Consider the following 56,514-nt stretch of genomic DNA (forward strand, 5'->3'; position numbering starts at 1 on the left):
TCGGACAGGTTGAACCACCGCGTTAACCGCTGCATTTCATCGGTCGTCAGCTTGTCGGCGCCCGTGACGACGGCCAGCGGATTGCCGGAAAGCGGCCCGGAGCCGAATACATCGATCATATGGATAGCAAGGGTCATGACATCGTTCTTTCAGTTCGGATCAACCGCCGGACGTGGGCGGAGGGTGTGGCCTTCAGCTCTGCCAGACAAGCAGTTTGAGACCCGCAACCGCAAAGACCGCCGAGAGCACGGATTCGATCCATCGCCGTAGTCTGGTATAGAGTGCAATCATCGAGGCGGTCGAGAAAAGCAAGGCATAACCACCGAACACGGTGACGCCGAGAATGGCGCAGCCGCCGATGATTGCCGGCACCATGCCGGCGGGCGCGTCCGCTCGAAACCCGAGCGACATGATGGCGATCCATGAGAGAATGGCCTTCGGGTTGCCGATATGCATGAAAAGCCCCTGCCGATAGAGCGATCGATAGCGCGGCACCGCGCGTTCCACAGTCATCCCTGCAAGATCGGAAACCGGTTTGAGGGCCGATCTGCCGGCACGGAAGGCCAGATACAGTAAATAGGCGCCACCAGCGATCTTGATGACGAAAAGCGCCTGGGCATAGGCGGTGAGCACGGCGGACAGGCCGGTCGCCGTCAGGATTGCCCAAAACAGCGAACCGGTGATGACGCCCGCCGCCAAAGCAAGAGCCGGCAGGCGGCCATCGCGCATCGCCGTCGCCATGATTGCCATGTTGCTTGGCCCCGGGCTGGCGGTGGCAATGAGATAGGTGCCGTAAACGAGGGCAAGCTGGCTGGTGAACATGTCGGTTTCTCCGGAAATCAATGGCTCCCCACTAGTGCGGGAGATCACCGCGATGGACGATATGGACCTTGTTCCCATCGGGATCACGCAGATAGGCGCCGAAATAACCCTCGCCATAATGCGGGCGTGGGCCTGGACCACCTTCGTCGGTTCCACCATGAGCCAAACCGCCAGCATAGGCGTTGTTCACCGCGCCTTTCGATGGCGCGAGAAAGGCGACCATGCCACCATTGCCAGCCGTCGCCGCCTCGCCATTGAAGGGGCTATAGACGTAAAAACGCGGCAATGGGGCGTGCGTCGCCACCCAGCAAAGTGCCGCAGGTCCGTCATCGGGTGTGATGGTCCGGCGTATCAGGCCAAGCGGCGCGAGCACGGCATTATAGAAACGTCCCGCCCGCTGAAGATCATCCGTTCCGACGGTTACGTGGCTGAACATTTAAACCTCGATGCGCCCGCCATATGGCTGTCGCCTGTTGCAAAGTGTGGATTTCATTCAGCGCCCTCATAGCCTATGTTACACTTCTTGGTTATCTAAATAGTGTAACGTGACACTTTTAACGAGGTTGAGATCGTGTTGCTGCAATCCCCCTGGGTACCTCGCCTTGCAGATATCGAGGCGAACGCCGCCGAACGGCTGGTGCTGGCACTTGCCGACGATATCATCGAGGGAAGGTTGACGGGCGGTGCCCGCCTGCCGGCCCTTCGTGACCTCGCGTGGAAACTGGGCGTGGGTCTCGGCACGGTGACGAAGGCCTATGCCGTTCTGGAACGGCGCGGCCTGACGCGTAGCGTCAAGGGTCGGGGAACATTCGTCGCGCTTCAGGAAGCACATAACGACCCGCAGATCGACCTCTCGTCCAACGCGCCGCCGGCCACGCTCAACGCCCGTATTCTGGCAAAAACGCTGACCGGCATCGCGCGCAAGATCGATGCGGATCATTTCAATCTCTATGCTCCGCCCGCCGGGCATGTGGAACACCGGCGTGTTCTGGCCCGTTGGCTCGCGACGCAGGGCCTGTCCGTCGATCCATCGCATCTGGTGCTGACGAGCGGTGCCCGCCAGGCACTGTCATTGGCCTTCGATCTTACCTGCGGCAAGGACGGTCTGCTGCTGACCGAGCGGATCACCTATCCCGGCGCGCTCGCGCTGCTTCGGCGTAAAGGGTGCAGGGTGCGGGGTGTGGAGATCGATGCCGAAGGGATGGTGCCGGAGGCACTTGCGGAAGCGCTTGCTGGCATGAAACCGGGCGGCGGCAGGGCGATCTATCTGACGCCGACGTTGCACAATCCGACTACCGCCACCATGGGCATGGCGCGGCGACATGCCATCGTGGATATTTGTCGCCGGGCCGGTGCCTGGATCATCGAGGACGGCGTTTATGCCGCATCCGACCCGGGTTTCAGCCCATTGGCGGCATTGGCGCCTGACATTTCGTTTCATGTGAATGGCTTGTCCAAATCGCTCGGCCCCGGTTTGCAGATCGGGGTACTGGCGCTGCCAGCGGGACAGAAGGATGCCGCAGAAAACTTCTTGCAGGATGCGCCGATGGCCCCCTCCGCCCTTTCCTGTGCGGTGGTTGAGGACTGGCTGACCACCGGCGTCATCTCATCGATCCAGCGTGATCTGCGCCACGAGGCGCGGCGACGCTCCAGCCTTGCGGTTTCCCTGCTGGGTGCGAGGGAGCTTGTCTCGCATCCCGATGCATACAATGTCTGGCTGCCGATGCAGCGTGCTGCCTCCAAGGACTTCGTATCCGCCGCCGCGGCAAGCGGCATAAGGCTGACCGCGCCGGATTCCATGATGGCGGATACGGAAGATCGGGCAAGCGGCATCCGGTTTTGCCTCGGCGGCCCGTCATTCGATGACCTGACCGGGGCACTGACGGTTCTGGCGGGACTGCTGAGGCGGCGGGCCTGACGCCACCGGACCGAAATCAGGCAAGAGAGACCCTATGATCATGAACAATCACCGGATGTTGCCGGACCAGGATGCGTGGGAACCCTGGAGCCCTGCCGAGCTTTCCCGGCGGTTGAGCGGCATATCGAAACCCTGGTGCATCGTTGGCGGCTGGGCTCTCGACCTGTGGCACGGAAGCACGATGCGCGAACATGACGACCTTGAATTCACGGTGCTGCGTGAAGATCTGGAAATCTTCCGGCGTGAACTGAGTGAGATGGAATTCTACACCGTCAATGACGGCGTTCTCGAACGGCTCCCGCCGGATCGGCAACCGGCCTCGGAGATTTTCCAGATCTGGTGTTTCGATCGCACTGCCAAGTGCTGGCGCGTCGATATGATGATCGAGCCCGGAACGGATGATACCTGGGCCTACAAGAGGAATCCGGAAATTACACGACCCCGCACCGACATGGTTGCGCTGACAGCCGACGGCATTCCTTACCTCAACCCATCCGCAGTGCTTCTCTTCAAGGCGAAGCACCGGCGTCCTAAGGACGAGCAGGATTTCGTAAATGCACACCCGAAACTGCTCCTGTCGGAACGCCGGTGGCTGCGGAATTGCCTTGAGCTCCTGCATCCCGGCCATGAATGGGCGCAGGCGCTGTGAAAGCCAGCTTCCCAGCCCACCAGTTTCTGCCCAGCACTGCTGATGGACGAGGAAGAAGTTGACCACAGGCTGATGGAGCGCAACGCACCATTCAGGGTGTTTTCCAGGTCTTCAACAGCATTTGCACGAATTTTTCCGCAGCCGGAGACAGCGCGCTGCTGCGCCTTTGCACAATACCGATCGTTCGCGACACGACGGGATTGACGATCGGTCGCGTGACGAGGAAAGGGTGCTCATCCTGCGGGGTGGCCAATCGCGGCAACACCGAAATCCCCAGCCCGGCTTCGACGAGACCGAGTGACGTGTTGAGGTGAGTCACCTCGTAAAACCAGTTCAGCTTTAGATTGTGCCGCGCAAGCGCACCGTCGAGAAGCGTCCTGTTGCCGCTGGAACGATCCACAACCACCAGAGGATGTGGCTCCAATTGATCCCACTGGATTGTTTCGAAAGCCGCCAGAGGATGGTCTTTCCTCATCGCCAGCACAAATGGGTCATCGATCAACGGCTCGAATGCCAGATCGGGATCGGAATTTCCCATCAGGTTAATCCCGAATTCCACTTCGCCGCGGGCAACCGCCTGCAAGCCCTCGTTTGCGGTCAGGTCTCTGATACGCAGCCTAATATGCGGATATTGCTTACTAAATGTTTTGATGACGGTGGGTAAAAAGTAGAATGCCGCAGTCGGAACACATGCCATGGTAATAAGGCCACGCCGCTGCGCACCGTCCTTCATTGCAAAAAGCGATCCGTCAAATTCCTCCAGCATGCGCCGGACAAGCGGCATCACCTCCTGGCCCATCGCCGTTGGAGCGACATGGCGTGTGGTTCTTTCAAGAAGCGGCGCACCGATGGCCTGCTCCAGTTTCTGGATACGCCGGGTGAGCGCCGGTTGCGAAATATGCAGCGCATCAGCCGCTCGGTGAAAGCTCTCCAATTCAACCACTGCTTGAAAAGCCCGTAAATCAAGAATTTCGCAATTGATGCTCATATCGCAATAAAACCTCCGAACATTGCATTTAACAGATTATACTTCTTTCCTCATATTGCAACAACGCGGCGCATTGATCCGCCAAATGCAAGATTGAGGCTTCTTTCCATGAACGATCTACTCAAGATACCCTGTGTGCTGATGCGCGGCGGAACATCGCGTGGACCGTTCTTTCTCGCATCCGATCTCCCCCGCGATCAAGCCGAACGGGATGCGGCCCTCCTCTCCATCATGGGGTCCGGCCATCCGTTGCAGATCGATGGCATTGGTGGCGGCAATCCGGTCACGTCGAAAGTGGCGATCATCGGCCCTTCCACGGTCAAGGGTGCCGATATCGACTATCTTTTCGCGCAGGTCCGCACCGACAGGCAATATGTCGACTATTCGCCCAATTGCGGAAATATGCTGGCCGCCGTCGGCCCCTTCGCGATCGAGGCCGGGCTTGTCGAGGCCCATGGCAACGACACGATTGTGCGCATTCACAACGTTAATACCAGCAAGCTGATCGAGGCAAAGGTTCCGACCCGCGACCGCGAGGTTATCTATCTCGGCGACGCTTCGATCGATGGTGTGCCGGGCCTCGCAGCGCCGATCGCCTTGACGTTCATGGATGCCGCAGGTGCAAAAACCGGAAGGTTGCTGCCGACAGGCAAAGCCGTAGACATGATCGACGGCTTGGAGGTGACGGCCATAGATTGCGCCATTCCGATGGTGCTGATGCGCGCGGCCGATCTCGGCCTGACCGGTTATGAGGACCCGCAGGCGCTCACCGCCAACAGCGATCTCATCGAGCGCATGACCCGCATCCGCATTCAGGCCGGCAAGCTGATGGGCATGGGTGATGTCACGGACATGGTCATTCCAAAACCGGTACTCGTCGCGCCAGCCCGCAGGGGCGGCACTCTTTCGGTGCGATATTTCATGCCGAATGAATGTCATCCCGCACTGGCGACAACCGGCGCCGTTGGCATCGCGACCGCGGCCGTGACCGAAGGCTCGGTTGCCTACGATTTGGCAGGCCGCCTTTCCGTACCGACCCAGATCAGCATCGAACACCCTGCCGGCCGCCTCGACGTGCAGCTGGAAATGCGGGAGGGAGCAATAACCGCCGGGCTTGTGAGAACGGCACGCAGACTTTTCGAAGGCTTTGCCTTCGCCAAACCGACCGCTGCAATTGAAGACGCAGCTTAAATACAGCCATATTGACACAAAACATGAAACAGGGAGGAGACCCTCATGCGTAAATACCTGCTTGCAACAGCAGCGCTCTGTGCGTTGGCAGCATCCGCGAATGCCGAATCCGTCAGGATGAGCGTAGGCTCGTACAACCTCAACAATCTGCCTTTCCCCGTGGCAGCGAGCCTCGGTTTCTACAAGGACGAGGGGCTTGATGTAACCACCGAGAACTTTGCCCAGGGCGGATCGAAGGTGCTCCAGGCACTCGTTGCCGGCTCCACCGACGTCGCCGTCGGTTTCTACGATCACACGATCCAGATGCAGTCGCAGAACAAGCACGTCGTGGGCTTCGTTCAGCTCGCCCGTAATTCTGGTCTGGTGCTGGCCGGCACCAACGATACAGACTTCGATCCGGCGAAGCCCGAAACGATCAAGGGCAAGAAGGTCGGCATCACCTCGCCAGGTTCTTCTTCGGACTTCTTCATTCGCTACTATATGAAGCAGCACAATCTGAGCGACAACGACATCTCCATCATCGGCGTCGGTTCGGGTGCTGCGGCCGTGGCCGCCCTGCAGCAGGGCAAGATCGATCTGCTCGTCAACTACGATCCCGCCGCGACAATCGTCGTCGAGCGCGGGCTGGGCAAGATCCTCATCGACGCCCGCAGCGATCAGGGCGCCAAGGATGTCTACGGCGGCATCTATCCGACATCGGTCCTTTATGCGACGCAGGACTACATCAACGCCAATCCCGAAGTAATCCAGAAAGTGACCAACGCCACGGTTCGGGCGCTGCACTGGATGAAGCAGCATTCGGCGGAAGAAATCGTCGCAAAACTTCCCGATGATTTCGTGTCTGGCGACAAGCAGACCTACATCAAGGCCGTCGAAGCCGCCAAGGCGATCTTCTCCGAAGACGGCAAGTTCGAGCCTGCCGATCTCGAAACGCCGCTGGCCGTTCTGAAGAGCTTCAACGATGCGGTCGCAAAGGCAACCATCGATCTCAACACCACCTATACCAACAAGTTCGTCGAGGCCGCGGCTTCGAAGGGCGGAAACTGAGGATATGCCATGTCTTCGCCAGTGAGAAAGCTAGAGCCCGTGACGGAACTCAAACCCCAGCCGATGGTGGCAATCGATGACGTGACCATGGCGTTTGGTTCGTTCGTTGCCGTTCAAAACGTCAACCTTAGGGTTGGCGATGGAGAGTTTCTCTCCATCGTCGGCCCCACCGGTTGCGGAAAATCCACCATCCTCAACGCCATCGCAGGGCTGCTGAAGCCTGCGCAAGGCAAGGTGTCAATCGACGGTACGGCCGTCCAGGGCGTACAGAACACCATCGGATATCTGTTCCAGCAGGATGCGCTTCTTCCCTGGAAGACGGCGTTTCAGAATGTGGAACTCGGCCTGATGTTCCGCGGCGTCGCCGAGGATGAACGGCGCGCCAAGGTTACGGCCTGGCTCGAAAAGGTCGGCCTCAAGGGCTTCGGAGACCGTTTTCCGCACCAGCTCTCGGGTGGGCAGCGCAAACGCGTGCAGATGGCGCAGGCGCTCATCACCGAGCCGAAGGTCATCCTGATGGACGAACCCTTCTCCGCACTGGATATCCACACCCGCCACCTGATGCAGAATGAATTGCTGCGCCTGTGGCAGGAGGACCGCCGCGCGGTGGTCATGATCACCCATGATCTTGAAGAGGCAATCGCGCTCGGAGACCGCGTCGTCGTTCTCGCGGCCGGCCCGAAAAGCCGCGTTATCGAAAGCTTCCCCGTTGATCTCGAACGGCCCCGCAACGTCGCCGAAATCAAACTCGATCCAAAATTCATGACGCTCTATCGCGATATATGGGCGTCCCTGCGTGGCGAAGTGGAGAAAAGCTATGCAAGCCGTTAATGTTCGTATCATCCAGGTCGCTCTTCTGGTCGTGCTCCTGGGCGGCTGGCAACTTGGCGTAAGCTCCGGTGCCATCGATCGCTTCTTCTTTCCTGCACCCTATGACATCGTCAAACAGGTGATCGACTGGGTTGCCGATGCCGGGTTTTATAAACATGTCGGCATCACGCTCAGCGAAACGGTGCTGGGCTATATCATCGGCACCGGTCTTGGCGTCGGCGCCGGCGTGTGGCTTGGCCTCAGCCCCTTCGTCGCCCGCGTGCTCGATCCGTTCATCAAGGCGGTGAACGCCATTCCGCGTGTCGTTCTGGCACCGATCTTCGTTCTCTGGCTTGGACTTGGCCTCTGGTCCAAGGTCGCTCTTGCGGTCACGCTCGTTTTCTTCGTCACCTTCTTCAACGCCATGCAGGGTGTGCGTGAAGTGAACCCGGTCGTGCTGTCCAATACCCGCATTCTCGGCGCTAAGCGCTCTGACCTGCTGCGTCACGTCTACTTCCCGGCTGCGGCAAGCTGGATCCTGTCGTCGCTGCGCACCTCTGTCGGTTTCGCCGTGGTTGGCGCGATCATCGGCGAATATCTGGGAGCTTCCGCGGGTCTCGGTTACCTGATTGCCCGCTCTGAAGGCAACTTCGATGCGGTCGGCGTCTTCGCAGGCATCATCATCCTTGCGGTTTTCGTCCTCATCATCGACCTCATTCTCGATGTTGCGGAGAAAAAGCTGATCACCTGGCGGCCGAATAACGGTGAAGAACGACCTGCATAGGATTTTCACCTGGTTTCAAATCGAGCGGGGCGGCCAGTCGGCCGGCCCGCTTTTTTCGTCGGCGCAGGCCAAAGCCCCGCCACAATCCATACAAGTTTCGCAAAGGTCGCAGCGTTCAATCTCCCTTCGATCAGAATTGCGGCTATTTCGAAAACGGCATCATGGACGTACCTTAGGGGCTACTGAAGTTGTGGGTTCCGCATCAACTCACAATTTATTGTGTTGCACTTCGGAGAAATTTGGCCTTGTTTGTGGGCTCAAAATACTCACGGGGAAAGAAAACAATGTCCATAACAACTACAGTGCGCACTACTCTGCTGCTCGGATCGCTTCTGCTCGGTGCCAGTTCCGCACTTGCGGAAACAGTGCTGCATCGCGGCAATTCTGGGGAACCGCAGACGCTCGATCAGGCCCAAACCTCGATCAACATCGAAGCCTTTATCCTGAAGGACCTTTTTGAAGGTCTCACCATTTACGATGCGGCAGGCAAGATCGTTCCCGGTACGGCAGAAAGCTGGACGCTGTCTGACGATGGCACCGTCTACACGTTCAAATTGCGGGCGGATGCAAAATGGTCGGATGGCACGCCGGTAACGGCTGGCGACTTTGTATTCTCCTACCAGCGCGTCGAAGACCCGAAGACCGCAGCAAAATATGCGAATATTCTTTACCCGATCAAGAACGCCGAAAAGATCAACAAGGGCGAAACGCCGGTTGACCAGCTTGGTGTGAAGGCGGTGGATGACAAGACCCTTGAAATCACACTCGAGCGCTCAACACCTTTCTTCCTTGAGCTTCTTGCTCACCAGACGGCGCTGCCGATTTCCAAGGCGAGCTACGAAAAGAACGGCACGAACTTCGTAAAGCCGGGCGTCATGGTCTCGAACGGTGCTTACAAGCTCGAAGCGCATGTTCCCAATGACAGCTTGACGGTCGTCAAGAACACCGACTTCTGGGATGCGTCGAACACTAAAATCGACAAGGTCATCTTCTACCCGATTGACGACCAGGCCGCCTCCGTTCGTCGTTTCGAAGCGAAGGAAATGGACCTCGCATACAACTTTTCTGCGGACCAGATCGACCGTCTGCGCAAGTCCTACGGCGAGCAGGTCCACGTTTCGCCGACGCTTGCGACCTACTATTACACCTTCGACACCCGCGAAGCCCCGTATGACGACGTGCGCGTGCGCCAGGCCCTTTCCATGGCGGTGGACCGCGATTTCCTCGCCAAGGAAATCTACAGCGGTTCCCAGGTTCCGGCCTACTCCATGGTTCCCCCGGGCATGGACTCCTACGGCGAGCCGGCAAAGGCCGATTTTGCCACGCTTTCCCAGCTCGACCGGGAAGACGAGGCACTCAAGCTCATGAAGGACGCCGGTTACGGTGAAGGCGGCAAGCCGCTTTCCATCGAAATCCGCTACAACACCAACCCCAACCATGAACGCGTCGCGACAGCTATCGCGGATATGTGGAAGAATACTTTCGGCGCGAAAGTGTCGCTGGTGAACCTCGACGTTGCCTCGCACTACGGCTACCTTCAGGAGGGCGGCAAGTTTAACGTGGCGCGCGCCGGCTGGGTTGCCGACTATGCGGATGCGGAAAACTTCCTCGCTCTTTCGGTATCCTCCAATAAGACCTTCAACTATTCGAAGTTCAACAACGCCGAATACGACTCGCTGATGCAGAAGTCCTACAACGAGAAGGACCCTGCTGCTCGCTCCAAGCTGCTGCATGAGGCAGAAACCATCCTCATGAAGGAACAGCCGGTCGCTCCGCTTCTGACGCAGGCCGATCTCTGGCTGGTGTCCAACCGGGTCAAGGGTTGGGTCGACAATGCTGCCAACGAACACCTCAGCCGCTTCCTGAGCGTTTCCGAATAAGCAGCGCTGGCACGGTGGCCAACACCACCGTGCCATGCCGGAGCCCGAAAAATCATGATCTCGTTTATCCTGCGCCGTTTGGCGAGCGCCGTGCCGACTTTGTTTATCGTCGTCACGATTTCGTTTTTCCTGATGCGTTTCGCGCCGGGTGGTCCGTTCAATCTTGAACGTCCCCTGCCGCCGCAAACGATGGAAAACCTGATGAGAACCTATCATCTGGATGAGCCATTGTGGCGCCAGTATCTCATCTACCTCCGCAATGCCGTCACCGGCGATTTCGGTCCGAGCTATATCTACAAGGACAATACTGTCGCGCAGTTGATCGGCAAGGGTCTGCCCTATTCGCTGGAACTCGGTAGTTATGCGCTGTTGCTGGCGCTGGTGGGCGGCGTTCTTGCCGGCACTCTGGCCGCGCTCCGGCAGAACAGTGCCTTCGATTTCTCGCTCATGTCGATTTCAACTGTTGGCATTACCGTGCCGAACTTCGTTGTCGCACCTGTTCTCACGCTCGTCTTTGCCGTGATACTCGGGCTTCTGCCGGCAGGCAGCTGGGGTGATGGATCGCTGAGATATCTCATTCTTCCGATGATCGCGCTCGCCTTGCCGCAGCTTGCGGTTATCGCGCGCCTGACACGCGGGGCCATGATCGAGGCCCTGCGGATGGACCATATCCGCACCGCCAAGGCTTATGGTCTTCCGGCCCGCAGCGTGGTCGTGCTGCACGCCATGCGCGCTGCGATGCTGCCCGTCGTTTCTTATCTCGCGCCCTGTGCCGCCGCTCTCCTCACGGGTTCGGCGGTCATCGAAACGATCTTCACGATCCCCGGTGTCGGCCGCTACTTCGTTCTTGGCGCCATCAATCGCGACTATACGCTGGTGATGGGAACCGTGGTTCTCGTCGCCATTTTCGTCATCGTTTTCAATCTCCTGGTCGATATTCTCTACGGCCTGCTTGATCCGAGGGTCAGACATGACTGATATCCCCGGCACTGTTGCCCATCAACCGGTGGTGAAAAGCCGAAGCCTGTTCCAGCTCGCAGCCCTGCGTTTCAGACGAAACAAGGCGGCCATGGCGGGTTCCATCATGCTCCTGCTGATCACGCTTTTCTCCTTCATCGGTCCGAATTTCCTCACCCATACCTATGATCAGGTGTTCTCGTCCTACGTCTCCGTGGCGCCCAGTCTTGAGCCGCGTCCTGACGTGAACAACCTTCAGGGCGTGATGGAAGGCGTCGCCGGCCGTGCACGCGTGGAGCTGAAGGAATTTTCCGTTGAAGGGCAGACCTTCACGGCAACCATCACCTCCAGCAGCGCAATCGACCCGCGCGCGACCCGCTATTTCGACCGCGCCAACGAATTTGAAAACACTAAGGTCGTGGCCACCGAAGACGAGGGCCGGACGCTGAAGCTGGAAGGCGACGTCAACCGCGAATACTTCTTCTTCGGCACGGATTCAAATGGTCGCGACATGCTGGCCCGGGTGATGCTGGGTGGGCAGATCTCGATCGCCGTCGGCATTCTGGCCAGCCTCGTTTCGCTCGGGATAGGCGTCCTTTACGGCGCAACGGCTGGATATATCGGCGGACGTGTCGACAATGTGATGATGCGTTTCGTCGAAATCCTCTATTCGCTGCCCTTCGTCTTTCTGGTGGTCGTTCTCGTGGTTTTCTTCGGCCGCAGCTTCATCCTGATCTTCCTGGTCATCGGTGCGGTGGAATGGCTTGATATGGCGCGTATCGTCCGTGGCCAGACGCTTGCGCTGAAACGGCGGGAATTTGTGGGGGCCGCACAGGCCTTGGGTTTGAGCGACTGGCAGATCATCCGCCGTCACATCATTCCCAATACGATCGGACCGGTCGTCGTGTTCGTCACCGTCGTCGTGCCCAAAGTCATTCTTCTGGAAAGCTTCCTCTCCTTCCTCGGCCTTGGCGTGCAGGCGCCGCTGACGAGTTGGGGGGCGCTGATTTCCGAAGGTGCCAACAATATCCAGTCAGCCCCGTGGCTCCTGATATTCCCGGCGATCTTCTTCGTGCTGACCCTGTTTTCGCTTAATTTTGTGGGCGACGGGTTGCGTGATGCACTCGATCCCAAGGATCGTTGATATGAAAACGACACCTGAAACCATCCTCACCGTCCGTGACCTCAAGGTTGAATTCACCACGCCCGATGGCACCGTGAATGCCGTCAAGGGCATCGATATTGACGTCAAACAGGGCGAAACGCTTGCCGTCGTCGGCGAATCCGGTTCCGGCAAGAGCCAGACCATGATGGGCATCATGGGGCTGCTGGCATCAAACGGCATTATTGAAGGTTCGGCAAAATATCGTGGACACGAGCTGATCGGTCTTCCGGTCAACGAACTGAACGATATCCGGGGTGCGAAAATCACCATGATTTTTCAGGAGCCGATGACCTCGCTCGATCCTCTTTACCGGATCGGCGCGCAAATCGCCGAACCGATCATCTACCACAGGGGTGGCAGCAAAAGGCAAGCGCGCGCACGCGTTCTCGAACTCCTGAAGCTCGTTGGAATTCCTGAGCCGGAACGGCGTATAGACAGCTACCCGCATGAGCTTTCCGGCGGTCAGCGCCAGCGCGTGATGATCGTCATGGCGCTCGCGAACGAGCCGGACATTCTGATTGCCGATGAACCGACCACTGCGCTCGACGTGACGATCCAGGCGCAGATCCTCGACCTTCTGAAGTCGTTGCAGCAACGCTTCGGCATGGCCGTCGTCCTGATCACACACGATCTTGGCGTGGTCCGCCATTTCGCCAATCGCGTCGCCGTGATGCGCCGCGGCGAGATCGTCGAGACCGGCACGACGGAAGATATCTTCGAGCGCCCGCAGGCGGACTACACCAAGATGCTTCTCGATGCGGAACCCAGCGGGCACAAACCCGCGGTCGGCAGCGAGGCACCGGTCGTTCTCTCGGGCAAGAATGTGACGATAGACTATAAAATTCCGGGTGGCTTCCTGTCGAAGTCCAGCAAGTTCCGGGCCGTCGACAGCGTCAATGTCGACCTTCACCAGGGACAGACCATCGGCATTGTCGGTGAATCTGGATCGGGCAAGTCCACGCTTGGTCGTGCGCTTCTGCGTCTCATCGTTTCGGAAGGCCGCATTTTCTTCGGCAAGACGGAGATCACCGGCCTTGACCGAAAGGCCATGCGGCCGTTGCGGCGGCATTTGCAGCTTGTGTTTCAGGATCCCTATGGCTCGCTTTCGCCAAGACAGACGGTGGGGGAGATCATCACCGAAGGCCTGTTCGTGCATGAGCAACAGCTCAGCCGGGCGGAGCGGGACAAGCGGGCAATCGAAGCACTGAAAGAAGTCGGTCTCGATCCCGCGGCCCGCAACCGCTACCCTCACGAATTTTCAGGCGGACAACGTCAGCGTATCGCCATTGCCCGCGCGATCATCCTCAAGCCCGAGGTCGTCATCCTCGATGAACCGACATCCGCGCTGGACCGGTCCGTTCAAGGACAGGTCATCGATCTTCTGCGCGAGCTGCAGAAGACGCACGGCCTTTCCTACATCTTCATCAGCCACGATCTTTCGGTCATCAAGGCCATTTCGGATTACGTCATCGTCATGAGAAACGGGAAGATCGTAGAGGAGGGTGAGACGGACGCCATATTCAACAGGCCGGTGGCTGAATATACCAAAACACTCATCAAATCCGCGTTCTCGGCGGAGGTGGCGTAATAGATTGTCGCCCGGTCTTACCGGGCGGTGTATGGCTCTGTTCTGAAACCCGATCGTTGAAGACGGTGTCATTCGTCAACGACGGCGAATGATTTCAGTGTACGCAGAGCCCCGCCACTGCCTACAGAATGTTGCCGATGCAGACATATTTCAGTTCGGTATATTCCTCGATGCCGTGGCGGGAACCTTCGCGCCCGAGACCTGACATCTTGACGCCGCCAAAGGGCGCCTCGGCGGTGGAGATAGCCCCCGTATTGACGCCGACCATGCCATATTCAAGCGCCTCGGCGACCCTGAAAACACGGGAAAGATCACGCGCATAAAAATAGGAGGCGAGGCCGAAATCGGTATTGTTGGCCTGTGCGATCACATCCTCTTCGTCTTCGAAACGGAAAAGCGGGGCGAGCGGCCCGAATGTCTCCTCACACGCGACCTGCATGTCGGTGGTGACGTTGCGCAGGATCGTCGGCTCGAAAAAATTGCCGCCGAGTGCATGCCTGCTGCCGCCTGCGGCAATTTGCGCGCCTTTTGAGAGTGCATCGGCGATATGCGCTTCCACCTTGGCAACGGCATTACCATCGATGAGCGGACCCAGAATGCTTCCCTCGTCCAACCCGTTACCGACCTTCAGCCCCGATACCGCCCGCGCGAATTTTTCAGCAAAAGCATCATAAACACCGCTCTGCACATAAAACCGGTTGGCGCAGACGCAGGTCTGGCCATTGTTGCGGAACTTGGCAATCAGCGCCCCTTCGACAGCCGCGTCGAGATCAGCGTCATTAAATACGATGAAGGGCGCGTTGCCGCCGAGTTCCAACCCGAGTTTCTTGATCGTCGGCGCGCATTGGCGGTAAAGATGTTCTCCCGTGCGTGTCGATCCGGTGAAGGTGAGGAGACGAATATCCGGGCTCGCGGTCAGCACGCCGCCGATTTCTGCGGCAGGTCCCGTCACGATGCTGAAAAGTTCGAGCGGCAGGCCCGCGCGCTCGGCGAGAATGGCGAGGGCGATGGCCGAAAACGGCGTCTGCGGTGCGGGTTTCAGCACCACCGCGCAGCCGGCAGCGAGCGCCGGGCCGACCTTGCGGGTAATCATGGCATTGGGGAAATTCCACGGCGTGATGGCCGCGACGACGCCAACCGGCTGGCGCAGAACGAGGATGCGCTTGTCGGCCTGATGACCGGGGACCGTCTCACCATTGAGGCGGCGGGCTTCTTCGGCAAACCACTCGATGAAGCTTGCCCCATAGGCGATTTCACCTTTGGCTTCCGCGAGCGGTTTTCCCTGTTCCAGCGTCAGGATCATGCCGAGATCGTCCCGGTTTTCCATGACGAGCCGGTGCCACGCCTTCAGGATCGCCGCACGCTCGCCGGCTGTGCGGCGCGCCCATGCTTTCTGGGCAATCACGGCAGCGGTGATAGCCGCCTGCGTTTCCGTTGCGCCAAGTTCGGGAACTTGCCCGACGATTTTCCCCGTCGCGGGATTGCGGATCGTCGCCGTCTCGCGGCCATCGCAACCGATCCAGCGGCCGGCCACGGGCACTTTCTCACAGAAGAGCGTAGGGCCATTCAGATGCATGGAGCCGATCCTTCAACAGAAAACCTGGGCTGACGCCGGGTCGAAGGCCAGATGAACGAGGTCGCCCCGGTTGAGACCGGAAATCGCTTCGTGGCCGAAGGGCAGCCGCACGGCAAGCGGTTCGCCCGAACCGGTATGGGCCACCACATGGACATTGTTGCCAAGGAAGGTGATGTCGCTGACCATGGCCTGAAAACCGGCGGAAGCAACCGGCCGGTTGCGGCTGAGCTGCAGGCGTTCCGGACGCAGCATCAGCGCCGCTTTCTTGCCCGGTGCGGCCTCGCCATGCATGGGAATATGATCGAAGATGATATCCCGGCCAAGCGACACCGTCGCCTTGCCGCCCGATGCCGCGAGGAGATCGCAGGCGATGAAATCGCTGTCACCAATGAATTCGGCCACAAAACGGGTGGTCGGGTGGGCGTAAAGCTCCGGCCCCGTGCCGATCTGATCGATAACCCCCTTGGAAAACACGGCAATGCGATCAGAAAGACGCAAGGCCTCTTCTTGATCATGGGTGACGTAGAGGATGGTCACCTCCGTCTGCTGGTGGATGCGACGGATTTCGAATTGGATTTCCTCGCGCAGCTTCTTGTCGAGTGCCGACAGCGGCTCATCCATCAGCAGCACCGGTGGATCGTAAGCGAGCGCACGCGCCAGCGCCACGCGCTGCTGCTGACCGCCGGACATCTGCGCGGGCTTCCTGTCCTCGAAACCTTCGAGGCGGACGAGCCGCAGCATCTCCTTCACCTTGGCATCGATGTCCGCCTTGCTCCTGCGGCGAACTTTCAGCGGAAAGGCGATGTTTTCGCCGACCGACAGATGCGGAAACAGGGTGTAACGCTGGAAGACCATGCCGATATTGCGCTTGTGCGATGGAGTCGACAGCAGGCTCTCGCCGTTCAGCAGTATATCCCCCGAGGTCGGCTGTTCGAAACCGGCAAGGATATAAAGAGTGGTGCTCTTGCCGGAACCGGAAGGACCGAGGAAGGTCATGAACTCGCCCGGCTGAACGTCGAGATTGACATCCTGAACGGCGACCACCGGTCCGTATTGCTTGCGGATTCCGCGAATTTGCAGGAGCGGTTTGGTCATGTTTTCAGTCCTTTTCGCACAGCCGCAACAAGCAGCATGAGAATGATGGTCACCGCGATGAGAAGCGTGGAGGCAGCGGCGATGACGGGCGTCAGATCCTGACGCAGCGTCGCCCAGATTTTCACCGGCAGCGTCTGCAATGTCGGGCTTGCCATGAAGATTGCCAGCACCACCTCATCCCAGGAGGTGAGGAAGGAAAAGATCGCCGCCGAAAACAGGCCGTGGCTGATGGCGGGAAGCGTGATGCGGATTTTCGCCTGCAACGGGCTCGCACCGCATAGCACCGCCGCATCCTCGATCGACTTGTCGAAACCCTCGAGCGCGCCGGTCAGCGCCAGAATGGAGAAAGGCAGCGCGACGACGAGATGGGCGATGACGAAGCCGGTCGTGGTGCCGGCAAGGCCGAGTTTCAGGAAAAAGGCGTAAAGCGCCACCGCAAGGACCACGACGGGCAGGATCATCGGCGTCATGAACAGGGCGCGCAGCGTGCCGCGCCCGAGGAAACGTCCGCGCACCAGCCCGAAGGAAGCCATGAGACCGATCAGCACGGAGAGTACCGTGACCATCAGCGCAATGCGCAGGCTGGTCCAGGCGGCCTCCAGCCATCTGGGGTCAGCGAAGAAATCCGCATACCATTTCAGCGTCCAGCCGGGCGGCGGAAAGATCAGCCATTGTGACGAACCAAAGGACAAAGCGGCGATAAAAACGATCGGGAGGATGAGAAATGCCGACGTCAGCACGGTGATGAGGAGGAGCAGCCATTTCCACAGGCCGAGACTGTTATAGTTCAAAAGCATCTCAGCGCCCCCCTGCCCCTGCCGCGCCGAAGAATTTCAGCTGCACCGCATAAAGAGCCAGAGTGACCACCAGAAGGACGAAGGCGGCGGCCCCGCCCATGCCCCAGTTGACCAGTGACTGCACGAATTGGGCGATGAGTTCGGCCAGCATCATGTTCGCCGTGCCGCCGAGCAGCGCCGGGGTGACGAAATAACCGAGCGACATGACGAAGACCATCAGCGCACCGGCCATCATGCCGGGCGCGGCAAGCGGAATGAGAACGCGCGTCAGTGCCTGCCAACGGCTGGCGCCGCACAGAGACGCTGCCTGCAGAATGGCCGGGTCGATCTTGCGGATGACGCCATAGAGCGGAATGATGATGAAAGGCAGCATGATATAGGTCATGCCGATCGTCACGCCGGTGAGATTGTTGACCAGTGCCAGCGGCTTATCAATGATGCCAAGGCCCATCAGCGTCTTGTTGACCACGCCTGTTCGCTGCAACAGCACCATCCAGGCATAGGTGCGGGCCAGAAGATTGGTCCACATCGACAGAAGCAGGATGGCAAAAACGATGGAGGCAAGCCGCGAGGGCATGATGGCGAGCGCCCAGGCGACCGGAAAACCGATTGCCAGCGACACGACCGTCACCAGTGCAGACACCGCGAAAGTATTGAAGAAAATCTTCAGATAGGTGGAGCTGCCTAGCAGTTCGGCATAATTGCCAAGGCCGAAGACGGGTTCGGTCACGCTGCGCGACAGCAGGATGAGGACAGGAACGACAAAGAACAGGATGAGGAGACCGAGCGCCGGTAGGGTGGCGGCAAAATTGCCGGCCCGAAACGGCATGCGCGCCTTCGGCCTGGGTCTGACTGTTTCATCGGTAAGCGAGACCATGTCCAAACCTCCCGGACGTGAAAATTGCGCGGGCGCCCGTGGCAGCCCGCGCCGTTATCTTATTTTGCCTGCCAGGCGTACCAGCGCTCGCCAATTTCATCGCGATGCTGTGCCCAGTAGTTCATGTCGGCATTGACCTGGCTTTCCGTCTGCTGGTCCGGCAGAGATTTGGCGATTTTCGCATCCATCAGCTTGGCGGATTCGATATTGACCGGAGCATAACCCGTCGCTGTCGCCATATCTGCCTGCGCCTGCGCGGACGTCGCCAAGGCGATGAACTTCATCGCCGCATCCTTGTTCTTCGTTCCCTTCGGGACAACGAGCGAATCCGCTGCGGTAATGTTCTGCGCCCAAGATGTCTCCACCTTGACGCCGCTCTGCTCGAGAGCGGTCATGCGGCCGTTCCAAACGCTGCCGAAGGGTGCTTCGGCCGATGCGATCAACTGCTGCGACTGCGCGCCGCCGGACCACCAAATGATATCGGATTTGATCGTGTCGAGCTTCTTGAAAGCACGGTCGAGATCAAGCGGATAAAGCTTGTCGGCCGTAACGCCGTCGGCCAGAAGTGCCGCCTCGATCACACCCGGTGCCGACCACTTGTAGAAGGTGCGCTTGCCCGGAAATTTAGCAGTATCGAAGAGATCGGCCCAGCTCTTGGGGCAGGCAGCAACTGAATCGACATTGCAGCCGATGACGAAGGAATAATAGAAGCTGCCGACAGAATAATCCGTCACGAAACGAGGGTCGAGTTTCGTTTTGTCGATGACGCTGAAATCCAGCTTTTCAAGCAGACCCTTGGGGCCGGCCTGCGCGGCATAGTCGCCTTCGACATCGACCACATCCCATGTCACGCCGTTGGCCTCGACCATGGCTTTCAGCTTGCCATAGTCTGTCGGGCCATCCTGCAGCACGTTGATGCCGGTTTCCACCATGAATTTCTCAGCCCAGGCCGCCTTCTGGGCGTCCTGCGTGGTTCCCCCCCAGCTGGAAAAAACCAGATCATTCGCCTGAGCGGCTGCGCCGAGGGCGAGTGCTGCGCATGTCGACAATACCAGTTTCGATCTCATGTTCCCTTACTCCATTTAGAGTTTGTTGTTGGCATGCACGTCTTTGCCGGTACTTTTCACATCAACGGTGAAAACCGCGCCGGCTTCATGATCTTGTTTTCCGCGACTTCGATGAGATCACGGATTTTCGGCAGGAACGATAACCAGCGCGGATCGGCCATCAGCCGCGCGCGCCGTTCAGCGCGGTCGTCAAGGCTGGAAAAGGCCCAGATATGGACGATCTCGTTGATGGGGCCGATCTCGGAAAAGAAATAACCCACTAATTCGCCGAGATGGCTTTTCTGGATTTCGATACCCTCGTCCTCGACGACCTTGAGATAGGCCGGGATGACGCCGTTCTTCAGCCGATAGGTACGGATCTCGTAAAACATCGGCTCACCGCATCACGAAAGGATCGGGGATCGGATCGTCGGAGGTTCTGAGCCAGATGGTCTTGGTGCGCGTGTAATCGAGCGCTGCCGCGAGCCCGCCTTCACGGCCGTCTCCCGAAAGGCCGAAGCCGCCAAAGGGCGCAATCGGCGAAACAGCGCGATAGGTGTTCACCCAGACGATGCCGGCGCGGATCGCCTTCATCAGACGATGGGCTCGTGTCAGGTTTTGCGTGAAGACGCCGGACGCAAGGCCATAGACGGTGTCATTGGCAAGCGAAATGGCTTCCGCTTCGGTTTCGAAGGAAACGACCGAAAGGACCGGGCCGAAAAACTCCTTCTCCATCGAGGGGGATCGAATACCGTCACAATCGAGAATGGTCGGCCGGTAAAAATAGCCTTCACCCTCCACAGGCTCACCGCCCGTCACCACCTTCGCGCCGGCATCTACCGAGGCGGAAACCAGCGAAACGATGTGCTTCCTCTGACGCTCCGTTGCAAGCGGCCCCACTTCCGTCGCCATATCCAAAGGCGAACCGATGCGGATCGCCTCGGCCTTTGCCGCCAGAATCTGGAGGAAACGGTCCTTGACGCTTTTTTCGATGATCAGCCGCGAACCAGCCACGCAACTCTGGCCGGTCGCTGCAAAAATGCCTGCCACCTGGGCGTTGGCGGCACTTTCGAGATCGGCATCGGCAAAAACGAGGATCGGCGATTTGCCGCCGAGTTCCAGCGATGTGGAGGCAAGGTTTTCGGCCGAGTTGCGGACGATATGTCGGGCCGTTTCCGGGCCGCCGGTGAAGGCGATATGGGCGACCTTCGAATGGGTGGTGAGGGCGTTGCCGCATGACGCGCCGAAACCGGTAACAACGTTGACGACACCGGCGGGAAAACCGGCCTCATGCACCAGCCGGGCAAATTCCAGAAGCGGAGCCGGGCCATCTTCCGATGCCTTGACGACGATAGTGCAGCCGGCGGCCAGCGCCGGACCGATCTTCACGGCGGCAAGAAACAGCTGACTGTTCCACGGCACGATCGCCGCGACAACACCGACCGGTTCGCGCCGGAGCCAGACATCCATATCCGGCTTGTCGATGGGCAGGTAGGCGCCTTCGATCTTGTCCGCGAGGCCCGCATAATAGCGATAATAGTCAGCGACATAGGCGATCTGCGCGGAGGTTTCGCGGATGATCTTGCCGGTATCGCGGGTTTCGAGTTCAGCGAGCGTTTTCGCATTTTCCGCGACGAGATCGGCCAGCCTGTAGAGGAGCTTGCCGCGCTGCGTCGCCGTCAGCTTCGACCAGGCGGCATCCTCGTAAAGCGCCCGGTGCGCGGCCGCGACCGCCCGGCCGATATCCGCCTCGCGGCTTTCCGGCATTTCGGCCCAGGGCTGGCCGGTTGCGGGATCGAGGCTGGAAAAGCTGGCCTCACCATCCTCGAAACGTCCGTCGATATAGCACTGAAAACGGCGCATCATCTTACTCCGCAAAAGCCGGCATGACGTCGGACAGGAAACGCTCCAACGACGCTTTCTTGCGCTCGAAGCTCATGCCCGTATCGATCCAGAAGGAATATTCGTCATAACCCATGGCCTCGTAGGCCTTGAGGCGGGCAATGACGTCATCGGCATCGCCGACGACATTGTTCTTGCGCATGACATCGCCGGAGAGCATGGCGTTTCCGGCGATGTCCTCCGGCGCAATACGCTCGATCAGACCCTGATGGACCGGCTTCTCGTTCTTGAACCACGCGAAGAAGTAATTGTAATAAACGCTCATCTCATGGGCGGCCTGCGCAATATCGGCTTCGTCGGAACCGACATAGGTATGGCGCAGCAGCATGATTTTCGGGCGCTTTTTTTCCGGGTTCCTGGCGCAGGCATCGTTGAAGCGGCCCATCAGGGTTTCCACCTCATCGTCGCCCTGCCACAGCGGCGTCACCTGCACATTGCAATCATTGGCGACGGCGAATTCGTGAGAATTCGGATCGCGCGCCGCTACCCAGATCGGCGGAAAAGGCTGTTGCAGCGGCTTGGGGGCGGAAGTCGTGGCCGGAAATTTGAAGAACTCGCCGTCATGGGCATAATCGCCCGCCCACACGCCCTTGATGGCGGGGATCAATTCGCGCATCCGCTGGCCCGCACCCCAGGCATCGAGGCCGGGAAGCAGCCGCTCGTACTCGAAGGAATAAGCGCCGCGAGCAATGCCGATATCGAGACGGCCATCGCAGATGAGATCGGTCATCGCCGCTTCGCCGGCAAGCTTGATCGGGTGCCAGAAAGGCGCGATCACAGTGCCGGTGCCGAGACGTGCCGTTTTCGTGCGGCGGGCCAGATCGGCGATCGTCACGAAGGGGTTGGGCGCAATGGTGAAATCCATGCCGTGATGTTCGCCGGTCCAGATGGCATGCATGCCGCCGCGATCGGCGATTTCGCAAAGGGTGACGAATTCCTCGTAGAGGGTCTTGTGATCCTGCGAGGCGTCCAACCGCTCCATGTGGACGAAGAGGGAAAATTTCATGGGTTTACCGCCTTCATGGAAATGGGATGAACCTTGCCGGCGGTCTCGTTGCCGACATAGACGCCGAAATTGCCGATGGAGCTTTCCAGCGCGAAGCGATTGACGATATCCGCCGTTGCGCCGGAGTCGAATTTTGCGGAGCCGAGCGCGCCGGGCGACAGGAAGCGGCCCTGACGCGGTGCATCATCGCCCTCGGCAAGTGCGTGGTAGACGATATGCTGGCGGCCATCCGCCTTGTTTTCGTAAACGGAGTATAGAAAACCTGTCCTGACGGAGAGGCCCGTCAGGTCCTGAAGGCGCGATGTCAGCGCCGCAACCGGATCGCCGCCTGCGACGACACAGCCGGGCAGCGACAGAACATCATCTCCAACAAGGTAAATCTCGCCACGGCGTTCCAGCACCGCGCCGACGACAATTTCACCCTCGGCCGCTGCTGACACCGCCTTGGCGGCCAGCATCGGCGTGAAATATCCGCCGCGCGCATAACCGAGACCGTTCAGGCCACTATTATCGAAAGCACCGATACGGCCGAGCAGGATGACATGATCACCCGCCTCGATAACCTCCTGCATGGTGCATTCGAACCAGGCTGCGACTTCAGCAAAGACGGGCGAACCCTGCGGCGCATCCGACCATTCGGCGGCGGCAAAACGATCCTCCGCCGGGCGCGCGAAGGTATTGGACAGGTCTTTCTGGCTTTCCGACAAAATGTTGACGGCGAAGTTTTTCGCGCCGGTCATTGTCGCGAAATTGCGCGAGGTACGCGCGAGGCAGATCAACAGCAGCGGCGGATCGAGCGATACCGAAGTGAAGGAATTTGCGGTGAAGCCCACGGGCTTTCCCGCATCATCCCGCGTGGTCACGATCGTTACTCCCGTTACGAAAGCGCCGAAGGCGTCGCGCAGGGCGCGCGGGTCAAGCGTTGCAACAGTCATTGCGGCTCCTCCTCAATAGCCAGCCATTCGGCCATCAATGCATTGACAGTTTCAGGTGCGGTCAGATTGACCATATGCCGGTGCGCCTCGACGATACGAGCGTAACCGCGCGGCGTGATCGCCGCCATCTGCTCGGCCATCAGCGGCGTCGAATTCGGATCGTCAGAGCCGGTCAGAAACAGCGCCGGGCAGGTGACCGACGGCCAACGGTCCGCATAAGTCTCATCTCCGCCCGCAAAGGCGGTGTAGGCAACCGAGTAACCTTCCGGATCGACCGTTTCCAGCCAGCCGCGTGTCAGTTCCCGCGCATGCTGACTCTTGGCGTCATCGCCGAACCAGCGCAGCAGCGGTCCTTGCTTGTCCACGCCTTCGGTACGGATGGCCGCAGCCCGCGCAAGCACCGCCGCCTTCGCCGCCGGATCACGGCGATAGACACCGTTCAGGTAACCGACGCGCGCAATACGATCGCTGAAGGTCGCAGCGGCACCGCCGGAAATCAGCGCCCCCATGGAATGGCCGGCGACATTGGCGCGGCTGATCCGCATATCGTCCAGAAAACGGCCGAACCAGCCGACAAAATCCGTAAGCGTGCTGCCCGCAGGCAACCGTTCGCTGCTGCCATGGCCCGGCATGTCGACCGCGATGACACGGTGCGTGCGGGAAAAGACGTCGATCTGCGGCTCCCAGGCTTCAAGCCGCATGCCGACGCCGTGGATGAGGATCAGCTCTTCTCCGGCACCGGCTTCGAAATAAGCCGCCCCACCCTCGGTCATCTTGCGAGGGAGCGCGGCAGCACCTGCCTTTGCAACATTGACCCGTGACGTAGTGGCGGCCTCGTGCATTGATGTCACCCTCAAACGCCGGCCGGATTGGCGACGTCCTGACCGAGATCCTGCAGATCCTGGTAACGGTCGCCAATACGGTGATGGGGCCGGCCGCCGACGGAAGCACCGAGCGCGACCACGATCTCGTCCGCAGCCGGGGCATCGGGAATGGCGGTCTGTATGGTCAGATAATGTGAGCGGCGGCCTTCATCGTTCTTGTCCATCAGCGGAATCATGATCGGCGCATTGCCCGGACCGCGGGTGTTGCAGAAGGCGAGGTAGGACTTGGCACCCACAGCCTGACGATAATGATTGCCGAAGCGCAGCGTGTGGATGAGCGCGGAGGCATGTTCGATTTCGCCATCCAGCCCGACAACCGCCGCCTTGCCATAGGCCTCCACGGCCTCGCCAGAGCCAACGGCATCAAGGATCATCTTCGTCAGCAGCTCCCCGAGCACCGGCGCACCGGCATGGATTTCCGGCTTCAGGTTTTCCACGAAGCCTTTTCCCGCCCAGGGATTTTTCACGACCGCAATCGCGCTGAACAGCTTCAGAGGCGTTGCGGCGGCCTTGCCTCCCTCAATCAACGTCGTTTCGACCTGCAGCAGGGTCTTGCGGATCTGAATGGACATGGGCGTTCTCTCCGTAAATATGATGTCTTATGGTATGCCATAATATACGACTGTCAAGTGCCGCATGATTTTTCGTCAAAAAGTCGAAAATCTTCAACATTAACAGATATTTATGGCTTAAAATTCCGCGATGCTTCCGTCATAGGCGAGTTCATATAGCCGCGTCATTTCGGCAACTGTGGGCACTCGGGGGTTATTTGCCGGCGTACCGGAAGCAAGACCCTGCCGCACCATTTCCGGCACAAGTTCGAGATAGCGGCTCCTCTCGATACCGAACTCTTGTGGGGTCGGCACCTTCAGCCGCCTGTTCAGGCCGATGAAAGCCTCCACCAGCTTCGCCCCGGAGACCTGATCGCTATCTGTCGCGGTGGCGGAGCCGAGCGCCCGCGCGGCCGCAGCATAATGCGGAAGAGCGGAATTCAGCGAAAACTGCGTGACGAGCGGCAGCACCATCGCATTCGACATGCCGTGCGGCACGTGGAAAAAAGCGCCAACCGGCCGGCTGAGGCCATGGATCAGTGCGGTCGATGTATTGGAGACGGCAAGCCCGGCATGGGTCGCGCCCAGCATCATCGCTTCACGCGCATCCCGGTCATCAGGGTTATCAGCCACTTTTTCAAGATTGGCGCCGATCAGCTTCAGGGCGGAAAGCGCCAGCGCCTCGGAATGGGCGTTACCATTGCGGTTGACCAGCGCCTCCAGCGCATGGGTCAGCGCATCGATGCCGGTATCGACCGTAACACGGTAAGGACATGTCAGCGTCAGTTCATAATCGATGATGGCCGCGACCGGCAAAGCGGCAGTGCCGAGGATCAGCATTTTTTCGCTGGCAGCCGTGTCGGTGACGACGGCGGCGCGGGTCACTTCCGAACCGGTGCCGGCCGTCGTCGGAATGGCAATCACCGGCATGACGGCGAAATCCACGATCCGCGGCACTTTCAGGGCCCGCAAATCCTCCCCGCTCGTTGCAACGATGGCGCCCGCCTTGGCCGTATCCATAGCGCTGCCGCCACCGAGTGCGACGAGACTGTCATGGCCACCATCGGTAATACGTTTCACCAAGGTGGCGATGGATATATCCGTCGGGTCTTCCACGACGTCCGAGAATACGGCGGCCTCGATGCCTTCCTCAGCCAGCGCCTGCAAAAGCACATCGGCATGGCCAAGCTTCTGCATCACGGGATCGCAGACCAGCAGGGGGCGATGGGCGCCGAGCGATTTTACCACGGCAGGTAATCGAAAACGGCTGCCGCCGCCGATCAACATTTCGCGGGGCATCAGGACACGGTTTATCATTGCGGTTCTCCGCCACTATCATTCTGCGTTGTTCGGAATGGCCGAAGCAGATTTATGAACCTGCTCCGGCATGAATGGGCCTAGTGGGCCAGAATTTTCGACAGGAACGAGCGGGCTCTTTCCGTCTTCGGATCGGTGAAGAAACTGTCGCCCTCACCGATCTCCACGATCTCGCCGCCATCCATGAAGACGATGCGGTCCGCCACCTTGCGGGCAAACCCCATCTCATGCGTCACCACCATCATCGTCATGCCCTCCTGGGCGAGCGAGACCATGACGTCGAGGACCTCGTTGATCATTTCCGGATCGAGCGCCGATGTCGGCTCGTCGAAGAGCATGGCGACCGGGTCCATCGCCAGTGCGCGGGCAATGGCGACGCGCTGCTGCTGCCCACCCGACAATTGGCCGGGATATTTTCTGGCATGCGCCGTCAGTCCCACCCTCTCCAGCAGCGCATTGGCCTTGGTCAGCGCTTCCGCCGGTGTACGGCCCAGAACCTTCTCCTGCCCAATACAGAGATTTTCGAGGATCGTCATATGCGGGAAGAGTTCGAAATGCTGAAATACCATGCCCACCCTGGAGCGCAGTTTCGGCATATCGGTCTTTGGGTTGGTCACTTCCACGCCATTGACGGTAATGACGCCGTTGCCGATCGTCTCGAGTGCATTCACACATTTGATCAGCGTCGACTTGCCCGAGCCGGAGGGCCCGCAGATCACGACAACTTCACCCTTGGCGACATTCAGGCTGCAATTGGTCAGAACCTGAAAATGCGGCCCGTACCATTTATTGACGGATTGCAGTTCGATCATGCTGGTTGTTTGCGACATCGGACCGCTCCTTAGTGTATGTCAGTCGACATGGGGCCATAGGCCTTGCCGAAGCGCTTCTCGATCCGGCGCTGAATGAGTTCCCAGGCGGTCGTCATGGCGAGATAATAAAGCGCCGCGACGGTGAACAGCTCCAGCACGAGGAACTTTTCCTGAATGAGCACCTGCGTGCGGCGCAGAAGCTCCTCCATGGAAATGATCGAGGCGATCGAGGTCGTCTTGAGCACGCCGTTAACGGAATTGCCGAGCGGCGGGATGATGATACGAAAGGCCTGCGGTGCAACGATGTAGCGCATCACCTGCGCCTCGGTCATGCCGATGGCGCGTGCCGCATTGATCTGGCCTTTCGGAACGGCGGCGATGCCCGCCCGGACGATTTCAGAAAGATAGGCCGCTTCGCAGAGCGACAGGCCGATAAGGGTGGATTGCAGCACCGTCAGCTTGATGCCCATTTGCGGCAGGCCGGTATAGATGATGATGAGCTGCACCAGAAGCGGCGTGCCGCGAAAGATCCAGGTGTAGAAATAGGCAGGACCGGACAGGAACCGGTATTTCGACATGCGCATGACAGCGATGACGAAGCCCAGCGCAAGACCCGCCGTCATGGCGAAGACCGTGAGGCCGAGCGTCACCAGCGCGCCCTCGAATAGATAATAATTCGTCAGATATTCGAAGAAACCTTCCCAGTTCCAACCCTTCACGTCTTTCTCCAATTCATGCGAGAACGGTCGCGGCGGGAGCTTTCCCGCCACGATGACAGTTCAGATGGGAGGAATTCAGCCTTCCGGGCCGAGAACGGCGAGGTCGCCGGGCGCCATGCTGACACCGTAGCCGCCCATCAGCTTTTCGAGCGAACCATCGGCCCTCATCTCCTTCAGGGCGGCGGAGACAGCATCGGCCACGTCCTTGCTGCCGAAGGAGAGCGAACCGGGGGTGGGATACATGCCAGAAAGCGCATGGGTGAATTCGCCGCGATCCTGATATTGCTTGGCGACCGGATCGATGGAGACGGCCGCCTGCACCTGACCGGCGCGCAGCGCCTGATAGACGGTTGCATAATTGTCGAACAGGTTGATGGTCATCGGCGCGAGACCGCGCTTCTTGAAGTCCTCGTTCAGTTCCTTGATCTTGCGCTCGGCGTAACCGCCGATGTCGGTGCTGACAGCCTTGCCGGCGAGATCATCGACTTTGGTGATGGGATCGGAAGCCCCGACGGCTGTGGAAATGCTGATGGCGAGATTTTCATAGGGGATCATGAACAGGATCTTGCGCCGCTCCGCCGTCACGAACAGGCCGGCATTGATCATGTCCCAGCGGCCGCCCTGCAGGCCGGGCACCATCGTCGCATATTCCGTGCTGATATATTCGGGTTTCAGGCACAGACGTTTGGCAATCTCATAGCCGAGTTCAATACGAAGACCCTTCAGGACACCCTGCTGATCGGCATAGGCCATAGGCGGCAGGGTCGGGCTGGTGGCCATGACGAGATGACCGGGCTTGATGAGATGGTCGTCGGATATTTTCGGCGTGCAATCCTGCGCGACGGCGGCACCGGCGAAAAGAGTGACTGCGGCACCGACCAAGAGGGTTTTGGCGCGCACGGCTATGCATTTCCGGGAAATCGGATTCCAGTTCATATTAAGCTCCGCTCTTTATATTATTGATTATGGCATACCATCACACCAAACGGTTTACCCTGTCAAGAAGCGGCTAATTATTTTTCTAAATTATTGAAAAACAACGATAAAGAAAATAACCGCACCTATGCGGCTCCCGGCAGGGGAGCCACAAGGATGGATCGATTTCAGCCGAAAATCCGTCAGTCGGCGGATTGTTGCGCCTTCAGAACTGCTTCGGCAATGGCACAGGCGCTGGTCACATGATCGAGCGCGGCTTTGTAGGCGGCGTCACCGTCCCCCTTGCGGATGGCATCGACGATCTTCTCCATCTGCGCCGGACCGTCGGTATCGCGGCTTTTCGTCTTGATCGTCATGGAGCGCAGATGGTTGATCCGCACCGTCAGCAAATTGACGACGCCCCAGGCGACATGCCGGTCGATCTTGCTGAACAGCGTCTGGTAGAAGGACGAGGTATGCGTGAGCACGCCCGGCATATCCTTGGCAACATAACTTTCGCGGATGTGCCTGAGCGAAACCTCCAGGGCCTCGACAATAGCGGGGTCGCGGCGTTCGGCACAAAGACGCGCCGCCATTCCTTCCAGCGCGCCGCGGATTTCGTAAATCTGCTTGGCCTCGTCGAGATCGAGCAGCGCAACCATCGGGCCTTTATTCGGCAGGTTCGCCACCAGCCCTTCGGATTCCAGATGCCGCAGGACTTCGCGCACGATGGTGCGGGAAACACCGAGTTGGGCGCAAAGATCGCGCTCAACCAGACGGTCTCCCGGGCGGAAATAACCATTCACGATCGCATCCCGCACCTTGTCGAGCGCGAGTTCCCTCAGCGTCTTCGTCGGACGCTCAACGCGAATGGCAGTTCCCTGCAAAGCACCGGTCATGGTATCACCTCGTTTGGCACATCCCGCCTGCGCTCGCCGCACGCCGAAGCAGGTTCTGGCTCTTTATATTATGGCGTACCAACTTATTTAGCCGCGCATCATCTTCATGGCAACAGCCAAGGCGCGGCGGGCTGTCTGACCAGACCGAAACACCTCATCCCATCCTTTCCGATGCATAGGAACCGGGACTGGGTGGAAACACCACCGTTCGGCTGCCGTTCAAAAAGACGCGCCGATGAATATGGGCGTGGATGGCACGCGCCAGCACCTGCGCCTCCACGTCACGGCCAAGCGAGACATAATCCTCGGCCGACTGGGCATGGGTGATGCGAACGATATCCTGCTCGATGATCGGCCCTTCATCCAGATCGGCCGTGACATAATGCGCCGTCGCGCCGATCAGCTTCACACCGCGTTGATAGGCCTGCTTGTAGGGGTTGGCGCCCTTGAAAGACGGCAGGAAGGAGTGGTGGATATTGATGATCTTGCCAGACATCGCCTCGCACATCCTGTCGGAAAGCACCTGCATGTAGCGCGCCAGAACGACAAGCTCCGTGCCGGTGCTTTCAGCGATCTCCATGATGCGGGCTTCGGCCTGCGGCTTGTTCTCCTTCGTCACCGGAATGTGGTGAAAGGGGATATCGTGATTGACGACGACCTTCTGGTAATCGAAATGGTTGGAGACGACGCCGACAATATCGATCGGCAAGGCTCCGATACGCCAGCGGTAAAGCAGGTCATTGAGACAATGGCCAAAACGCGAGACCATCAGCAGAACCTTCATCCGCTCTGCCTGATCATGCAGCGCCACCTCCATGCCGAATGTCTTTGAAATCGGCTCGAGCCCCGCCATCAGTGCCTCCCGCGTCGCGCCTTCCTCGGAGATGAAACCCACCCGCATGAAAAAGCGACCGGTGCCGAGATCATCGAACTGCGAACTGTCAACGATGTTACAGCCCTTCTCCGCCAGAAGGCCTGAAAGGGCCGCGACGATGCCACGGGTGGATTTGCATGTTACGGTGAGGACGAAATTCGTCATCTGGCGCCTCTCTGTCATCGATATGGGAAAAACCCGCGCGGTTTGACGCGCGCGGGAAAAGCCGCAAGGGCGGCGGGGAAAACCGGGCTCAGACGTCGAGCGTGGTCTGGTGCTCCCAGGCGGTGAACTGTGCGCAATAGCTGTTCCACTCCCCCTGTTTGAGCTTGAGATAGGCCTTGGAGAATTCCATGCCGAGCGCCTGCTGCAACTCCGCATCCTTTTCATATTCGCGCAGCGCATCGAGAAGATTGAGCGGCAGCTTCGGTGCATCCGTGACGGTATGGCCTTCACGATACATATCGATATCGTAATGCGGGCCGGGATCGGCCTTGGAGCGAACGCCGGAGAGACCGGCGGCGATGATGATGGCCTGCAGCAGATAGGGGTTCACCGCACCATCCGGCAGGCGCAGTTCGAAACGCCCCGGACCCGGCACGCGCACCATGTGGGTGCGGTTATTGCCGGTCCATGTCACGGTATTCGGCGCCCAGGTGGCGCCCGAAATCGTGCGCGGCGCGTTGATGCGCTTGTAGGAATTGACCGTCGGATTGGTAACCGCCGCGAGCGCTGAAGCGTGTTTCATGATGCCACCGAGAAAGGTCTTGCCCTTGGCGGAGAGGCCGAAGGGCATTTCCTTGTCGGCGAAGGCGTTGACCTCGCCGTCGAGGTCCCAGACCGAGATATGCGCATGGCAGCCGTTGCCGGTCAGCCCCTTGAACGGTTTCGGCATGAAGGTGGCGCGCAGCCCGTGCTTTTCGGCGACGGATTTGACCATGAACTTGAAGAAGGAATGTTTATCGGCAGTCTGGAGCGCATCGTCATATTCCCAGTTCATCTCGAACTGGCCATTCGCATCCTCATGGTCGTTCTGGTAGGGCTTCCAGCCCAGCTCCAGCATGTAGTCGCAAATCTCGGCGATGACGTCATAACGGCGCATGACGGCCTGCTGGTCGTAGCAGGGCTTTTCCGCCGTGTCGTATTCGTCGGAGATTTTCGCACCATCAGGCGAAATCAGGAAAAATTCCGGCTCGACGCCTGTCTTGACCCTGAGCCCCTCGCCCGCCGCTTCCGCGATGAGTTTTTTCAGCATCACGCGCGGTGCCTGCTCCACCGGCTGGTCTTCCATGAAGCAATCGGCTGCCACCCAGGCGACGTCCTTTTTCCACGGAAGCTGGATGACCGAGGAGGCGTCCGGCACGGCGAAAAGATCGGGATGGGCAGGCGTCAGATCAAACCATGTGGCAAAACCTGCAAAACCCGCGCCGCCCTTCTGCATATCGGCGATTGCTTCCGCTGGCACCAGCTTGGCGCGCTGGCCGCCGAAGAGATCGGTATAGCTGATCATGAAATATTTGATGCCCTTTTCGGCAGCAAAGGTGGAGAGGTCCAGTGTCACGTCATTCCCCTTTTTTTGGTATCAGACACTTCATCGAAAAAGACGGGCGTATCCTCCCAAATGCGTCCGTCCGTCATGGTGTTTAGAAACTGCCTTTCCCCGGGAACCAGTTCGTTCCCGCCAGCGGAACCTGCGCCATGGCAGCCGCCTCCATGGTCAGCGCCACCAGATCTTCCGGCTCCAGATTATGGAGATGGTTCTTGCCGCAAGCGCGCGCGATGGTCTGCGCTTCGAGCGTCATGACCTTCAGGTAGTTGGCAAGGCGGCGACCGGCGGCGACGGGATCGAGACGCGCGGCCAGTTCGGGATCCTGCGTGGTGATGCCGGCGGGGTCTTTGCCTTCGTGCCAGTCATCATAAGCGCCGGCCGTGGTGCCGAGTTTCTGATATTCCTCTTCCCAGTGCGGATTGTTATCGCCAAGCGCCACCAGCGCCGCCGTGCCGATGGCGACAGCATCCGCACCGAGCGCCAGCGCTTTGGCAACATCCGCACCCGAACGGATGCCACCGGAGACAATCAGTTGCACCTTGCGGTGCATGCCGAGATCTTGCAGCGCCTGAACGGCGGGGCGAATGCAGGCGAGTGTGGGCATGCCGACATTTTCGATGAAGACATCCTGCGTCGCCGCCGTGCCGCCCTGCATGCCGTCGAGCACCACCACATCGGCACCGGCCTTTACCGCCAAGGCTGTGTCGTAATAGGGCCGTGCGCCGCCGACCTTGATATAGATCGGCTTTTCCCAGTCGGTGATTTCGCGCAGTTCAAGGATCTTGATTTCCAGATCATCAGGACCAGTCCAATCAGGGTGACGGCAGGCGGAACGCTGATCGATGCCCTTTGGCAGGTTGCGCATATTGGCGACGCGATCGGAAATCTTCTGGCCGAGCAGCATGCCGCCGCCGCCCGGCTTCGCGCCCTGGCCGACCACGACCTCAATGGCGTCGGCACGGCGCAGATCCTTCGGGTTCATGCCGTAACGCGAGGGCAGATACTGGTAAACCAACGTCTGGCTGTGGCCGCGCTCCTCATCCGTCATGCCGCCGTCGCCCGTCGTCGTGGAGGTGCCGGCAATGGTCGCACCACGGCCGAGCGCTTCCTTGGCGTTGCCCGAAAGCGCGCCAAAACTCATGCCGGCAATGGTGATCGGCGTTTTCAGCGTGATTGGCTTCTTGGCGAAGCGCGTACCGAGCGTCACGGTCGTATCGCATTTTTCACGATAACCTTCGAGCGGATAACGCGAGATGGAGGCGCCGAGAAACAGCAGGTCGTCGAAATGCGGCACCTTGCGCTTGGTGCCTGCGCCGCGAATGTCATAGATGCCGGTCGCCGCCGCCCGGCGGATTTCCGCCAGCGTGTGGTCGTCGAAGGTCGCGGATTTACGCGGCGGGGTGAAGGGGTTGTGATAGCTCATCTGAATATCCCTCGCCTCAATACGCGTCGGCGTTGTCGATGTTGAAATTATAGAGCGTGCGGGCAGAGCCGTAGCGTTTGAAATCTTCCGGCCGAACATCCGAGACACCGGCCTTTTCGAGGAGTTCTGCGAGCTTTTCGAGATGTTCGGGCCGCATCTCTTTTTCGATGCAGTCGGCACCCAGGCTTTTGACCGAGCCGCGCACGAAAAGCTTCGCCTCATAAAGGGAATCGCCGAGCGCATCGCCAGCATCGCCACAAACGACGAGATGGCCGGACTGGCCCATGAAGGCAGACATATGGCCGATATTGCCCTTCACGACGATATCGATGCCCTTCATGGAAATGCCGCAGCGCGAGGCGGCATTACCCTTGATGACGAGCAGCCCGCCGCGGCCGGTGGCACCGGCATATTGCGAGGCATCACCTTCGATGACGACGGTGCCCGACATCATGTTCTCAGCGACACCCGGCCCCGCCGAACCATGAACGGTAACAGTGCCGCCATCATTCATGCCGGCACAATAATAACCGACCGAACCACGCACATCGACGGTGACGGGGCTGTCGATGCCGACAGCGACGGCATGGTGGCCGCGCGGATTGACGACTTCGAATTCGGTATCGTTGACACCGGAGGAGAGGCCATGGAGTGCGGTATTCAATTCACGCAATGGCGTGTGGGAGAGATCGAAAACTGGCATGGATTATGACTTTCAAAACAGGCGCCGATGACGGGTCTCAGGCAGCCTTTTCATGGTCCCAGAAATAGACGGTCGCCGGTTCCGGCTCCCACACCCGGGCACTTTCAATGCCGGGCAGGTTGACCAGAGCGCGATATTCTGAACCGAAAGCGACATACTGGTCGGTCTCGGCCATCACTGCCGGCTTACAGGCGATGGGGTCGCGCACCACGCCGAAACCGGATTTGGTGCCAACGACGAAGGTGAAGAAACCGTCGAGATCGTCGAGCGCGCTTGTCAGTGCTTCGCCCAGATCCTTGCCCTTGGCCATTTCCGCCGTGAGATAGGCGGCGGCGACTTCCGAGTCGTTCTGGGTTTCGAACGTCATGCCTTCGCGCACCAGTTCGCGGCGCAGATTGTTGTGGTTGGAGAGCGAACCATTATGCACCAGGCACTGGTCGGCACCGGTGGAGAAGGGATGCGCGCCAAGCGTCGTCACCGCCGATTCCGTCGCCATGCGGGTGTGGCCGATGCCATGGCTGCCGGCCATGGAACGGACGTCGAAACGGGTGACGACATCCTTCGGCAGGCCGGTTTCCTTGTAGATTTCCACACTGTCGCCAGAGCCCATCACCCGCACATTCGGCCGGATGGCGGCGAGGACCGCACGAATTCCGTCAAGCTTCTGCGATGGAATATCCAGCACCGCATGGGTGCTTTTCACCATGACCGAGGCTTCAACGCCGTTTTCTTTCAGCGCTTCGGCAAGGCCGGAAAAATCAGCGGCGGGATCGGCCGACTGGATCGTCACTTTCGCACGGCCATCGGCCGCACTTCCATAGATCGCGATGCCGGCTGAATCCGGCCCGCGATCGGTCATGGTGACGAGCATGTCCGAAAGCAGCTGACCCAGCTGCGGTTCAAGGCTTTTGTCTTTCAGGAATAGTCCAACAATGCCGCACATCGACAGGCACCTCCATTCGTTTCTGAGTGAAGGGCTAACATATGGAATTCCATTCCGTCAACTATCAGGAATATTTTTTTCTTCTAAGGCAAAATCTCAGTCATTGTTCACCCGCCGTTGCGGATAGGAAATGATCGATAGATAACGCGCGGGAAGTTTTACCAGCTCTTCCGGCCCATGCGGCGCATCGGCGTCGAAAAACAGGCTGTCGCCGGCCTGCATGGTGAAAAGCTGTTCGCCATGGCGATAGACCACCTCGCCTTCCAGCATGTAGAGAAACTCCATGCCTTCATGCTGGAAGGTCGGGAACACATCCGAATCCGTGGTGAGCGTGATGAGATAGGGCTCGACGGTGACGCCGCTGGTATTGTTGTCGATATGGCCAAGCAGGCTGTATTGATGGCCGGCGCGGGTGCCCCTGCGCTCGATATTCACCCCCTGCCCCGCCTTGACGAAAGTGGCGCTGCGCGGTTCCTCGAAACCACGGAAGAAGGCCGTGATCGGCACGCCCAGCGCCTTGGAGAGCGTTTGCAGCGTGGTAAGCGACGGCGAGATATTGCCGTTCTCGATCTTCGAGAGCATGCCCACGGAAACGCCGGTCGCCGATGCGAGATCGGTGACGGTGATGCCGAGCTTCTTGCGATAGGCGCGGACCTCGTGGCCGATCGCCATTTCCAGATTGTTGACCCTCGGCTCGCGAACGGCATGCGGATCCTGCGACAGGAACTGCGCAGCGTCGCTCTGGTTGGCATTCTTGGCCATGGTGTCCTCCGGCATTATCGTGTTTCCCTTCCTTACAGGAAAACTATTTTAATTCAGAGGAAATCTTTGCCGCATGGCATTCGGCGTCTGGCCGAAGCGGGTCTTGAAGCTCTCTGAAAAATGACCTGCACTGGAAAAACCGGTGGCAAAGGCCACTTCCGCGATGGAGAGCGGGCTTTGCTCCAGCAATCGCCGGGCGTGGTCGAGACGGATCGCGCGGTATGTCTCCAGAAAACTCGACTTCAGATGGGTCGCGAAAAGCCGGTCGAGGTGGCGCGCGCTTGTGCCCGCCAGTTTTGCCATCGTCTGTCGGTCGAGCGGGCTTTCAATTGTCGTTTCCATTTTTTCCAGCACGGTCAACAAGGCCGGATGGTTGGTGCCATGACGTTCCGCAGAGGAACCGCGCTGCGGTGCGCCGGGTTCGGCGACGGCCGTGTGCAGGTACCAGTCGCTGACACGCCTTGCGAAATGCGCACCCATTCTCTGCGAAATCATCGCATGCATCATGTCGAGGGGGGCAACGCCGCCGGCGCAGGTGATGCGGTCTCCATCGAAAACAAACCGCGCCTGCCGGGGCGTGAGATGGCCAAAGGCCTCTTTCAGCACCGGCGCATGTTCCCAATGGATGGTGAAATCGCGGTTTTCCAGCAATCCCGCCGCTGCCAGCACATAAGCGCCGCTGGAAATGCCCCCGATCCTGACACCCTGCCGCGCCAGCCGCCGTAACGTCCCGTAAGAATTTTCCGCAACGGTCCAGTCCTGCGGCCCGCCGCCCGCACAGACGAAAATCGTGTGGCATTTCTCGCCGGCAGCGGCGAGCGCCTCACAGCCGACAATGATGCCGGACGAACTTCTGACGGCATCGCCATCAAAAGACAGGGGAACCACATCGTAAAGATCGGTTCCAGCGATAAGATTGGCGGCGCGCAACGGCTCCGCCGCCGAAGCATAGGACATCAGCGCAAAATTCGGAACGAGGATAAAACCAATGCGCTGGATATTCTTCGGCTCGATGATCGTCATGTCTCTTTTTTAAATCATAATGTCCCTTATCTGCAATCCACATCCGCACTGCATCGCTAAGCTTGCTCGATATCGTTCGAGGTACGCCAGATGCGCTATTCTGCTTTTTCGATTTTCAAGAACGGCCTTTTCGGCAACAAGGCGTGGAAACCCGCATGGCGGGATGTATCGCCGAAACCACATTATGACGTCATCATCGTTGGCGGCGGCGGGCACGGGCTGGCGACGGCCTATTATCTCGCCAAGGAATTCGGCATCACCAATGTCGCCGTGCTGGAGAAAAACTACATCGGCTCCGGCAATGTCGGCCGCAATACCACGATCATCCGCTCCAATTACCTGCTGCCGGGCAATAACCCGTTCTACGAGCTTTCGATGAAGTTGTGGGAGGGGCTGGAGCAGGATTTCAATTTCAACGCCATGGTTTCCCAACGTGGCGTGCTCAATCTCTTCCACTCGGATGCGCAGCGCGATGCCTATACAAGGCGCGGCAATGCCATGCGGCTGCACGGCGTCGATGCCGACTTGCTGGATCGCGCCTCGGTGAAGGCGATGTTGCCATTTCTCGATTTCGACAATGCCCGCTTCCCCATTCAGGGTGGATTGCTGCAAAAGCGCGGCGGCACCGTTCGCCACGATGCCGTCGCCTGGGGTTATGCGCGCGGTGCAGACAGCCGGGGCGTCGATATCATCCAGGGGTGCGAGGTAACAGGCATCCGCCGCGAAAACGGCGCGGTCGTGGGCGTCGAGACGAGCCGCGGCTTCATCGGCTGCGGCAAGCTGGCTTTGGCAGCGGCGGGCAATTCTTCACAGGTCGCCGCCATGGCCGGGCTGAAACTGCCGATCGAAAGCCATGTGCTGCAGGCTTTTGTGTCGGAAGGGCTGAAACCCTTCATCGATGGCGTCGTCACTTTCGGGGCGGGGCATTTTTACGTCTCGCAATCCGACAAGGGCGGCCTCGTCTTTGGCGGCGATATCGACGGCTACAATTCCTACGCCCAGCGCGGCAATCTGGCGACGGTCGAACATGTGGCGGAAGCCGGCAAGGCGATGATACCGGCGCTTTCCCGCGTCCGGGTGCTACGTTCCTGGGGCGGCATCATGGATATGTCGATGGACGGCTCGCCGATCATCGACCAAACCCCGATCGACAATCTCTATCTCAATGCCGGCTGGTGTTACGGCGGCTTCAAGGCGACACCCGCTTCCGGTTTCTGCTTCGCCCATCTTCTCTCACGCGGCACACCGCAGGAAACGGCAACGGCCTTCCGGCTGGATCGTTTCCGGCGCGGTTATCTCATCGATGAAAAAGGCCAGGGCGCACAGCCCAACCTTCATTAATCCAGCGGATCAAGGACGTTCGATATGGCAAGTCTCGTACCCTGCCCGCATTGCGGGCCAAGACCCAAGGAAGAATTCACCATCAAGGGTGCTGCCCTTGCCCGGCCCGCGGCAGATGCCGGCAGCGAGGAATGGTTCGACTATGTCTATCTGCGCGACAATCCGCGCGGCTCCTATGAGGAATATTGGCACCACACCTCCGGCTGCCGCCGCTGGCTGGTCGTGGCCCGCGATACCGTCACCCACGAAATATCCGCCTGCCGCGACGCTGCCGAAAAGACGAAAGTGACAAGCGCATGAGTTCCCACCGCCTGAAGACCGGCGGTCAGATCGACCGCTCCAAACCGCTTTCCTTCACCTTCGACGGCAAGACGATGTCAGGCTTTGCGGGTGACACCCTTGCCTCCGCCCTGCTCGCCAATGGTCAGCAACTCGTCGGCCGCAGTTTCAAATATCACCGCCCGCGCGGCATATTGACGGCTGGCGCCGCCGAGCCGAATGCGCTGATGACCATTGGCAGCGGTGGCCGCACCGAGCCGAATACACGCGCCACCATGCAGGAGCTTTATGCCGGGCTGGAAGCGAAAAGCCAGAACCGCTGGCCCTCCCTCGATTTCGATATAGGCGCATTGACCGGCCTGCTTTCGCCCTTTCTCGGCGCAGGGTTTTACTACAAGACCTTCATGTGGCCCGCCGCCTTCTGGGAAAAAATCTACGAGCCCTTCATCCGCAAGGCGGCCGGCCTCGGCAAGGCGAGCTACGAGGCGGACCCGGATGCCTATGACAAATGCTGGGCGCATTGCGATCTGCTGGTGATCGGCTCCGGCGCAACGGGACTTGCGGCAGCCCTTGCCGCCGGCCGCGCCGGCGCGCGCGTTATCATCGTCGATGAACATTCCGTGGCAGGTGGCGGGCTTCTTTCCGAAACCGCGACCGTCGGCGGTAGGAGCGCTGCGAATTTCGCCGCAAGCTGCGTCGCCGAACTCGAAGCCCTGCCGAATGTCACAGTGCTGACGCGAACGACAGCCTTCGGCTGGTATGACGGCAATGTCTTCGGCGCGGTGGAGCGGGTGCAGAAACATCTGGCAAACCCGAAAGCGCATGTGCCAGTCGAGCGCCTGTGGCGCATTGTGGCCAAGCGCGCGCTGCTCGCCACCGGCACGGAAGAGCGGCCGCTGGTGTTCGGCGGCAACGATATTCCCGGCGTGATGATGGCCGGCGCGATGCGCAGCTATCTCAACCGCTATGCCGTCAGCCCCGGCAAAACGACGGCGATTTTCACCACCAATGACAGCGGTTACGCGCTCGCCCACGATCTGGAGGCACAGGGCATTCCTCTTGCCGCCATCATCGATAGCCGCGAGCAGGGTTATCCGGGCTATGACGGCAAGGCGCGTGTCATCAAGGGTGGCGTTGTCTCGAATGCGAAGGGTGGCAAGGCGCTTTCCGCCATCGAGATTTATGCGAATGGCCGCACGGAAAGCCTTGATGTCGATGCGCTGGCGATGTCGGGCGGTTTCAGCCCCATCATCCATCTCGCCTGCCATCGCGGCGGCAAGCCGGTCTGGTCGGAAAACCATGCCGCTTTCCTGGCACCCGGCAACCTCAAAGGTTTGGACCTCGTCGGCGCGGTTTCCGTAACAAACGGTATCGCTGCCGGCCTTGAGGATGGCGCGCGAAAAGGCGCAGCACTGGCGCAAGACCTCGGTTTTGCAGCAACGGCACCCGCATTCGGCACGGTGGAAAACGATATCGTAGCTCCTCCCGCAAAGGCGCTCTGGTCCATCCCCGGCATCAAGGCGAAAGCCTTTATCGATTACCAGAACGATGTTCATCGCAAGGATCTGGACCTCGCCATCCGTGAAGGTTATGGCCATGTCGAGCTGGCCAAGCGTTATACGACGAACGGCATGGCGACCGATCAGGGCAAGCTTTCCAATGTCAACGCCATCGGGCTGCTGGCCGAAGCGCGTGGGGTTTCCCCGGCGGAGGTCGGCACGACCACCTTCCGGCCCTTTTATACGCCCGTCTCCTTCGGCGCCCTGACAGGAGCCTATCACGGCCATCATTTCCAGCCGGCGCGCAAATCGCCGCTGCATGGCTGGGCCGAGAAAAACGGCGCGGTCTTCGTTGAAACCGGTCTCTGGTATCGTTCCTCCTGGTTTCCCCGCAAAGGCGAAAGCGGCTGGCGGGAAAGCGTCGACCGGGAGGTATTGAACGTCCGCAAAAATGCCGGGCTCTGTGATGTATCGATGCTCGGCAAGATCGAGATTTGCGGAAATGACGCCGCCGAATTTCTCAACCGGGTTTATTGCAACACCTTTCTCAAGCTCCCGGTCGGCAAGGCGCGTTATGGCCTGATGCTGCGCGAAGACGGCATGATTTATGACGACGGGACCACCAGCCGGCTGGAGGAAAACCGCTTCTTCATGACGACCACCACGGCCTATGCCGCTGGTGTGATGAACCATCTGGAATTCTGCGCCCAGGCGCTCTGGCCGGATCTCGACGTGCGGCTCGCCTCCGTCACCGACCAATGGGCGCAAATGGCGATTGCCGGGCCAAAGGCACGGGACATTCTTCAAAGGATCGTCGATGACGACATTTCGGATGAGGCCTTCCCATTCCTCGCCGCCAAAGAAGTCTCTCTGTTTGGCGGGCAGTTGCATGGGCGCCTGTTCCGGATTTCCTTCTCCGGCGAGCTGGCCTACGAGCTTGCAGTGCCGGCCGGTTACGGCGAAAGCGTTGCCGATGCGCTGATGGGCGCAGGCGCGCCCGAAGGCATCATGCCCTATGGCGTCGAGGCGCTCGGCGTGCTGCGGATCGAAAAGGGCCATGTCACCCATAATGAGATCAATGGCACAGTGGTGCCCACCGATCTCGGCTTCGGTAAAATGGTTTCCACCACCAAGGCCGATTTCATCGGCCGGCGGATGCTGGAGCGCGAGGGCCTTTCGGCAGCGGACCGTCCAGGTCTCGTTGGCGTCATGCCGCTTGATCCCGGCCACTCCTTCCGCAGCGGCTCGCATATTCTCGCCAGGGATGCTGCGGCAACGCTGGAAAACGATCAGGGTTACGTAAGCTCAAGCGCCTTTTCTCCGCATCTCGGCTCGACCATCGGCCTCGCCCTCGTAAAGAACGGTGCTGCCCGCCATGGCGAGGAGGTCATGGTCTGGAACGGTCTGCGCAACGAGTTCACCACCGCCCGCCTCTGTAATCCGGTTTTCTTCGACCCTGAGAATGAGAAGCTCCATGTCTGATCCCAAGACCGACTACAAATCCGATTTCAAATCCGGTTTCCGGCCGGCCCTCCGCCCGGTGCTTGGCGCGAAGGCAGCGATTGCCTCCGCCGCCATCAAGCTCTCGCCGCTGCCGGAAGGTATGATCGTCCATGTGCTGGCCTCACCTGACGCATCGGATATAGAGGCCCGCCTGCGCGGCCTGGACAAAGGCGATGTGCGCGTCGTCTCTCCCGGTCAATGGTTCATCGTCGGTGAACAGCCGCTGTCTGGCGTGGATATGAAGACGCTTCTTGCCGCGCTCGAGCCGCAGGCAGCGGGTGTGGACCAGAGCCAGGGGCGCGTGCGCATCCGCATTGAAGGCAAGATGGCCGAACGGGTGCTGGCAAAAGGAACAGCGGTGGATCTTTCGCTCGCCATTTTTCCGGTCGGACGCTCCGCCGCGACGCTGATCGGCCATATCGCCGCCCATATCACCCGTATCGATATTTCCGCTTTTGAAATTATCGTACTGCGCGGTTTCGCGGAGAGCCTGTGGGACGATCTCGTTCGCATGAGCCTGGAGTTCAATTAAACCCCGTACCACATTCTCCAGTTCTACGGCACCATTACTTTGCGCATGGAAGCCCGCTGCATGGAACGCGGGGTCAGACGAGTTGAAAACGCAACCACCTTATTCATGAAACCGGCAATAACAGACGCCTTGCCTTTGGCGAGAGCTTCAAGTCCGGCTTCTGCAACGGGACGGGGTTTCATGGTGAGCAGGCGCAACATCGGCGAGACCTGAGCGCCGGCAGCGGCATCAAATCCTGTTTCGGTGTGCCCCGGGCAAAGGCTGGTGACGACCACGCCTTGCGTGCGAAGTTCGTCGTACAAAGCTTCACCAAATGACAGCACGTAAGATTTCGTGGCCGCATATGCGGCATAGGTAGGGACAGGTTGGAAAGCCAGTAGACTGGCTATCAGAAGAATCTCTCCCGATCCCCTGGCGGCCATGTCCCGGCCGAAAACATAGCTGAGTTCAGTCAGCGCCGTGATGTTGAGCTGAATCATGTCGGTGGTGCGCTCGATCGGGGTTTTCAGAAACTCACCCTGCAGCCCGTATCCGGCATTGTTCACCAGTATGTCGATCTGTATCGCCCTCTCGTTCAGGCTATCTTTCAGGCGAGCGGCGGCTCCGGGTGCGGCAAGGTCGATAGGCTCAACAAGAATGTCGACGCCATGTCTTCGGCGAAGGTCCTCGGCAAGTTTTTCCATCGGCTCCTTTCGACGGGCTGCGAGCACGAGGTTGATCTTCTGCGCTGCCAGCAGCTCGGCAAATTCGATCCCAAGGCCACTCGATGCGCCCGTGATGAGGGCTCGTCTTCCCGATGGAGCCTCCGGCTTTTGTACACCGGCGATGTCTCTCGTATCATCTGTATGCTGCATCTGTTTTTCCTTCACATTCATTGGGTCAGGCTCACGCAAAAGCATAGGTGGTGCGTGACCGGTCGATTTGCGCGCTACTCGGCAGCTAGCGAATGCTGATATTCTTCGACTGTCGCTGCCACTGACGGTGCCTCGCTACGGGGCGGCTTGATGCGGAACCAGGCCGCATAAAGTGCGGGAAGAAACAGCAGGATCATGACGGTCCCGACGGCCGTGCCGCCGATCAGCGTATAGGCCATTGATCCCCAGAAGACAGAATGCGTCAGCGGGATGAAGGCGAGGACGGCGGCGAGCGCGGTCAGGATAACCGGCCTTGTTCTCTGCACGGTGGCTTCGATGACGGCATGATAGTCATCCAGACCGGCCGCCTGATTTTCCTTGATCTGCTCCGTCAGGATCAAGGTGTTGCGCATGAGAATACCCGCCAGGCCGATAAGCCCGAGAATGGCGTTGAAACCGAAGGGTTGATTGAAGATGAGCAACATCGGAACCGCGCCGGCGAGCCCGAGCGGGCCCGTCAGCATCACCATGGTCATCGTCGACAGGCTGCGGACTTGAAGGACGATGACGATAAGCATGGCGGCAACCATGAGCGGGAAAATCTTCACAAGCGCTGTATTCGCCTTGAGAGATTCCTCGATATTACCGCCCATTTCGATGCGGTAGCCGGCGGGAAGCGAGGCGATCAACGGCTGGAGAGCCTTGAATACCTGCTGCGACACTTCCGGCGGCTGGGTTGCCTCGTTTATGTCAGAACGGATCGTGATGACCGGCGTGCGGTCACGGCGCTTCATGATTGGCTCCTCGAAACGGATCTCGGAGTGGCCGATCTGATCGAGCGGAACCGGGCGGCCGCTCCTGCTCATCAGAGAAAAATCCGAAAGCCGTGAAGGATCGAGCCGGTTTTCGCCGGCGCTACGCGCAACCACCGGAACGTTGCGGATGTTTTCCCGGATCTGTGTGATCGGCACGCCGCTCAGCAGCAATTGCATCTGCTGCGCAGCCTCGGCAGGCGAGAGGCCGATAAGGTTGAGACGATCCTGATCGGGGATAAAGCGCAGGACTGGCGTGCGGTTGCCCCAGTCGCGGTTGGGCTGGCGCACATCCGGCACACTCCGCATGATCGCAAGGGCCTCATCGGAAATCTTGTACAACTGGTCCGGATCGGGACCCGTGATACGGAACTCCACCGGGAACGGCGTATAGGGACCGAAGACGAGCTGCGTAACGCGCACGTTGGCTTCCGGAGCAAGGCCGCTTGCAATCGCTTCCCGAAGTCGATGTTTGAGTTCCTCACGCGCGTGGGCGTCGGGCGTCAGTGCGACGATCTTGGCGAAAGCCGGGTTCGGCAGTTCAGGTGCCATGGCGAAGAAGAAGCGTGGCGCGCCCTGGCCGATGTAGCTGGTGGCGATCTTCGTTTCGGGCTGTTCCTTCAGCCAGCCTTCGAGTTTTTTGACGGTTGCCGTCGTGGTCTCGATGCTGGCGCCCTCGGGCATGCGCACTTCCACCAGCACTTCGGGACGATCCGACGTTGGGAAGAACTGCTGCTTGACGGAACCCATACCGACGACGGAGACGGCCATGATAACGCCGACGAGACCGCAGGTTAGGAACTTGTGACGGACTGCGAACTCGATGAGGCTGCGAAGCCGCCGGTAATTCGGCGTATTGTAGATCGCGTGATGCCCACCCTCCACCGGCTTTATCTCAGGCAGCATCTTCACGCCGAGATAGGGTGTGAATGTCACCGCGACGATCCAGGAAACGATCAGGGCGAAGCCCACGACCCAGAAGATGTTGCCGGCATATTCGCCAGCGCTCGACTTGGCGAAGCCCACAGGCATTAGTCCAATGATAGTGACGAGTGTCCCTGACAGCATAGGCGCCGCCGTGTGGCTCCAGGCATAGGCCGCCGCCTTAATCCGATCCATCCCCTCTTCCATCTTCACGACCATGACTTCGATGGCAATGATGGCGTCGTCAACCAAAAGGCCGAGCGCAAGGATGAGCGCACCGAGCGTGATGCGATCGAAGAACCGGCCAGTCTCCAGCATGATGAGGAAGACGACGGCCAGCGTCAGCGGCACGGCAAGCGCAACAACGATGCCGACGCGCCAGCCCAGTGCAATCAGGCTCACGAACAACACGACACCGAGGGCCATGGCGAACTTCAGCATGAACTCGCCGACGGCCTCGTCGATGTTAACCGCCTGATCGCTGACTTTAGCGAGTGTCACGCCGAGCGGCAGGGTTTGCGCGATTGTCGAAGACCGTTCTTCCAGCGCCTTGCCCAGTTCCAGGCCGTTCCAGCCCTGCTGCATCACCACGCCGAGCATGATGGCTGGCTCGCCGTCATGGCGGATGAGATAGGTAGCGGGGTCCTGATATCCGCGGCGTACCTCGGCAAAATCCGAAAGCTTGAGGACGCGTCCGGCCGCGACGATCGGCGTATCGGCAATCGATTCGACGCTGTCATAGGCGCCATCGAACCGAATGAAGACTTGCGGCCCCTGCGTATCGATCGAACCCGCCGGGGTAACTGTATTGCGCCGTTGCAGGGCGGAAGCAATGTCCTGCGCCGAGATCCCCAGGGTCGCCAGCTTGGAATAGGAGAATTCCACGAAAATCTGTTCCGGCTGCTCGCCGAGAATGTTGATCTTCTTCACGCCGGGAACGTGAAGCATGTCCTGGCGGATCGTCTCGGCCTGACGCACGAGGTCACGCATCGCCATGCCTTTGGCTTTCAGGGCATAAAGGGCGAAACTGACGTCGGAATATTCATCGTTGACAAAGGGACCGATCACCCCCGGAGGAAGATTGCGGGCTTCGTCGCCAAGTTTCTTACGCGCCTGGTAAAATTCCCCTTCAACGGCCGATGCCGGCGTATCATCCCGGAGCGTCACGGTCAGGAAAGCGTAACCGGGTCGCGTGGTCGTCTCGACGCGATCGTACCAGGTCAGTTCCTGAATGCGCTTTTCGAGCGGTTCCGCGACAAGGTCCTGCATCTCACGCGCGGTCGCGCCGGGCCAGACGGATGTAACGGTCAGTGTCTTGATGGTAAATGACGGATCTTCGGCTCGGCCAAGTTTGATGAATGCATAGGCGCCGGCGGCGGCCAGCAGGACGATGAAGAACAGGGTGACTGCCCGCTCACGAACGGCGAGCGCGGATAGGTTGAAGCTCATCAGTTCGCCGCCTCTGCTTTTTCCACGCCGATGCGAACACTCGCACCATCCTGAAGCAGATGCGCTCCGAGCGCGACGACTGTCTCCCCTGCCCTCAGGTTCGAAACAATGGCCTTATCCTCGCCAATCCGCTCTACTTTCACCGCCTGGAAATGAACGCTTGAGGATTGCTCGTCGACGACCCACACGCCCGTGCGATCGCCGTTATCCAGAAGGGCGCCAACGGGGACCTCGGCGTGGCTCAGCGCGTCCTTGTTTTCGACGCTGATCGTAACCGTCGCCCCCAATGGCGCGGTCGCGGCAGCGCCCTGCAACACCCACCGCGTTTCATAGGTCCGTGTCTGCGGATCCGCAGCATCGGATATCTGGCGGAGCACCGCTTTTTCTTGCCTGTTACGACCGTAGACGGCGGCCTGCGCCACAGCGCCAATCTCGGGCCGCAGATTTTCCGGCAGCCAGACCAGTGCTTCGCGCGGTCCTGCCTTCGCCAGCCGGATGACCGGCTGCCCCGCTGAGACCACCTGGCCCGGTTCGGCGAGTGTTTCGACGATCTTGCCATCCGCATCTGCGACAAGCAGAGCATAGGCCGCCTCGTTTTCAGCCACTGTCGCATCAGCCCTGGCTGCGGCGAGTTGCGCTGTCGCCGTATCCAGTGTGGCCTTTGACCTTTCATACTGCTGGGTGGACGCGGCGTTGGATTTGACGAGGACCGCAAAGCGCTTCTCGTCTGCTTGCGCTTGGACAAAGGTTGCCTGCGCCGCTACCACGGCATTCCGTTTGGCCGTCAGGGCAAGTCGAAGATCTGTCTCGTCGATCCGCATTAAGGGCTGCCCGGCCTTTACTTCCTCACCAAGGCCGACCAACCGTTCGACAATCTTTCCGGGAACCCGAAAGCCGAGATCGCTTTGGACCCGGGCGGCCACCGTGCCGGTGAAGCTTCGGCTTGCCGTGTCCGGGGTCTTGACCTTGGTTACGCTGACGAGCGGAGCGAGGCTGCGGGGATCCGCGGCCTCCGCATCCTTGCTTGTCGACGGGAGTAGGAAAATAGCAGCCCCTACCCCGAAGAGAGCAGCCACAGCCACAGTTGACAGGAGGATTTTTCGTTTCATGGGACTGGCCTTCTCGACAGCGATAGCGTAATTCTTAGATTGCATCCTAAATCTAAAGCATATATAGATGTCAAGTGAAATCTAATTGGAGGTCCACATGAGAGTGAGCCGCGCACAGGCCGAGGAAAATCGAGAGAGGGTCATCACCGTTGCAAGCCGACTGTTTCGAGAGCATGGGTTCGACGGGATAGGGCTGAAGGATCTAATGAAGGGCGCTGGCCTTACGCAGGGAGGGTTCTACAAACAATTCGCCTCGAAGGACGACCTTGCCGCCCTTGCATCCCGGCGCGCGCTCGAAAGCGCCACAAGAAGATGGTCAGACGCGGCCGCAGACACCTCAGATCCGCTGGAAGCAATTATGGCGTTCTATCTTTCCAAGGATCACAGAGGAGAGAAAGCCGAAGGTTGCCCTCTTGTCGCTTTGGGGTCGGATGCCACTCGGCAGAGCGCGGAAGTCCGACGTCCGTTCGAGGACGGTATCCGTGACCATTTTGAGGTGCTGGATGAACTCGTGGGTCACGCCGACAGCTCCGACCCCAGCGAAAAGGCAATGGCGATCCTGTCGATGATGGTGGGGGCTGTCACGCTCTCCCGCATCATCGAAGACGAACGCCTGTCGGAAAGCGTCCTCGATGCGGCCGCTGGCGAAGTCAAGCGTATAGCGCGCAGTGATGGTGATGACTGAAGGCGACGGCCCGGTCCGACCACCCTGAGAGGTGAGAGCGTCCTAGGCTCTGCTTAAACTGCATGTCTGGAGAAATGATCCTGACCTTGTTCTCGGTCGGGACGCCGAAGGTATGCCTATTTTATCGTGAAGACAGATTGAGAACCGCGACAATCATCGCATCCGGCATCGGCGGTTTCCCTGCAATCACAGAAGCCGTGCGAACCGTTGATCAACGCGGTGTACGCCGCCTCTCTCCCTTCACGATACCGTCGTTCCTCGTCAATCTCGCAGCCGGGCAAGTCTCGATCCACCACGGTTTCAAAGGTCCGCTGGGAGCACCCGTAACGGCGTGTGCTGCCGGCGTTCAGGCGATCGGCGACGCTGCACGGCTTATTCGGTCCAATGAAGCCGACATTGCGGTTTGCGGTGGAACGGAAGCTTGCATGAACATCGTCAGCCTCGGCGGCTTCGCGGCGGCAAGGTCGCTTTCCACCGGTTTCAACGAGACGCCGACCAAGGCGTCGCGTCCCTTCGATACCGCGCGTGACGGCTTCGTCATGGGTGAAGGCGCGGGCGTACTCGTCATCGAGGCACTCAGCCACGCTCTCGCCCGCGGCGCCACCCCGATTGCCGAACTCGTTGGATACGGCACGACAGCCGACGCCCACCATATCACCTCAGGCCCTGAGGACGGCAGCGGCGCGCGCAGGGCGATGGAGATCGCCATCGCGCAAGCGGGCATCGCCCCTCATGAGATTGGTCATCTGAACGCGCATGCGACATCGACGCCGGTCGGGGACCTCGGAGAAATCAGGGCCATCAAGAGTGTGTTTGGGCAACGAAAGTCGGTTGCTGTCAGTGGGACCAAGTCGGCGACGGGGCACCTGCTTGGCGCGGCCGGCGGGCTGGAAGCCATCTTCACGATTCTAGCGCTCAAAAATCGGATCGCCCCTCCGACACTGAACCTGAACGCGCCGGATACGGAATCGGACGGGATCGATTTTGTTGCAAACCAGGCACGACCCCTGGATGCCGAATATGCCATATCCAACGGCTTCGGTTTTGGCGGCGTCAATGCCAGCGTTCTTTTCCGGCGCTGGCCAAAGGCAAGCAATAGCGGGATATCCTCCGTGCGCTGACGCTCGTCACCACATTCACAACCGCATGAAATCATGCCTTTGCCAAGAGATCGGCTTCCATGAAACCAGCAATGGTCACAACGACGCCCAGCATAACGCTCCTCAAGTCCAGAATTGCCGTCATCGGCGTCGGCGGTGGTGGCGGCGATGCGGTCAACAATATGATCATGTCTTGAGGGCGCGGAGTTTATCGTTGCGAATACCGATGCCCAGGCATTGTCGATCTCGAAAGTGCCACGGCTTGTCCAGCTTGGCCCGACGGTCACGGAGGGGCTTGGTGCCGGATCATTGGCTGATATTGGACAGGCGGCAGCCGACGAATCGATTGACGAGATCATGGACCACCTCGACGGAATGCATATGTGTTTCGTGACGGCGGGCATGGGGGGCGGAACAGGCACAGGTGCGGCACCCGTCATCGCCCGTGCTGGATCACCACTTTCCTGTAATCGAAATGGCTGGTTTGCGGCTCCTATTTTTGAGAACGCGGAGCCGACATGAGTGAGACAACGTTCTATTCCTATGGTGCTGGATATCGAGGCAGAACATCCCTCGCGGCGGGCTGCTGTTCCATCAGTTACGGCACAGATCGGCTGCTCGCCGGCCACGCTAAGTGAGAAATAACGAGGTGGAACGTGGCGAATGAGCTGGTTTGCCACGTGACGCGGCCGAGAATATGAAGGATCTTTATCATTAAAAATTATTGCAAAACATATAGTTAGATAGAATTCATCCGAACCGATGGATTTGCTTGTCACCGAAATCCTTGCCGTACCGATCAATGATCGGTATTGCGTTGAGGTGCACTCAGCAATCAACGAGGACAAGATGGCAACTGGCACTGTAAAATTCTTCGCTCAGGACAAGGGCTTTGGCTTCATTACCCCTGACAATGGCGGTCCTGACGTATTCGTTCACATCTCGGCAGTCGGTTTCGGCGGCTCTCTTCAGGATGGTCAGAAGGTGAGCTACGAGTTGGGACAAGACCGCAAGACCGGTAAATCGAAAGCCGAGAACGTCACTCTCCTTTGATGGCAGCGCCGCGGCCCAACGCACGATGGCGCGTGAGCACTACGCTGCACCTGGGCCGCCACCGCCGGCATTCGAACCGAAAGGCCAAGTGAGGGTATCCCTGCTCGCTGGACCGGGAGTTGCTCTAACGGCAATGGACGAAGCTCCCAACAGCGAGGATGCGCGTTCGACCGCTTTTTTGAAGCGCGGGTCGCGTATCAGGCCTGGAATGCACATGCATCGGTTCGTAGCGCAGGCGAACAGGTCGACGACTCGTTTCAGCACGAATGAAAGCGCCACCTTGTCTAGGCGAGGTGGCGCTCTTCGCCAGCGCAATGCTTCACAGTTTCCAGGCAAAATTGTTGGAACGCCGGAATTGGACCCCAGCGCCGTGCGTTTCATATGGCGGCTTTTCCGGGGAGAGCTCCGAGGTATTCACCGCTTATGCCTGGTCAAAATGGACGGCGCGGACATTTACCCGCCCTCGACCGACGGCATCTATTCTGTTTTCCAAAGGGCGACAATCACGCGAATAGTATGACCAAGTGGAACCTGCGTCTTACCCGCTCGCCGATGTGATGGCGACGATCGGGTTATCGGCGTCAATATGTGTCATATATCCCCAAATCTGGAAGCATCTTGACGTTCAGCAAGTGGAAGATGAATTGCTTGCAAGCAATAGTTCCGCCATCCCGCTGCGGACCGCGGCGAACAGGTCCGGGCGGTCGAGGTTGATATAGTCTACATCACTCGCTGCGATTTCGCGATGAACGTCCACGTCATCGCCACCATAATAGACCATGATTTCCAGACCGGCTTTGCGGCTCGCCTCGGCAATTCTTTTGCCCGAAGTCTCTGCTGCGGATACCGTGGCTTTCGGCGCGGCAGCCATGATCCTTCATGACCTTCCAGCCATAGCCAATATGCGCTCGCAATCGTGATAGGCCGAAAAGCGTCGCTTGGAGATGCCGTTGAACTGGCGTTCTGATTTCCAGCTCAACGCTCGTGCCTGTTTGATTCGAAGCGATGACCAGCGCTGCTGACATCAAATCGGCGGCGAAGATAAACACGAGGCGCATGACGTCCGGAATCTTTAAGCCACCACAGCCTTCGGGGTTTTCACCGTTGAAAACAGCGGCAAGGCGAGAAGATAAAGTCCGGCACCCACCAGCCAGATCGTCCCGATCCAGATGCTTTTGGTGGAGAAGAACACCGCAGTGGTCAGGACCGGCCCTATTATACCCGCCAGGCTCATGAGGCTGGCGAGCACGCCCTGCAACTGACCCTGCTGATCATCGTTCACGCGGCTGGTTACCAGGGATTGCAGCGCCGGCATGGCAACGCCGCCCAATGCAAACAGGGGCGCTACCGCGTAGCCCATCCAGCTCTGGTTGGCGAAGGCCATCAGCATATAAGCCAGCATGTCAAAGCCAACGCCGATCATCAACGTGCCCAAATCACCAAAGCGGCGCGAGAGCGGCCCGACGAGAAAGGCCTGCGCCAAGGCCCCGCTGATGCCGAAAACCGATAGCGACAGGCCCATATGCACCGAATCCCATCCGAACCGCTCGGCGCCATAGAGCACCCAGATCGTTCCCGGGATGGCGGCCACCAGACCGAAGACGACAGAGACGGTTACAAGTGGCAGGAGCGGCTTGAAATTCCAAAGCCACACCAATGGCGCCAACGGGTTAAGTTCCTTGAACGCAAACCTGCCCGGACCGGCCTTTCGGCTTTCCGGCAGAACAAACAGCGCAACGAGCAGGTTGAGACCATTGAACAGGGCTGCCACAAGAAATGGCGACCGGAGCCACCAGGCGCCCATGACGCCACCAATGACGGGACCGATGATAAAGCCCAAGCTCATCACGGCGCCAACCGTGCCAAACCGCTGCGCCCGCTGCTCGGCTGGGGTGATGTCAGTGATGTAGGCGCTTGCCACCGCCATATTGGCGCTGGTGATCCCCGCCATGGCCCGCCCGACGACGAGCACCCAGCCGAGCGGGGAAAATGCCATAACGAGGTAATCAAGCAGGGTACCGGCCAAAGAAAGCAACAAGACCGGGCGCCGACCGAACCGGTCGCTGAGCGCACCAAGGATCGGCGAGAACACAAATTGCATGACGGCGAATACCGCCAGCATGACCCCATAGAGAAACCCGATGTCGCCGCCGCCAGTCACCTCGACCAGGAGGTCCGGCAGGATCGGGAAGATCAGGCCTGCGCCAATGGCGTCGAGGGCAACGGTTGAGAGAATAACGATAAGGGCCTTGTTCATGGTATGGCATCTCTATAAAGCTTTATCAGTGATAAATTTATCGGCGATAAGCTCCCTTATCGATGATAAGTCAAGAGGGATTCTATCCATGGCTATCGGACGTGATTGCATTGTCGATGAGGCCCTGCGGCTCCTGAACGAGGTGGGAATAGACAAGCTGTCCACCCGCAAGCTTGCGGAACGGCTGGGCGTCCAGCAGCCGGCGCTCTACTGGCACTTCCGCAACAAGGCGGAATTGCTCGACGCCATCAATTCCGAAATGCTGCTGCGTTATCACTGCGATCGCTTGCCAAAACCCGGCCAAGATTGGATTGCGTTCACGCTGGCCAATGCCCGCAGCATTCGCAAGACCTTGCTCACCGTGCGCGACGGCGCGCGGCTGACCGCAGGTACACGGCCTTCCGTCGCCGAGTTCGCCGATGTGGAAAGCGTCTTGCAACTCTATGTCGAGACGGGATTTTCCGCAGAGGAGGCATTTGGGATCGCCATTTGCATCACGCGTTATGTGGTCGGTTATGTGCTCGAAGAACAGGGAGAGCGCGAACGGGATCGGATGGATCAACACTCGCCCAATACCGACCTCATGGCACAACTCGCTCAGTTCCCCCTTCTTGCAAAAGCTCTTGAAACCTTCCCCACGGTTGGAACGGTCAACACCGAAGCCGTGTTCGAGAGTGGGCTAAGTTACCTGCTGGCCGGTATGAAGAAGAAGCTGCGGGAGAAACAGTCTAGATAGGCGAAGACTCTGGCGCGAACGTGCAATCAGTTTCCGGTATACAACATGTCTTTTTCAAACCTTAACATGCCACTGTCGCTGGCATCACTCTCTTCTGTGTCGTGCGGATCAGGATGCCGCGAATTATAATATTCGACAATTTTGAATCCGCATTTGTTGACGTAAAAATGAATGTTGCGCTTTTCGAAAGTATAACCTCTATGGAATGGCCTGTATGGGACCGTGAACGGATGGTCCAGTCTTGGAGGCTAAGGATGAAAATAGCTGCCATGAGCGGAGCCGTTCTCTATGACCGCTTCCGAGCCCGAAGCTGCCGTAGTTACGTCCGAGTGAGAAGACCGCAATGGATGTTGAAAGCAGCGGATGACTACTCCAAGTCTTCTTGAGAAAATTCATCGGTAACGTGAATATCGGTCATCTCAAGACGGCCCGGCCCCATGTTTACATATTTGTGCGGTAAGTTGGCTGGCCCAAACACGATCTGACCCTCCCTAACGTCCAACTGCTGGTCCCCGACGGTAAAAAGCGCTCGTCCTTGCCGCACTATAAATACTTCATCATAGGGATGTTTGTGTAGCTTGGGGCCGCGTCCGATTTCGTCCGTGGTGTAAAACATGACCGAGACGTTTGCGCCAAATACGCTCCCTTCGAATTCGCCTTGCCATACGCTATCTTTTTCTGCCCATTGAGCACGATCGAGGAGTACTGCTTTCTTTTGCATTGATATTCCTCTCTTGGTCAGGCCAGCGGTTCGAGCCCAGACTAAACATCAAATATGCAGCAGTGCAAATGTCGGCAACCTCCCCCGAACTCCATAGTTTTAGCACACTCTAACGAGGAAAGCCCGGTTTTGGCCCACCCACGACATTGAGCCCAAACACGCGTACGGCTGCTTTGGGGGAAATTTCCGGTCTGCGTGAACAGCCGAAATGAAGGCGCATTGCAGATCTACCGGAACCGACCCGATCTCAAACGTTGGAACCCTTAAAAAAAGATCGCCAATATCAGACATTGCCTTTCCCGTTTCACCGCCCTTCGGCGGCATATCGACAGCCACTTGATTTCGACGTAGCAATGACGCCTGATCCAATTTCGAGATGGCTTGTTCAATGCGCCACAGCGACAAAACACTGCGGCGGCGTCTGGTTGATGCACTGCGCCCGTTGGCCGAGCGCGACACGCGCTTACTGCTCAACAACGAAGATCCACCGTTCATCTCGGCCTTTGTCGCCCGTCACCGAGAAACGATTTCCGAGCTCAGCATGCCAGCCGCCGGCCTAGTCATCGTTATTGAAGGCCGCAAAGAAGTGCTGTGGGGCGCCGAATGTAATATCTACCACGCCGGTGACGCCTTCGTACTGCCGGCCGGTGCGGAGGTCGACGTTGTCAACGAACCAGATGCAGACACTGGCGTCTATCGCGCCCTGTTCGTCCGCTTCTCTCGTGCCCTGGTCATTGAGGCGGCGCGCCTTTGGCCACAACTCATCGTGCGCGAAGTGCCCCTCGGCTCTTCCATCACAATCAGTCCAACACTCTGCTCGGCAATCATCCATAGTGGCGAGGCGCTGGCAGGTCCGCTCGACCAATCCCGGCGCGTCGTAGACCACCGTCTCCTCGAGGTTCTGCTTATCCTGGCCGAACAGGGTGCACTGCCATTGATGCCCAAATATGTCGACGGTTCAGTCACAGAGGCGGTGCGGCTCTTGATCCGCCACCGGCTCGATCACGCGTGGTCCACCGCTGCGGTCGCCGCGTCCCTGTCGATGTCAGAGGCCACCCTGCGGCGTCGACTGCGGGACGAAAACCAATCACTCCGCGCGCTGCTGCTCGCCGAAAGAATGCAAGCCGCTTATCTCATCCTCTCGGATCGGGATGCCGATGTTGCCGAGGCAATCGCCGCTACGGGCTATGCTTCACGTTCACACTTCTCGCGGCGCTTTCAGGATGCCTTCGGACAGGCTCCTTCGACCGTTCGAAGGGCACGTAAAAAACCAACGGCCTGATCGCTTCAGGCTCATTTCTGATCAGATCTGGCCCATCCGCGCGGGCATCGTTCCCTATGCTCGACTGAAATCAACCAAGCGAGATGAACAATGATCGGGAATAAAAGCATATGGGCCGCCATTACAGTGGCCGCCATATTTTCGGCGACGGCGCCCATGGCAGCTAACTCCACGCTGTCCGTGAAAATCGAAGCGCTTGACAGCTCTGGCCGGTTTGCAGACGCAGCCACCTTCTGCCCACCCGGGATTGGGTCCAAGGACGTGAGCCCCGGCGTCTCATGGTCGGCAGGCCCCGAGGGCACCAGATCTTACGCGTTGCTGATGATCGATCCGGACGTACCGCAGGATTTTAGCCTCATCAATAAACCTGGCACCACAATTCCAGCCGAGGCGCCGCGGATCAGCGTTTTTCACTGGGTGCTGGCCGATATTCCCGCCGGTATCATGTCCATCGGCGAAGGCGCAGAAAGCGAGGGTCTCGTGCCGGGCGGTAAGCCGGTCGGCGTAACGCCTCACGGGCTGCGCGGCGCCAATGTCTATACCAGTTTTCTGGCCAAAACTGATGGCATGGCTGGCACCTATGGCGGTTACGACGGCCCCTGCCCGCCCATAAACGACCAGCGCATCCACCACTACACCCTTAAAGTGTTCGCACTCGATGTTCCGACATTGGGCCTTTCCGGGCCGTTCACTGGCGAAGACGTGAAGAAATCCATGGCTGGCCACATTCTGGCGAGCGGCGAAGCAATAGCGACCTATTCATTGAACCCGAGCCTGATCCCCGCCGCCACGCCGAACTAGATCACCATCTCGAAAGGTTGAACCGCACCATGTCATCGATAAACGTTTTGTCCTTACCCGTCTTCAATCGGGATGCATCCGGCTACGACGCCCTTCGGCGCGGCCTCATTCCCTGTTTCGATGCGTTTTACGGCACAGCACTCGACTTGATCGACGACTGGCGGGACGCCGAGAAACTGCGGGTACTCGATCTTGGCGCTGGCACCGGCCTTTTCACCGCCATGCTGCTGACCCGCCACCCCGATGCCCAGATCCACCTCATCGATGCCTCCGAAAGGATGCTCGAGCAGGCCCGGAAACGCTTCGATGGTAATCCGGCCATTACCTATGCTGTGGCCGACATGGCCAATACCGAACTCGGCGGTCCGTGGGATCTCATCATATCGGCATTGGCGATTCATCATCTGGAAGACGCCGGAAAAAAGCACCTCTTCGGTGAAATTCGGGGCGCCTTGTCGGAGGGCGGCCTGTTCGTCAACGCCGAGCAGGTCCTTGGCCATGATCCCGAGGTAGAAGCGCGCTACGCCCGTACCTGGCTTCAGCAAGTCAGAAGGCTGGGCGTACCCGAAGTGGAAATCGCAAAAGCGCACGAGCGCATGTCCCACGATCGTTGCTCACCGGTCGAAAACCAGTTGCAATGGATGCGCGATACCGGATTTTGCGAAGTTGACTGCAGCTTCAAAGCATGGCGTTTCGTTGTACTCAGCGGCCGACGTTAGGACCGAGCAGGCGCCCGTGACGGATTGTCGAGCCCTCGCAGCCTCCGTTACGATCGTTGATTGGTCCAAGCCTGTCATGGGACGCTGGCATCCCTGTTTTGGGATTGCTCATTCCGGGGATATTCTCGCTGCTGGCGATTATCTGGGCGGGAGGTACGGCATCTTCTGAATGACCCAGATAATGACGCGGGCCGTCCGCTTTTCGAGTATCGTAACCGAAAGTTTTCAGTCCGTTACCCACCCCCCTAAACGGTCGTTGACAGCATGATAAGCGAAAAGACCGCTTTTGAGAGCGTGTAAATGTTACGCGGGTGTCCAGAATTGGCGGCGCTTTGCTGAAATCGTTTCCGCGTTCAGCCCTTGGCGGACATTCAGGCTATGAACCCAAGCCTTCCGCATCATAACACGGAAGGCACTTATTGGATTTACCAAAATCCATATCATACCCGTT

At 59.1% G+C, this 56,514-nt stretch carries 53 protein-coding genes and 5 pseudogenes (2 of these 58 running past the window's edge); 23 read left to right on the forward strand and 35 right to left on the reverse strand.

Annotated features, from left to right (window positions below; all coding sequences use genetic code 11):
* The 3 genes in view from GSF67_RS17440 to GSF67_RS17450 are tightly spaced (at most 55 nt apart) and all read right to left on the reverse strand, a layout consistent with a single transcriptional unit that may run on beyond the window.
* On the reverse strand, positions 1-137 hold the 5' end (the start) of the coding sequence (locus GSF67_RS17440; protein ID WP_006315988.1) for a PhzF family phenazine biosynthesis protein. The gene continues 709 nt to the left of window position 1, outside the view; 137 of the gene's 846 nt are visible here — the first part of the coding sequence; it begins with the start codon at positions 135-137; its stop codon lies off the left edge, out of view.
* 55 nt (positions 138-192) lie between these two features.
* Entirely contained in the window at positions 193-822 is a 630-nt protein-coding gene (locus tag GSF67_RS17445; protein WP_006315990.1) for a LysE family translocator, read from the reverse strand.
* A 31-nt stretch (positions 823-853) separates the two neighbouring features.
* Positions 854-1,258: a VOC family protein gene (locus tag GSF67_RS17450; RefSeq protein WP_006315991.1), complete on the reverse strand. Its 405-nt coding sequence runs from the start codon at positions 1,256-1,258 to the stop codon at positions 854-856.
* A gap of 135 nt (positions 1,259-1,393) precedes the next feature.
* On the opposite strand from GSF67_RS17450, the gene GSF67_RS17455 reads away from it, so the two are divergent.
* Together GSF67_RS17455 and GSF67_RS17460 are read left to right on the forward strand one after the other, a co-directional pair.
* Positions 1,394-2,740 (forward strand): PLP-dependent aminotransferase family protein, encoded by a 1,347-nt coding sequence (locus tag GSF67_RS17455; RefSeq protein WP_035216584.1) that lies wholly within the window; start codon positions 1,394-1,396, stop codon positions 2,738-2,740.
* Between the two features lie 34 nt (positions 2,741-2,774).
* The gene (locus GSF67_RS17460) at positions 2,775-3,389 is read left to right on the forward strand and encodes a nucleotidyltransferase domain-containing protein (RefSeq protein WP_006315993.1); all 615 of its coding nucleotides are present in this window, start codon (positions 2,775-2,777) and stop codon (positions 3,387-3,389) included.
* Between the two features lie 91 nt (positions 3,390-3,480).
* Here GSF67_RS17460 and GSF67_RS17465 read toward each other — a convergent pair whose 3' ends face one another.
* Positions 3,481-4,377, reverse strand: a complete 897-nt coding sequence (locus GSF67_RS17465) for a LysR family transcriptional regulator (protein ID WP_006315994.1) — start codon at positions 4,375-4,377, stop codon at positions 3,481-3,483.
* 108 nt (positions 4,378-4,485) lie between these two features.
* On the opposite strand from GSF67_RS17465, the gene GSF67_RS17470 reads away from it, so the two are divergent.
* The 8 genes from GSF67_RS17470 (at position 4,486) to GSF67_RS17505 (ending at position 13,799) form a co-directional block, all read left to right on the forward strand.
* A complete protein-coding gene (locus tag GSF67_RS17470; protein ID WP_006315995.1) occupies positions 4,486-5,568 on the forward strand; it encodes a 4-oxalomesaconate tautomerase in 1,083 nt (360 codons plus the stop codon).
* Between the two features lie 45 nt (positions 5,569-5,613).
* A complete protein-coding gene (locus GSF67_RS17475) occupies positions 5,614-6,615 on the forward strand; it encodes an ABC transporter substrate-binding protein (protein WP_006315996.1) in 1,002 nt (333 codons plus the stop codon).
* A gap of 9 nt (positions 6,616-6,624) precedes the next feature.
* Positions 6,625-7,446: an ABC transporter ATP-binding protein gene (locus GSF67_RS17480; RefSeq protein ID WP_010973691.1), complete on the forward strand. Its 822-nt coding sequence runs from the start codon at positions 6,625-6,627 to the stop codon at positions 7,444-7,446.
* Positions 7,433-8,209 (forward strand): ABC transporter permease, encoded by a 777-nt coding sequence (locus GSF67_RS17485; RefSeq protein ID WP_006315998.1) that lies wholly within the window; start codon positions 7,433-7,435, stop codon positions 8,207-8,209. Before GSF67_RS17480 ends, GSF67_RS17485 begins: the two co-directional genes overlap by 14 nt.
* Before the next feature lie 284 nt (positions 8,210-8,493).
* Positions 8,494-10,089 carry a peptide ABC transporter substrate-binding protein gene (locus tag GSF67_RS17490; RefSeq protein WP_006315999.1) on the forward strand — a complete coding sequence of 532 codons (1,596 nt, stop codon included), beginning with the start codon at positions 8,494-8,496 and terminating at the stop codon, positions 10,087-10,089.
* A gap of 54 nt (positions 10,090-10,143) precedes the next feature.
* Entirely contained in the window at positions 10,144-11,067 is a 924-nt protein-coding gene (gene oppB / locus GSF67_RS17495; protein ID WP_006316000.1) for an oligopeptide ABC transporter permease OppB, read from the forward strand.
* Positions 11,060-12,190 (forward strand): ABC transporter permease, encoded by a 1,131-nt coding sequence (locus GSF67_RS17500; RefSeq protein WP_006316001.1) that lies wholly within the window; start codon positions 11,060-11,062, stop codon positions 12,188-12,190. Before oppB ends, GSF67_RS17500 begins: the two co-directional genes overlap by 8 nt.
* Before the next feature lies 1 nt (position 12,191).
* On the forward strand, positions 12,192-13,799 hold the full coding sequence (locus GSF67_RS17505) for an ABC transporter ATP-binding protein (protein WP_176072053.1): 1,608 nt from the start codon (positions 12,192-12,194) through the stop codon (positions 13,797-13,799).
* A gap of 121 nt (positions 13,800-13,920) precedes the next feature.
* Here GSF67_RS17505 and GSF67_RS17510 read toward each other — a convergent pair whose 3' ends face one another.
* From GSF67_RS17510 to GSF67_RS17620, 23 genes are all read right to left on the reverse strand, one after another.
* Positions 13,921-15,375, reverse strand: coding sequence for an NAD-dependent succinate-semialdehyde dehydrogenase (locus GSF67_RS17510; protein ID WP_006316003.1), 1,455 nt, complete (start codon positions 15,373-15,375; stop codon positions 13,921-13,923).
* Positions 15,376-15,387: 12 nt separating this feature from the next.
* On the reverse strand, positions 15,388-16,470 hold the full coding sequence (locus GSF67_RS17515) for an ABC transporter ATP-binding protein (RefSeq protein WP_006316004.1): 1,083 nt from the start codon (positions 16,468-16,470) through the stop codon (positions 15,388-15,390).
* Positions 16,467-17,267, reverse strand: coding sequence for an ABC transporter permease (locus GSF67_RS17520; protein WP_006316005.1), 801 nt, complete (start codon positions 17,265-17,267; stop codon positions 16,467-16,469). The genes GSF67_RS17515 and GSF67_RS17520 overlap by 4 nt, the downstream gene beginning before the upstream one ends.
* Position 17,268: 1 nt before the next feature.
* Complete coding sequence (locus tag GSF67_RS17525) at positions 17,269-18,144, reverse strand: ABC transporter permease (protein WP_006316006.1); 876 nt, start codon at positions 18,142-18,144, stop codon at positions 17,269-17,271.
* A 59-nt stretch (positions 18,145-18,203) separates the two neighbouring features.
* A complete protein-coding gene (locus GSF67_RS17530; RefSeq protein WP_006316007.1) occupies positions 18,204-19,211 on the reverse strand; it encodes an ABC transporter substrate-binding protein in 1,008 nt (335 codons plus the stop codon).
* Between the two features lie 56 nt (positions 19,212-19,267).
* Positions 19,268-19,582, reverse strand: a complete 315-nt coding sequence (locus tag GSF67_RS17535) for an NIPSNAP family protein (protein ID WP_006316009.1) — start codon at positions 19,580-19,582, stop codon at positions 19,268-19,270.
* Positions 19,583-19,586: 4 nt separating this feature from the next.
* Entirely contained in the window at positions 19,587-21,053 is a 1,467-nt protein-coding gene (locus GSF67_RS17540) for an aldehyde dehydrogenase (protein ID WP_006316010.1), read from the reverse strand.
* Between the two features lie 4 nt (positions 21,054-21,057).
* Positions 21,058-22,098 carry an LLM class flavin-dependent oxidoreductase gene (locus tag GSF67_RS17545; RefSeq protein ID WP_006316011.1) on the reverse strand — a complete coding sequence of 347 codons (1,041 nt, stop codon included), beginning with the start codon at positions 22,096-22,098 and terminating at the stop codon, positions 21,058-21,060.
* Positions 22,095-23,033: a flavin reductase family protein gene (locus tag GSF67_RS17550; RefSeq protein WP_006316012.1), complete on the reverse strand. Its 939-nt coding sequence runs from the start codon at positions 23,031-23,033 to the stop codon at positions 22,095-22,097. Before GSF67_RS17550 ends, GSF67_RS17545 begins: the two co-directional genes overlap by 4 nt.
* A complete protein-coding gene (locus tag GSF67_RS17555) occupies positions 23,030-23,875 on the reverse strand; it encodes an alpha/beta fold hydrolase (protein WP_006316013.1) in 846 nt (281 codons plus the stop codon). The genes GSF67_RS17550 and GSF67_RS17555 overlap by 4 nt, the downstream gene beginning before the upstream one ends.
* Before the next feature lie 11 nt (positions 23,876-23,886).
* Entirely contained in the window at positions 23,887-24,489 is a 603-nt protein-coding gene (locus GSF67_RS17560) for an amino acid synthesis family protein (RefSeq protein ID WP_006316014.1), read from the reverse strand.
* A gap of 117 nt (positions 24,490-24,606) precedes the next feature.
* Positions 24,607-25,785 carry an iron-containing alcohol dehydrogenase gene (locus tag GSF67_RS17565; RefSeq protein ID WP_006316015.1) on the reverse strand — a complete coding sequence of 393 codons (1,179 nt, stop codon included), beginning with the start codon at positions 25,783-25,785 and terminating at the stop codon, positions 24,607-24,609.
* Positions 25,786-25,865: 80 nt separating this feature from the next.
* Positions 25,866-26,597 carry an amino acid ABC transporter ATP-binding protein gene (locus GSF67_RS17570; RefSeq protein ID WP_083816040.1) on the reverse strand — a complete coding sequence of 244 codons (732 nt, stop codon included), beginning with the start codon at positions 26,595-26,597 and terminating at the stop codon, positions 25,866-25,868.
* Between the two features lie 29 nt (positions 26,598-26,626).
* A complete protein-coding gene (locus tag GSF67_RS17575) occupies positions 26,627-27,316 on the reverse strand; it encodes an amino acid ABC transporter permease (RefSeq protein WP_006316017.1) in 690 nt (229 codons plus the stop codon).
* Positions 27,317-27,391: 75 nt separating this feature from the next.
* Positions 27,392-28,252 (reverse strand): ABC transporter substrate-binding protein, encoded by an 861-nt coding sequence (locus tag GSF67_RS17580; protein ID WP_006316018.1) that lies wholly within the window; start codon positions 28,250-28,252, stop codon positions 27,392-27,394.
* Positions 28,253-28,434: 182 nt separating this feature from the next.
* Positions 28,435-29,130, reverse strand: a complete 696-nt coding sequence (locus GSF67_RS17585) for a GntR family transcriptional regulator (protein WP_006316019.1) — start codon at positions 29,128-29,130, stop codon at positions 28,435-28,437.
* A 154-nt stretch (positions 29,131-29,284) separates the two neighbouring features.
* Complete coding sequence (gene purU / locus GSF67_RS17590; RefSeq protein ID WP_006316020.1) at positions 29,285-30,169, reverse strand: formyltetrahydrofolate deformylase; 885 nt, start codon at positions 30,167-30,169, stop codon at positions 29,285-29,287.
* 88 nt (positions 30,170-30,257) lie between these two features.
* Positions 30,258-31,565, reverse strand: a complete 1,308-nt coding sequence (gene glnT / locus GSF67_RS17595; protein WP_006316021.1) for a type III glutamate--ammonia ligase — start codon at positions 31,563-31,565, stop codon at positions 30,258-30,260.
* Positions 31,566-31,647: 82 nt separating this feature from the next.
* Positions 31,648-32,976, reverse strand: coding sequence for an FMN-binding glutamate synthase family protein (locus tag GSF67_RS17600; protein ID WP_006316022.1), 1,329 nt, complete (start codon positions 32,974-32,976; stop codon positions 31,648-31,650).
* A gap of 16 nt (positions 32,977-32,992) precedes the next feature.
* Positions 32,993-33,679 (reverse strand): GXGXG domain-containing protein, encoded by a 687-nt coding sequence (locus tag GSF67_RS17605; protein ID WP_006316023.1) that lies wholly within the window; start codon positions 33,677-33,679, stop codon positions 32,993-32,995.
* A gap of 37 nt (positions 33,680-33,716) precedes the next feature.
* Positions 33,717-34,622, reverse strand: a complete 906-nt coding sequence (locus GSF67_RS17610; RefSeq protein WP_006316024.1) for a glutamine amidotransferase family protein — start codon at positions 34,620-34,622, stop codon at positions 33,717-33,719.
* Between the two features lie 96 nt (positions 34,623-34,718).
* Positions 34,719-35,399 carry a helix-turn-helix domain-containing protein gene (locus GSF67_RS17615; protein WP_006316025.1) on the reverse strand — a complete coding sequence of 227 codons (681 nt, stop codon included), beginning with the start codon at positions 35,397-35,399 and terminating at the stop codon, positions 34,719-34,721.
* Between the two features lie 33 nt (positions 35,400-35,432).
* A complete protein-coding gene (locus GSF67_RS17620; protein ID WP_006316026.1) occupies positions 35,433-36,407 on the reverse strand; it encodes a GlxA family transcriptional regulator in 975 nt (324 codons plus the stop codon).
* A gap of 90 nt (positions 36,408-36,497) precedes the next feature.
* On the opposite strand from GSF67_RS17620, the gene GSF67_RS17625 reads away from it, so the two are divergent.
* The 4 genes from GSF67_RS17625 to soxG are packed head-to-tail and all read left to right on the forward strand — an operon-like array spanning position 36,498 to position 41,561.
* Positions 36,498-37,748 (forward strand): sarcosine oxidase subunit beta family protein, encoded by a 1,251-nt coding sequence (locus tag GSF67_RS17625; protein WP_006316027.1) that lies wholly within the window; start codon positions 36,498-36,500, stop codon positions 37,746-37,748.
* A gap of 24 nt (positions 37,749-37,772) precedes the next feature.
* Complete coding sequence (locus GSF67_RS17630) at positions 37,773-38,048, forward strand: sarcosine oxidase subunit delta (RefSeq protein WP_006316028.1); 276 nt, start codon at positions 37,773-37,775, stop codon at positions 38,046-38,048.
* Positions 38,045-41,008: a sarcosine oxidase subunit alpha gene (locus GSF67_RS17635; RefSeq protein ID WP_006316029.1), complete on the forward strand. Its 2,964-nt coding sequence runs from the start codon at positions 38,045-38,047 to the stop codon at positions 41,006-41,008. The genes GSF67_RS17630 and GSF67_RS17635 overlap by 4 nt, the downstream gene beginning before the upstream one ends.
* Positions 41,001-41,561: a sarcosine oxidase subunit gamma family protein gene (soxG, locus tag GSF67_RS17640; RefSeq protein WP_006316030.1), complete on the forward strand. Its 561-nt coding sequence runs from the start codon at positions 41,001-41,003 to the stop codon at positions 41,559-41,561. Before GSF67_RS17635 ends, soxG begins: the two co-directional genes overlap by 8 nt.
* A 23-nt stretch (positions 41,562-41,584) precedes the next feature.
* Here the strand turns inward: soxG and GSF67_RS17645 are convergent, their stop codons facing one another.
* The 3 genes from GSF67_RS17645 to GSF67_RS17655 form a co-directional block, all read right to left on the reverse strand.
* A complete protein-coding gene (locus GSF67_RS17645; RefSeq protein ID WP_035216589.1) occupies positions 41,585-42,415 on the reverse strand; it encodes an SDR family oxidoreductase in 831 nt (276 codons plus the stop codon).
* A gap of 74 nt (positions 42,416-42,489) precedes the next feature.
* Complete coding sequence (locus tag GSF67_RS17650; RefSeq protein ID WP_006316032.1) at positions 42,490-45,600, reverse strand: efflux RND transporter permease subunit; 3,111 nt, start codon at positions 45,598-45,600, stop codon at positions 42,490-42,492.
* Positions 45,600-46,709, reverse strand: a complete 1,110-nt coding sequence (locus tag GSF67_RS17655) for an efflux RND transporter periplasmic adaptor subunit (protein ID WP_006316033.1) — start codon at positions 46,707-46,709, stop codon at positions 45,600-45,602. Before GSF67_RS17655 ends, GSF67_RS17650 begins: the two co-directional genes overlap by 1 nt.
* Positions 46,710-46,806: 97 nt before the next feature.
* On the opposite strand from GSF67_RS17655, the gene GSF67_RS17660 reads away from it, so the two are divergent.
* From GSF67_RS17660 to GSF67_RS17675, 5 genes and pseudogenes are all read left to right on the forward strand, one after another.
* Positions 46,807-47,394: a TetR/AcrR family transcriptional regulator gene (locus tag GSF67_RS17660; RefSeq protein ID WP_006316034.1), complete on the forward strand. Its 588-nt coding sequence runs from the start codon at positions 46,807-46,809 to the stop codon at positions 47,392-47,394.
* 128 nt (positions 47,395-47,522) lie between these two features.
* Positions 47,523-48,515, forward strand: a pseudogene (locus tag GSF67_RS17665) (beta-ketoacyl-ACP synthase); the annotation flags it as partial.
* A gap of 71 nt (positions 48,516-48,586) precedes the next feature.
* A pseudogene (locus GSF67_RS17670) lies at positions 48,587-48,944 on the forward strand (cell division protein FtsZ); the annotation flags it as partial.
* A gap of 93 nt (positions 48,945-49,037) precedes the next feature.
* Positions 49,038-49,158 (forward strand): annotated as a pseudogene (locus GSF67_RS26055) (IS3 family transposase); the annotation flags it as partial.
* A gap of 185 nt (positions 49,159-49,343) precedes the next feature.
* Positions 49,344-49,547, forward strand: coding sequence for a cold-shock protein (locus GSF67_RS17675; protein WP_035216621.1), 204 nt, complete (start codon positions 49,344-49,346; stop codon positions 49,545-49,547).
* Positions 49,548-50,172: 625 nt separating this feature from the next.
* On the opposite strand, the pseudogene ugpQ reads toward GSF67_RS17675, so the two are convergent.
* Positions 50,173-50,364, reverse strand: a pseudogene (gene ugpQ, locus GSF67_RS17680) (glycerophosphodiester phosphodiesterase); the annotation flags it as partial.
* A 255-nt stretch (positions 50,365-50,619) separates the two neighbouring features.
* Entirely contained in the window at positions 50,620-51,804 is a 1,185-nt protein-coding gene (gene tet(30) / locus GSF67_RS17685) for a tetracycline efflux MFS transporter Tet(30) (RefSeq protein WP_006316050.1), read from the reverse strand.
* A gap of 88 nt (positions 51,805-51,892) precedes the next feature.
* On the opposite strand from tet(30), the gene GSF67_RS17690 reads away from it, so the two are divergent.
* Complete coding sequence (locus GSF67_RS17690) at positions 51,893-52,540, forward strand: TetR/AcrR family transcriptional regulator C-terminal domain-containing protein (RefSeq protein WP_006316052.1); 648 nt, start codon at positions 51,893-51,895, stop codon at positions 52,538-52,540.
* A 26-nt stretch (positions 52,541-52,566) separates the two neighbouring features.
* On the opposite strand, the pseudogene GSF67_RS26060 reads toward GSF67_RS17690, so the two are convergent.
* Both GSF67_RS26060 and GSF67_RS17695 read right to left on the reverse strand, forming a co-directional pair.
* Positions 52,567-52,728: pseudogene (locus GSF67_RS26060) on the reverse strand (N-acetyltransferase); the annotation flags it as partial.
* 179 nt (positions 52,729-52,907) lie between these two features.
* A complete protein-coding gene (locus tag GSF67_RS17695; RefSeq protein ID WP_006316054.1) occupies positions 52,908-53,261 on the reverse strand; it encodes a cupin domain-containing protein in 354 nt (117 codons plus the stop codon).
* A gap of 388 nt (positions 53,262-53,649) precedes the next feature.
* Here GSF67_RS17695 and GSF67_RS17700 point away from each other — a divergent pair, with 388 nt between their 5' ends.
* The 3 genes from GSF67_RS17700 (at position 53,650) to GSF67_RS17710 (ending at position 56,063) form a co-directional block, all read left to right on the forward strand.
* Positions 53,650-54,543, forward strand: a complete 894-nt coding sequence (locus GSF67_RS17700; protein ID WP_006316055.1) for an AraC family transcriptional regulator — start codon at positions 53,650-53,652, stop codon at positions 54,541-54,543.
* Between the two features lie 156 nt (positions 54,544-54,699).
* The gene (locus tag GSF67_RS17705; protein ID WP_244399908.1) at positions 54,700-55,344 is read left to right on the forward strand and encodes a YbhB/YbcL family Raf kinase inhibitor-like protein; all 645 of its coding nucleotides are present in this window, start codon (positions 54,700-54,702) and stop codon (positions 55,342-55,344) included.
* Positions 55,345-55,373: 29 nt separating this feature from the next.
* A complete protein-coding gene (locus GSF67_RS17710; RefSeq protein WP_176072054.1) occupies positions 55,374-56,063 on the forward strand; it encodes a trans-aconitate 2-methyltransferase in 690 nt (229 codons plus the stop codon).
* A 440-nt stretch (positions 56,064-56,503) separates the two neighbouring features.
* Here the strand turns inward: GSF67_RS17710 and GSF67_RS17715 are convergent, their stop codons facing one another.
* Positions 56,504-56,514: the 3' end of a flavodoxin family protein gene (locus GSF67_RS17715; protein WP_006316059.1), read on the reverse strand. 571 nt of this gene lie beyond the right edge of the window; the window shows 11 of its 582 coding nt (coding positions 572-582); its start codon lies off the right edge, out of view; it ends in the stop codon at positions 56,504-56,506.

The organism is Agrobacterium sp. CGMCC 11546 (assembly GCF_013365515.1).
GTDB classification, from domain to species: domain Bacteria; phylum Pseudomonadota; class Alphaproteobacteria; order Rhizobiales; family Rhizobiaceae; genus Agrobacterium; species Agrobacterium fabrum.

Excerpts from the sequence above, each read along its gene's own strand:
- GSF67_RS17445 (WP_006315990.1), bottom strand. The coding sequence starts at position 822 with ATGTTCACCAGCCAGCTTGCCCTCGTTTACGGCACCTATCTCATTGCC.
- GSF67_RS17450 (WP_006315991.1), bottom strand. The coding sequence starts at position 1,258 with ATGTTCAGCCACGTAACCGTCGGAACGGATGATCTTCAGCGGGCGGGA.
- GSF67_RS17460 (WP_006315993.1), top strand. The coding sequence starts at position 2,775 with ATGATCATGAACAATCACCGGATGTTGCCGGACCAGGATGCGTGGGAA.
- GSF67_RS17465 (WP_006315994.1), bottom strand. The coding sequence starts at position 4,377 with ATGAGCATCAATTGCGAAATTCTTGATTTACGGGCTTTTCAAGCAGTG.
- GSF67_RS17470 (WP_006315995.1), top strand. The coding sequence starts at position 4,486 with ATGAACGATCTACTCAAGATACCCTGTGTGCTGATGCGCGGCGGAACA.
- GSF67_RS17475 (WP_006315996.1), top strand. The coding sequence starts at position 5,614 with ATGCGTAAATACCTGCTTGCAACAGCAGCGCTCTGTGCGTTGGCAGCA.
- GSF67_RS17480 (WP_010973691.1), top strand. The coding sequence starts at position 6,625 with ATGTCTTCGCCAGTGAGAAAGCTAGAGCCCGTGACGGAACTCAAACCC.
- GSF67_RS17485 (WP_006315998.1), top strand. The coding sequence starts at position 7,433 with ATGCAAGCCGTTAATGTTCGTATCATCCAGGTCGCTCTTCTGGTCGTG.
- GSF67_RS17490 (WP_006315999.1), top strand. The coding sequence starts at position 8,494 with ATGTCCATAACAACTACAGTGCGCACTACTCTGCTGCTCGGATCGCTT.
- oppB (WP_006316000.1), top strand. The coding sequence starts at position 10,144 with ATGATCTCGTTTATCCTGCGCCGTTTGGCGAGCGCCGTGCCGACTTTG.
- GSF67_RS17500 (WP_006316001.1), top strand. The coding sequence starts at position 11,060 with ATGACTGATATCCCCGGCACTGTTGCCCATCAACCGGTGGTGAAAAGC.
- GSF67_RS17505 (WP_176072053.1), top strand. The coding sequence starts at position 12,192 with ATGAAAACGACACCTGAAACCATCCTCACCGTCCGTGACCTCAAGGTT.
- GSF67_RS17510 (WP_006316003.1), bottom strand. The coding sequence starts at position 15,375 with ATGCATCTGAATGGCCCTACGCTCTTCTGTGAGAAAGTGCCCGTGGCC.
- GSF67_RS17515 (WP_006316004.1), bottom strand. The coding sequence starts at position 16,470 with ATGACCAAACCGCTCCTGCAAATTCGCGGAATCCGCAAGCAATACGGA.
- GSF67_RS17520 (WP_006316005.1), bottom strand. The coding sequence starts at position 17,267 with ATGCTTTTGAACTATAACAGTCTCGGCCTGTGGAAATGGCTGCTCCTC.
- GSF67_RS17525 (WP_006316006.1), bottom strand. The coding sequence starts at position 18,144 with ATGGTCTCGCTTACCGATGAAACAGTCAGACCCAGGCCGAAGGCGCGC.
- GSF67_RS17530 (WP_006316007.1), bottom strand. The coding sequence starts at position 19,211 with ATGAGATCGAAACTGGTATTGTCGACATGCGCAGCACTCGCCCTCGGC.
- GSF67_RS17535 (WP_006316009.1), bottom strand. The coding sequence starts at position 19,582 with ATGTTTTACGAGATCCGTACCTATCGGCTGAAGAACGGCGTCATCCCG.
- GSF67_RS17540 (WP_006316010.1), bottom strand. The coding sequence starts at position 21,053 with ATGCGCCGTTTTCAGTGCTATATCGACGGACGTTTCGAGGATGGTGAG.
- GSF67_RS17545 (WP_006316011.1), bottom strand. The coding sequence starts at position 22,098 with ATGAAATTTTCCCTCTTCGTCCACATGGAGCGGTTGGACGCCTCGCAG.
- GSF67_RS17550 (WP_006316012.1), bottom strand. The coding sequence starts at position 23,033 with ATGACTGTTGCAACGCTTGACCCGCGCGCCCTGCGCGACGCCTTCGGC.
- GSF67_RS17555 (WP_006316013.1), bottom strand. The coding sequence starts at position 23,875 with ATGCACGAGGCCGCCACTACGTCACGGGTCAATGTTGCAAAGGCAGGT.
- GSF67_RS17560 (WP_006316014.1), bottom strand. The coding sequence starts at position 24,489 with ATGTCCATTCAGATCCGCAAGACCCTGCTGCAGGTCGAAACGACGTTG.
- GSF67_RS17565 (WP_006316015.1), bottom strand. The coding sequence starts at position 25,785 with ATGATAAACCGTGTCCTGATGCCCCGCGAAATGTTGATCGGCGGCGGC.
- GSF67_RS17570 (WP_083816040.1), bottom strand. The coding sequence starts at position 26,597 with ATGATCGAACTGCAATCCGTCAATAAATGGTACGGGCCGCATTTTCAG.
- GSF67_RS17580 (WP_006316018.1), bottom strand. The coding sequence starts at position 28,252 with ATGAACTGGAATCCGATTTCCCGGAAATGCATAGCCGTGCGCGCCAAA.
- GSF67_RS17585 (WP_006316019.1), bottom strand. The coding sequence starts at position 29,130 with ATGACCGGTGCTTTGCAGGGAACTGCCATTCGCGTTGAGCGTCCGACG.
- purU (WP_006316020.1), bottom strand. The coding sequence starts at position 30,169 with ATGACGAATTTCGTCCTCACCGTAACATGCAAATCCACCCGTGGCATC.
- GSF67_RS17600 (WP_006316022.1), bottom strand. The coding sequence starts at position 32,976 with ATGAGCTATCACAACCCCTTCACCCCGCCGCGTAAATCCGCGACCTTC.
- GSF67_RS17605 (WP_006316023.1), bottom strand. The coding sequence starts at position 33,679 with ATGCCAGTTTTCGATCTCTCCCACACGCCATTGCGTGAATTGAATACC.
- GSF67_RS17610 (WP_006316024.1), bottom strand. The coding sequence starts at position 34,622 with ATGTGCGGCATTGTTGGACTATTCCTGAAAGACAAAAGCCTTGAACCG.
- GSF67_RS17615 (WP_006316025.1), bottom strand. The coding sequence starts at position 35,399 with ATGCCGGAGGACACCATGGCCAAGAATGCCAACCAGAGCGACGCTGCG.
- GSF67_RS17620 (WP_006316026.1), bottom strand. The coding sequence starts at position 36,407 with ATGACGATCATCGAGCCGAAGAATATCCAGCGCATTGGTTTTATCCTC.
- GSF67_RS17625 (WP_006316027.1), top strand. The coding sequence starts at position 36,498 with ATGCGCTATTCTGCTTTTTCGATTTTCAAGAACGGCCTTTTCGGCAAC.
- GSF67_RS17630 (WP_006316028.1), top strand. The coding sequence starts at position 37,773 with ATGGCAAGTCTCGTACCCTGCCCGCATTGCGGGCCAAGACCCAAGGAA.
- GSF67_RS17635 (WP_006316029.1), top strand. The coding sequence starts at position 38,045 with ATGAGTTCCCACCGCCTGAAGACCGGCGGTCAGATCGACCGCTCCAAA.
- soxG (WP_006316030.1), top strand. The coding sequence starts at position 41,001 with ATGTCTGATCCCAAGACCGACTACAAATCCGATTTCAAATCCGGTTTC.
- GSF67_RS17645 (WP_035216589.1), bottom strand. The coding sequence starts at position 42,415 with ATGCAGCATACAGATGATACGAGAGACATCGCCGGTGTACAAAAGCCG.
- GSF67_RS17650 (WP_006316032.1), bottom strand. The coding sequence starts at position 45,600 with ATGAGCTTCAACCTATCCGCGCTCGCCGTTCGTGAGCGGGCAGTCACC.
- GSF67_RS17655 (WP_006316033.1), bottom strand. The coding sequence starts at position 46,709 with ATGAAACGAAAAATCCTCCTGTCAACTGTGGCTGTGGCTGCTCTCTTC.
- GSF67_RS17660 (WP_006316034.1), top strand. The coding sequence starts at position 46,807 with ATGAGAGTGAGCCGCGCACAGGCCGAGGAAAATCGAGAGAGGGTCATC.
- GSF67_RS17675 (WP_035216621.1), top strand. The coding sequence starts at position 49,344 with ATGGCAACTGGCACTGTAAAATTCTTCGCTCAGGACAAGGGCTTTGGC.
- GSF67_RS17690 (WP_006316052.1), top strand. The coding sequence starts at position 51,893 with ATGGCTATCGGACGTGATTGCATTGTCGATGAGGCCCTGCGGCTCCTG.
- GSF67_RS17695 (WP_006316054.1), bottom strand. The coding sequence starts at position 53,261 with ATGCAAAAGAAAGCAGTACTCCTCGATCGTGCTCAATGGGCAGAAAAA.
- GSF67_RS17700 (WP_006316055.1), top strand. The coding sequence starts at position 53,650 with ATGCGCCACAGCGACAAAACACTGCGGCGGCGTCTGGTTGATGCACTG.
- GSF67_RS17705 (WP_244399908.1), top strand. The coding sequence starts at position 54,700 with ATGGCAGCTAACTCCACGCTGTCCGTGAAAATCGAAGCGCTTGACAGC.
- GSF67_RS17710 (WP_176072054.1), top strand. The coding sequence starts at position 55,374 with ATGTCATCGATAAACGTTTTGTCCTTACCCGTCTTCAATCGGGATGCA.